Origin of the sequence: Mycobacterium sp. E342 (genome assembly GCF_001667665.1) — a bacterium.
Classification (GTDB): Bacteria; Actinomycetota; Actinomycetes; order Mycobacteriales; family Mycobacteriaceae; genus Mycobacterium.
On record NZ_LZJM01000168.1, the window covers coordinates 1 to 57,671 of the forward strand.

At 66.6% G+C, this 57,671-nt stretch carries 53 protein-coding genes (1 of these 53 running past the window's edge); 23 read left to right on the forward strand and 30 right to left on the reverse strand.

Features of this window, described 5'->3' with window-relative positions:
• The 3 genes from A5692_RS11905 to trxA all read right to left on the reverse strand — a co-directional run.
• Positions 1 to 1,144 (reverse strand): ABC-F family ATP-binding cassette domain-containing protein (locus A5692_RS11905; RefSeq protein WP_068056158.1); only part of this gene is annotated, 1,144 nt, incomplete at its 3' end.
• A gap of 21 nt (positions 1,145 to 1,165) precedes the next feature.
• Positions 1,166 to 1,975, reverse strand: coding sequence for an enoyl-CoA hydratase (locus A5692_RS11910; RefSeq protein WP_068056160.1), 810 nt, complete (start codon positions 1,973 to 1,975; stop codon positions 1,166 to 1,168).
• Positions 1,976 to 2,386: 411 nt separating this feature from the next.
• A complete protein-coding gene (gene trxA / locus A5692_RS11915; RefSeq protein ID WP_068056162.1) occupies positions 2,387 to 2,740 on the reverse strand; it encodes a thioredoxin in 354 nt (117 codons plus the stop codon).
• Positions 2,741 to 3,017: 277 nt separating this feature from the next.
• Here trxA and A5692_RS11920 point away from each other — a divergent pair, with 277 nt between their 5' ends.
• Together A5692_RS11920 and A5692_RS11930 are read left to right on the forward strand one after the other, a co-directional pair.
• A complete protein-coding gene (locus tag A5692_RS11920; protein WP_068056164.1) occupies positions 3,018 to 4,844 on the forward strand; it encodes an acyl-CoA dehydrogenase in 1,827 nt (608 codons plus the stop codon).
• An 84-nt stretch (positions 4,845 to 4,928) separates the two neighbouring features.
• Positions 4,929 to 5,711 (forward strand): DUF5666 domain-containing protein, encoded by a 783-nt coding sequence (locus tag A5692_RS11930; protein ID WP_197514434.1) that lies wholly within the window; start codon positions 4,929 to 4,931, stop codon positions 5,709 to 5,711.
• Between the two features lie 176 nt (positions 5,712 to 5,887).
• Here A5692_RS11930 and A5692_RS11935 read toward each other — a convergent pair whose 3' ends face one another.
• The 13 genes from A5692_RS11935 to A5692_RS11985 all read right to left on the reverse strand — a co-directional run bounded on the left by A5692_RS11935 (position 5,888) and on the right by A5692_RS11985 (position 15,553).
• On the reverse strand, positions 5,888 to 6,298 hold the full coding sequence (locus A5692_RS11935) for a cupin domain-containing protein (RefSeq protein ID WP_068056172.1): 411 nt from the start codon (positions 6,296 to 6,298) through the stop codon (positions 5,888 to 5,890).
• A gap of 3 nt (positions 6,299 to 6,301) precedes the next feature.
• On the reverse strand, positions 6,302 to 7,060 hold the full coding sequence (locus A5692_RS11940; protein ID WP_068056275.1) for an SDR family oxidoreductase: 759 nt from the start codon (positions 7,058 to 7,060) through the stop codon (positions 6,302 to 6,304).
• A gap of 261 nt (positions 7,061 to 7,321) precedes the next feature.
• Positions 7,322 to 7,579 carry a hypothetical protein gene (locus tag A5692_RS28235; RefSeq protein ID WP_156766049.1) on the reverse strand — a complete coding sequence of 86 codons (258 nt, stop codon included), beginning with the start codon at positions 7,577 to 7,579 and terminating at the stop codon, positions 7,322 to 7,324.
• A 92-nt stretch (positions 7,580 to 7,671) separates the two neighbouring features.
• Positions 7,672 to 8,202: a cupin domain-containing protein gene (locus A5692_RS11945; RefSeq protein WP_231984303.1), complete on the reverse strand. Its 531-nt coding sequence runs from the start codon at positions 8,200 to 8,202 to the stop codon at positions 7,672 to 7,674.
• Between the two features lie 27 nt (positions 8,203 to 8,229).
• Positions 8,230 to 8,997 carry an SDR family NAD(P)-dependent oxidoreductase gene (locus A5692_RS11950; RefSeq protein WP_068056176.1) on the reverse strand — a complete coding sequence of 256 codons (768 nt, stop codon included), beginning with the start codon at positions 8,995 to 8,997 and terminating at the stop codon, positions 8,230 to 8,232.
• 308 nt (positions 8,998 to 9,305) lie between these two features.
• Entirely contained in the window at positions 9,306 to 10,775 is a 1,470-nt protein-coding gene (locus A5692_RS11955) for an MFS transporter (RefSeq protein ID WP_231984304.1), read from the reverse strand.
• Between the two features lie 70 nt (positions 10,776 to 10,845).
• On the reverse strand, positions 10,846 to 11,049 hold the full coding sequence (locus tag A5692_RS11960; RefSeq protein WP_068056178.1) for a hypothetical protein: 204 nt from the start codon (positions 11,047 to 11,049) through the stop codon (positions 10,846 to 10,848).
• 67 nt (positions 11,050 to 11,116) lie between these two features.
• Positions 11,117 to 11,782 (reverse strand): nitroreductase family protein, encoded by a 666-nt coding sequence (locus tag A5692_RS11965; protein WP_068056180.1) that lies wholly within the window; start codon positions 11,780 to 11,782, stop codon positions 11,117 to 11,119.
• Complete coding sequence (locus A5692_RS11970) at positions 11,779 to 12,165, reverse strand: Rid family hydrolase (protein WP_068056181.1); 387 nt, start codon at positions 12,163 to 12,165, stop codon at positions 11,779 to 11,781. The genes A5692_RS11965 and A5692_RS11970 overlap by 4 nt, the downstream gene beginning before the upstream one ends.
• A 31-nt stretch (positions 12,166 to 12,196) precedes the next feature.
• Positions 12,197 to 13,138: an NADP-dependent oxidoreductase gene (locus A5692_RS11975; protein ID WP_231984309.1), complete on the reverse strand. Its 942-nt coding sequence runs from the start codon at positions 13,136 to 13,138 to the stop codon at positions 12,197 to 12,199.
• Between the two features lie 78 nt (positions 13,139 to 13,216).
• Positions 13,217 to 14,695, reverse strand: coding sequence for an NAD(P)/FAD-dependent oxidoreductase (locus tag A5692_RS11980; RefSeq protein ID WP_068056186.1), 1,479 nt, complete (start codon positions 14,693 to 14,695; stop codon positions 13,217 to 13,219).
• Positions 14,696 to 14,761: 66 nt separating this feature from the next.
• Positions 14,762 to 15,196, reverse strand: a complete 435-nt coding sequence (locus tag A5692_RS28240) for a cupin domain-containing protein (RefSeq protein WP_082962625.1) — start codon at positions 15,194 to 15,196, stop codon at positions 14,762 to 14,764.
• A 54-nt stretch (positions 15,197 to 15,250) separates the two neighbouring features.
• Positions 15,251 to 15,553, reverse strand: a complete 303-nt coding sequence (locus A5692_RS11985; protein WP_231984305.1) for a hypothetical protein — start codon at positions 15,551 to 15,553, stop codon at positions 15,251 to 15,253.
• A 326-nt stretch (positions 15,554 to 15,879) separates the two neighbouring features.
• Between A5692_RS11985 and A5692_RS11990 the strand changes: the two genes are divergently transcribed.
• From A5692_RS11990 to msrA, 10 genes are all read left to right on the forward strand, one after another.
• Positions 15,880 to 18,675: an AAA family ATPase gene (locus tag A5692_RS11990; RefSeq protein WP_068056191.1), complete on the forward strand. Its 2,796-nt coding sequence runs from the start codon at positions 15,880 to 15,882 to the stop codon at positions 18,673 to 18,675.
• 127 nt (positions 18,676 to 18,802) lie between these two features.
• Positions 18,803 to 21,568, forward strand: coding sequence for an AAA family ATPase (locus A5692_RS11995; protein WP_082962627.1), 2,766 nt, complete (start codon positions 18,803 to 18,805; stop codon positions 21,566 to 21,568).
• A 653-nt stretch (positions 21,569 to 22,221) separates the two neighbouring features.
• On the forward strand, positions 22,222 to 24,498 hold the full coding sequence (locus A5692_RS12005; RefSeq protein WP_068056198.1) for a LuxR C-terminal-related transcriptional regulator: 2,277 nt from the start codon (positions 22,222 to 22,224) through the stop codon (positions 24,496 to 24,498).
• Positions 24,499 to 24,694: 196 nt separating this feature from the next.
• Positions 24,695 to 25,090, forward strand: coding sequence for a tryptophanase (locus A5692_RS12010; protein WP_231984306.1), 396 nt, complete (start codon positions 24,695 to 24,697; stop codon positions 25,088 to 25,090).
• Complete coding sequence (locus A5692_RS12015) at positions 25,083 to 25,673, forward strand: GNAT family N-acetyltransferase (RefSeq protein WP_068056200.1); 591 nt, start codon at positions 25,083 to 25,085, stop codon at positions 25,671 to 25,673. Before A5692_RS12010 ends, A5692_RS12015 begins: the two co-directional genes overlap by 8 nt.
• A 233-nt stretch (positions 25,674 to 25,906) precedes the next feature.
• Complete coding sequence (locus tag A5692_RS12020) at positions 25,907 to 26,434, forward strand: YkgB family protein (RefSeq protein ID WP_082962631.1); 528 nt, start codon at positions 25,907 to 25,909, stop codon at positions 26,432 to 26,434.
• 58 nt (positions 26,435 to 26,492) lie between these two features.
• Complete coding sequence (gene lpdA / locus A5692_RS12025) at positions 26,493 to 27,902, forward strand: dihydrolipoyl dehydrogenase (protein ID WP_068056201.1); 1,410 nt, start codon at positions 26,493 to 26,495, stop codon at positions 27,900 to 27,902.
• Between the two features lie 220 nt (positions 27,903 to 28,122).
• Positions 28,123 to 28,893: an SDR family NAD(P)-dependent oxidoreductase gene (locus A5692_RS12030; RefSeq protein ID WP_068056203.1), complete on the forward strand. Its 771-nt coding sequence runs from the start codon at positions 28,123 to 28,125 to the stop codon at positions 28,891 to 28,893.
• A gap of 83 nt (positions 28,894 to 28,976) precedes the next feature.
• On the forward strand, positions 28,977 to 29,471 hold the full coding sequence (msrB, locus tag A5692_RS12035) for a peptide-methionine (R)-S-oxide reductase MsrB (protein WP_068056205.1): 495 nt from the start codon (positions 28,977 to 28,979) through the stop codon (positions 29,469 to 29,471).
• Positions 29,468 to 30,028: a peptide-methionine (S)-S-oxide reductase MsrA gene (msrA, locus tag A5692_RS12040; protein WP_068056207.1), complete on the forward strand. Its 561-nt coding sequence runs from the start codon at positions 29,468 to 29,470 to the stop codon at positions 30,026 to 30,028. Before msrB ends, msrA begins: the two co-directional genes overlap by 4 nt.
• Before the next feature lie 64 nt (positions 30,029 to 30,092).
• Here the strand turns inward: msrA and A5692_RS12045 are convergent, their stop codons facing one another.
• Both A5692_RS12045 and A5692_RS12050 read right to left on the reverse strand, forming a co-directional pair.
• Positions 30,093 to 30,827, reverse strand: coding sequence for an NADP-dependent oxidoreductase (locus A5692_RS12045; RefSeq protein ID WP_068056209.1), 735 nt, complete (start codon positions 30,825 to 30,827; stop codon positions 30,093 to 30,095).
• 87 nt (positions 30,828 to 30,914) lie between these two features.
• The gene (locus A5692_RS12050) at positions 30,915 to 31,448 is read right to left on the reverse strand and encodes a hypothetical protein (RefSeq protein ID WP_231984307.1); all 534 of its coding nucleotides are present in this window, start codon (positions 31,446 to 31,448) and stop codon (positions 30,915 to 30,917) included.
• Between the two features lie 440 nt (positions 31,449 to 31,888).
• Between A5692_RS12050 and A5692_RS12060 the strand changes: the two genes are divergently transcribed.
• Positions 31,889 to 32,620 carry a DUF5666 domain-containing protein gene (locus A5692_RS12060; RefSeq protein WP_068056286.1) on the forward strand — a complete coding sequence of 244 codons (732 nt, stop codon included), beginning with the start codon at positions 31,889 to 31,891 and terminating at the stop codon, positions 32,618 to 32,620.
• A gap of 40 nt (positions 32,621 to 32,660) precedes the next feature.
• On the opposite strand, the gene A5692_RS12065 is transcribed toward A5692_RS12060, so the two are convergent.
• The 7 genes from A5692_RS12065 to A5692_RS12095 are packed head-to-tail and all read right to left on the reverse strand — an operon-like array spanning position 32,661 to position 39,001.
• Positions 32,661 to 33,008: a metal-sulfur cluster assembly factor gene (locus A5692_RS12065; protein ID WP_055405537.1), complete on the reverse strand. Its 348-nt coding sequence runs from the start codon at positions 33,006 to 33,008 to the stop codon at positions 32,661 to 32,663.
• Positions 32,983 to 33,483 carry a Fe-S cluster assembly sulfur transfer protein SufU gene (gene sufU, locus A5692_RS12070; RefSeq protein ID WP_068056212.1) on the reverse strand — a complete coding sequence of 167 codons (501 nt, stop codon included), beginning with the start codon at positions 33,481 to 33,483 and terminating at the stop codon, positions 32,983 to 32,985. The genes A5692_RS12065 and sufU overlap by 26 nt, the downstream gene beginning before the upstream one ends.
• Positions 33,480 to 34,727, reverse strand: coding sequence for a cysteine desulfurase (locus A5692_RS12075; protein ID WP_068056214.1), 1,248 nt, complete (start codon positions 34,725 to 34,727; stop codon positions 33,480 to 33,482). Before A5692_RS12075 ends, sufU begins: the two co-directional genes overlap by 4 nt.
• A gap of 2 nt (positions 34,728 to 34,729) precedes the next feature.
• Positions 34,730 to 35,515, reverse strand: coding sequence for a Fe-S cluster assembly ATPase SufC (sufC, locus tag A5692_RS12080; protein WP_067925601.1), 786 nt, complete (start codon positions 35,513 to 35,515; stop codon positions 34,730 to 34,732).
• Positions 35,515 to 36,729, reverse strand: coding sequence for a Fe-S cluster assembly protein SufD (gene sufD, locus A5692_RS12085; RefSeq protein ID WP_068056215.1), 1,215 nt, complete (start codon positions 36,727 to 36,729; stop codon positions 35,515 to 35,517). The genes sufC and sufD overlap by 1 nt, the downstream gene beginning before the upstream one ends.
• Entirely contained in the window at positions 36,726 to 38,183 is a 1,458-nt protein-coding gene (gene sufB / locus A5692_RS12090) for a Fe-S cluster assembly protein SufB (protein ID WP_068056218.1), read from the reverse strand. The genes sufD and sufB overlap by 4 nt, the downstream gene beginning before the upstream one ends.
• On the reverse strand, positions 38,180 to 39,001 hold the full coding sequence (locus A5692_RS12095) for a metalloregulator ArsR/SmtB family transcription factor (RefSeq protein ID WP_156766050.1): 822 nt from the start codon (positions 38,999 to 39,001) through the stop codon (positions 38,180 to 38,182). The genes sufB and A5692_RS12095 overlap by 4 nt, the downstream gene beginning before the upstream one ends.
• A 135-nt stretch (positions 39,002 to 39,136) precedes the next feature.
• Between A5692_RS12095 and A5692_RS12100 the strand changes: the two genes are divergently transcribed.
• Complete coding sequence (locus tag A5692_RS12100; protein WP_068056222.1) at positions 39,137 to 39,427, forward strand: hypothetical protein; 291 nt, start codon at positions 39,137 to 39,139, stop codon at positions 39,425 to 39,427.
• Between the two features lie 24 nt (positions 39,428 to 39,451).
• On the opposite strand, the gene A5692_RS12105 is transcribed toward A5692_RS12100, so the two are convergent.
• Entirely contained in the window at positions 39,452 to 40,282 is an 831-nt protein-coding gene (locus A5692_RS12105; protein ID WP_068056288.1) for a HugZ family protein, read from the reverse strand.
• Positions 40,283 to 40,329: 47 nt separating this feature from the next.
• The gene (locus tag A5692_RS12110) at positions 40,330 to 41,169 is read right to left on the reverse strand and encodes an NlpC/P60 family protein (protein ID WP_068056225.1); all 840 of its coding nucleotides are present in this window, start codon (positions 41,167 to 41,169) and stop codon (positions 40,330 to 40,332) included.
• A 2-nt stretch (positions 41,170 to 41,171) separates the two neighbouring features.
• Here A5692_RS12110 and mptB point away from each other — a divergent pair, with 2 nt between their 5' ends.
• From mptB to A5692_RS12130, 4 genes are all read left to right on the forward strand, one after another.
• Complete coding sequence (gene mptB, locus A5692_RS12115; protein WP_068056227.1) at positions 41,172 to 42,872, forward strand: polyprenol phosphomannose-dependent alpha 1,6 mannosyltransferase MptB; 1,701 nt, start codon at positions 41,172 to 41,174, stop codon at positions 42,870 to 42,872.
• The gene (locus A5692_RS12120) at positions 42,869 to 43,804 is read left to right on the forward strand and encodes an ABC transporter ATP-binding protein (protein ID WP_156766051.1); all 936 of its coding nucleotides are present in this window, start codon (positions 42,869 to 42,871) and stop codon (positions 43,802 to 43,804) included. The genes mptB and A5692_RS12120 overlap by 4 nt, the downstream gene beginning before the upstream one ends.
• On the forward strand, positions 43,801 to 44,580 hold the full coding sequence (locus tag A5692_RS12125) for an ABC transporter permease (protein ID WP_068056230.1): 780 nt from the start codon (positions 43,801 to 43,803) through the stop codon (positions 44,578 to 44,580). The genes A5692_RS12120 and A5692_RS12125 overlap by 4 nt, the downstream gene beginning before the upstream one ends.
• Positions 44,581 to 44,705: 125 nt before the next feature.
• Positions 44,706 to 45,671, forward strand: coding sequence for a heme A synthase (locus tag A5692_RS12130; protein WP_068056231.1), 966 nt, complete (start codon positions 44,706 to 44,708; stop codon positions 45,669 to 45,671).
• On the opposite strand, the gene A5692_RS12135 is transcribed toward A5692_RS12130, so the two are convergent.
• Entirely contained in the window at positions 45,609 to 46,268 is a 660-nt protein-coding gene (locus A5692_RS12135; RefSeq protein WP_068056232.1) for a hypothetical protein, read from the reverse strand. The genes A5692_RS12130 and A5692_RS12135 overlap by 63 nt on opposite strands.
• A gap of 20 nt (positions 46,269 to 46,288) precedes the next feature.
• Between A5692_RS12135 and A5692_RS12140 the strand changes: the two genes are divergently transcribed.
• The gene (locus A5692_RS12140; RefSeq protein WP_068056234.1) at positions 46,289 to 47,263 is read left to right on the forward strand and encodes a quinone oxidoreductase; all 975 of its coding nucleotides are present in this window, start codon (positions 46,289 to 46,291) and stop codon (positions 47,261 to 47,263) included.
• A gap of 4 nt (positions 47,264 to 47,267) precedes the next feature.
• Here A5692_RS12140 and otsB read toward each other — a convergent pair whose 3' ends face one another.
• Both otsB and A5692_RS12150 read right to left on the reverse strand, forming a co-directional pair.
• Positions 47,268 to 50,945, reverse strand: coding sequence for a trehalose-phosphatase (otsB, locus tag A5692_RS12145; protein WP_068056236.1), 3,678 nt, complete (start codon positions 50,943 to 50,945; stop codon positions 47,268 to 47,270).
• Between the two features lie 316 nt (positions 50,946 to 51,261).
• Positions 51,262 to 52,188 (reverse strand): heme o synthase, encoded by a 927-nt coding sequence (locus tag A5692_RS12150; protein ID WP_068056238.1) that lies wholly within the window; start codon positions 52,186 to 52,188, stop codon positions 51,262 to 51,264.
• A gap of 256 nt (positions 52,189 to 52,444) precedes the next feature.
• Between A5692_RS12150 and tkt the strand changes: the two genes are divergently transcribed.
• From tkt to opcA, 4 genes are all read left to right on the forward strand, one after another.
• Complete coding sequence (tkt, locus tag A5692_RS12155; protein ID WP_068056239.1) at positions 52,445 to 54,535, forward strand: transketolase; 2,091 nt, start codon at positions 52,445 to 52,447, stop codon at positions 54,533 to 54,535.
• Between the two features lie 15 nt (positions 54,536 to 54,550).
• A complete protein-coding gene (tal, locus tag A5692_RS12160) occupies positions 54,551 to 55,669 on the forward strand; it encodes a transaldolase (protein ID WP_068056240.1) in 1,119 nt (372 codons plus the stop codon).
• The gene (gene zwf, locus A5692_RS12165; protein ID WP_068056242.1) at positions 55,666 to 57,210 is read left to right on the forward strand and encodes a glucose-6-phosphate dehydrogenase; all 1,545 of its coding nucleotides are present in this window, start codon (positions 55,666 to 55,668) and stop codon (positions 57,208 to 57,210) included. The genes tal and zwf overlap by 4 nt, the downstream gene beginning before the upstream one ends.
• Positions 57,211 to 57,286: 76 nt before the next feature.
• Positions 57,287 to 57,671, forward strand: the start of a protein-coding gene (opcA, locus tag A5692_RS12170) for a glucose-6-phosphate dehydrogenase assembly protein OpcA (protein WP_068056244.1). 527 nt of this gene lie beyond the right edge of the window; 385 of the gene's 912 nt are visible here — the first part of the coding sequence; it begins with the start codon at positions 57,287 to 57,289; its stop codon lies beyond the right edge, outside the window.

Sequence of the window (57,671 nt, forward strand, 5' to 3'; positions counted from 1 at the left end):
GCAGCAGCGTGGTCTTGCCGGCGCCGTTGAGGCCCAGCACCACCACCCGAGAGCCGCGGTCGATGGCCAGGTCGACGCCGGTGAACACCTCCAGCGAGCCGTACGACTTGCTCAGTCCCTTGGCGACCAACGGTGTGCGCCCGCACGGGGCGGGGGTCGGGAACTTGATGCGGGCCACTTTGTCGGCCACTCGCTCCTCGTCGAGCGCGGCCATCATCCGATCGGCGCGGCGCAGCATGTTCTGCGCCGCAACGGCTTTCGTGGCTTTGGCGCCCAGCTTGGCCGCTTGGGTGCGCAACGCGGAGGCCTTGCGTTCGGCATTGGCGCGTTCGCGGCGACGGCGCTGTTCGTCGGTGGCCCGGGCGTCCAGGTACTTCTGCCAGCCCATGTTGTAGACGTCGACCTCGCCGCGCACGGCGTCCAGAAACCACACCCGGTTCACGACGTCGGCGAGCAGCTCGACGTTGTGGCTGATGATCACCAGGCCGCCGGCGTGGGTCCGCAGAAAATCCCGCAACCAGCCGATCGAATCCGCGTCCAGGTGGTTGGTGGGCTCGTCGAGTAGCAGCGTGGTCTCTGAACCTGAAGCGCCCGCTCCGCCTTCGGACGCGGCGAACAGGATGCGCGCCAGCTCCACCCGGCGGCGCTGCCCACCGGACAGCGTGCGCAGCTTCTGCGTCAGCACCCGGTCCGGCAAGCCTAGGCTCGCGCAGATGCGGCTGGCTTCACTCTCGGCGCCGTAGCCGCCCAACGCGACGAACTGCTCCTCGAGCTGTCCGTAGCGTCGGATGGCGCGGTCGCGGGCGTCGTCGTCGGCGACCTCGGCCATCAACGCCTGCTGCTTTTCCAGGTCGGTGAGCAGCACGTCCAGACCGCGCGCGGACAGAACGCGGTCGCGGGCCAGGACTTCGAGGTCACCCTCTTTGGGATCCTGTGGCAGATAACCGATTTCCCCGGCACGCGCGACGGATCCCGCGTACGGTTCCGTCTCGCCCGCCAGGATGCGCAAAGTGGTGGTCTTGCCCGCGCCGTTGCGACCGACCAGCCCGATGCGGTCACCGGGCTGCACGCGCAGATCCGGGCCGTCCGGTGAGAGCAGAATGCGCGCGCCAGCGCGGACCTCGAGGTCCGTGGCCGTGATCACATCTACTCCCTTGTGTGGTGGCTATTTGTCGTCGGTGAACACCGGCGGCCGCTTTTCCGCGCGCGCGGCAACCGCTTCTTCGAAGTTGGCGGTGAGCAGACGAACGAACAGCTGGCCCAAGCCTTCGGCTTGCATGTGCCCTTCCAGGCTACCGGCGTCCAGTCCACTCCACAGTGTGCGCTTGGTCAACTCGATTCCCGGCCGCGAGAACGCCGCCATACGCGCCGCAATCGCGTAGCAGGTGTCCAGCAGCTGCTCGTCGGGCACCTGACACGACACCAGCCCGATGCGCTCGGCCTCCTCGGCGGTGACGTCGCGACCGGTCAGCATGATTTCGAACGCCCGCGACGAGCCGATGGCCCTGGGCAGCAGGTAGCTCAGCCCCAGTTCGCTGGCGGTCAGGCCGTTGTTGATGCCGGCCGCGCGAAAGTACGCGCCGGTCGAGGCGACCCGGACATCGCAGGCCAGCGCCAGGCACAGCCCGCCACCGATGGCCGGGCCGTTGACCGCGGCGATCACCGGCTGATGCAGGCGCCGCAGCCCCAGGATGACCTCGTCGAGGACCTCCATGGAGCGCAGCGCGTAGGTCGGGCGGGTGAGCCCCTCGACGTGGGGCACCGAGCCCGCGGACTTGTGGTCGGCGCCCGACGAGAACCCCCGGCCCGCCCCGGTCAGCACGACCACGCGCACGGAATTGTCGTACCGCACCTTCTCGAGGGCCTCTTTGAGCGGCACCATGACGTCGAACGCCATGGAGTTCATCCGCTCGGGGCGATTGAGGGTAATCAGCGCGACGCCGGGCCGCGGGTGCTCTACCAGTACCAAGCTCACCCAAGCAACCTAGCGCGTGGGGTGCGCAGTCCCGACGATGGTGGGATCCTCTAGTTTCAAAGTCGGACTTTGGAGAAATTTCCAAGTTTGTCAATGCGGACGGGCGGGTATAGCACATCGCCCCTCGTTCTACCGGTTTAGGAAGCTAATGCTCAGAGCACGCGTGGAGGGCTTCAAGGAAGCCTGTTTTCTCTTCCTGGGCACGCTAGCTACTCTGCCTGCCTCTCAAATGGGCCTGCGGTAGGTACCCCGTCCCCGTCCCGACGGCGGCGTGGACACGCCGGGATCCCCAACCGCATGCCATAGCCGCAGAAAGCTCGGGGCGCGTCGCGCCGCCGGAGGGCACGCCGATTCCGGCGTCCAGACCGTCGCTTCCCCGATTCGCGGGGTCGCGGGCCTCAGGGCCAAGGGCTATTCGGCCTGGCCGGCCTGGGCCGCGTCCACGTCGAAGGCCTTGATCTGCTGGACCAGGTCTTCGAGGGCCGCGGGCGGCAGCGCGCCGGCCTGATTGAACAGCAGTTTGCCCTTCTTGAAGGCCATCAGCGTGGGGATGGACCGGATCTGGGCGGCCGCGGCCAGCTGCTGTTCGGCCTCGGTGTCGACCTTCGCGTGCACGATGTCGGGATGCTTCTCCGAAGACGCCTGGAAGGTGGGCCCGAACTGGCGGCATGGTCCGCACCACGACGCCCAGAAATCGACGAGCACGATGTCGTTGCCCTCGATGGTTTCGTTGAACTTCTCAGCAGTGAGATCGAGTGTTGTCACATTTGCTCTCAACGCCGGAACCCGACGCGATGTTCCCGGGCGACGACGCCGGCCGAAACCCCACGGCCGGCACGCGCGCGAGCGTCGACGGGTCGTCGCAACCGCGTCGCCGGATTCGCCTACGGCCCAACACGACCGCGCGCGCCCGGTTCGGCACGACGACACCGGGTCGTAACCTGCCTGCGGCCCGCCGTAGGTTACGGTTGCGTACGTTTTCCCACGTCGGAGACACTGATGCGGACGATCCGCCGCCTCGAGGACCAGTGAGGGAATCGCGTTGGGCCACTACATCGCAAACGTCCGCGACATCGAGTTCAACCTGTTCGAGGTTCTCGGCGTGGGCGCCGTCCTGGGCACCGGCCCGTACGCCGACCTGGACGAGGACACGGTCCGGACGATCCTGGACGAAGCCGCCCGCCTGGCCGAAGGCCCGGTCGCGGAAACCTTCGCCTTCGCCGACCGCAACCCGCCGGTGTTCGACCCGGCCGCCCACACCATCAGCGTGGCGCCCGAGCTGGCCAAGACGGTGGAGACGATCAAAGAGGCCGGCTGGTGGCGGCTGATGCTCGACGAGCAGATCGGCGGCATGGCCGCGCCGCCGCCGCTGGCGTGGGCGGTCAACGAAATGATCATCTGCGCCAACCCCTCTGCCAACTTCTTCTGCCTCGGGCCACTGATGGCTCAGGCGCTGTACGTCGAGGGCAACGAAGAGCAACGGCGCTGGGCCGCCGAGGGTGTGGAGCGCGGATGGGCGGCCACCATGGTGCTCACCGAACCCGATGCCGGCTCCGACGTCGGCGCGGGCCGCGCCAAGGCCATCGAACAACCCGACGGCACTTGGCATATCGAGGGCGTCAAGCGCTTCATCTCCGGTGGCGACGTGGGTGACACCGCCGAGAACATCTTCCACCTGGTGCTGGCCCGACCGGAGGGCGCGGGACCGGGCACCAAGGGGCTGAGCCTGTTCTACGTGCCCGAATACCTCTTCGACCCGGACACGTTCGAACTCGGGCCTCGCAACGGCGTTTTCACGACGGGCGTGGAACACAAGATGGGGATCAAGTCCTCCCCCACCTGCGAATTGACTTTCGGCGCAACAGATGTGCCCGCGGTCGGCTACCTGGTGGGCGACGTGCACAACGGGATCGCGCAGATGTTCACCGTCATCGAGCACGCGCGCATGACGATCGGTGTCAAGGCCGCCGGAACCCTGTCCACCGGTTACCTCAACGCGCTGGCCTTCGCCAAGGAGCGGGTGCAGGGTGCGGACCTGACGCAGATGTCCGACAAGACCGCGCCGCGGGTCACCATCATGCACCACCCCGACGTGCGTCGTAGCCTGATGACGCAGAAGGCCTACGCCGAGGGCCTGCGGGCCCTGTACATGTATGCCGCCGCCCACCAGGAAGACGCTGTGGCGCAACATGTTTCGGCTGCAGATCACGAGATGGCGCACCGGGTGGACGACTTGCTGCTGCCGATCGTGAAAGGAGTGAGCTCCGAGCGGGCCTACGAAGTCCTGACCGAGTCGCTGCAGACGCTCGGCGGTTCGGGCTTCCTGCAGGACTATCCGCTCGAGCAGTACATCCGTGATTCCAAGATCGATTCGCTCTACGAGGGCACCACGGCGATCCAGGCGCTGGACTTCTTCTTCCGCAAGATCGTCCGGGATCGTGGCGAGGCGCTGCAGTTCGTGACGGCTCAGATCACGGCGACGATCGACACCTGCGACGAGGCGCTCAAACCGCAGGCCCAGCTGCTGCAGACCGCACTCGACGAGGTCACCGCGATGACCGGCGCGTTGACCGGTTACCTGATGTCCGCCGCGCAACATCCCAGTGAAATCTACAAAGTCGGGCTCGGATCGGTGCGGTATCTGCTGGCGGTGGGCGATCTGCTGATCGGCTGGCGGCTGCTGGTGCAGGCCGGCGTCGCCAACGCCGCGCTAGCGGGCGCGGCCGGCGACGACGTGGCTTTCTACCAGGGGAAAGTGGCGACCTCGGCGTTCTTCGCCAAGAACATGCTGCCGAAGCTCACCTCCCTGCGCAAAGTCATCGAGTCCATCGACGACGACGTCATGCGGGTTTCCGAAACCGCATTCTGAGCGCGCCCGGATTACACACAGGTTAGCTACAGGTTTGGCGGGTAAACCCTTTCGTTGGTCCTGACCACGATTGGAGAAACGTTGATGTCTGCCAGCAGTCACACGGCTCTATTCACCCGCGTCGCGGTAGTCGCCGTCGCGGCAACCACCGCGTTGTCCATCGCCGCCTGCGGCTCGTCGAACAAGTCCAGTCCGCCGTCGACGTCGACGTCCACCGTCACGTCGACCACCACGTCGCCCGCGCCGGCGGCCGGTGAGGCGCGGGTCAGCGGCCTGATCGCCTCGGTGGCGGGCAATTCCGTTCAGGTGACCCAGGAGGACAACGCCGCTGCCGCCGTGAACTTCACCGCGACGACGAAGGTCACCGAGGTCACCCCGGCCGCACTTACCGACGTCACCACGGGCAACTGCGTCACCGTCCGGCCCACCAAGGAGGCGCAGGGCGGGCAGCCGGTCACCGCGGCGTCGGTGAAGGTCAGCCCGTCGGTCAACGGCACCTGCCCGAAGCCCAAGACCGCAGCGCCCGGCGGTTCGCCCAGCCCCGCCCCGTCCGGGGCGCCGACGCCGCCGCCGGCACGGCCGGCGCCCGTGCAGGGAGCGGTGGCGTCGGTCACCGGTAACACCATCAACGTCACGGGCACCGACCCGAGCGGCAACACCACCCAGACGGCCGTGACTGTCGACGACAAGACCAGGTACATGAAGCAGTCGTCGGCCACCACGGACGCGATCGCGCAGGGCAAGTGCCTCACCGCCCGCGGAACCAAGGACAGCAGCGGCGCGCTGCAGGCGACCAGCATCAACGTCCGGCCGGCCAACGACGGCAAGTGCGGCGGCCCGGCCAAGCCGCCGCACGCCCACGGCTGATCGCAGCCGCACGAGATTCCCGTCACACCAGGCGGGCGCGAGGTGATATCCGCGCCCGCCTGGGTATTCGCTGGCGATGGCCGGCCCGCGTTCGGAGGTGTCTCGATGCCCGTCACTTCGAACCGCAGGCCGGCCCGAGCACCCACCGGCCCACCTGGTTGCCTAGTGTCGAGGAATCAGCCCGTGACACGCAGGTGTTTTCGCACCGCGAGCTCCGCGTCGGTAACCCATTCGCGCATCGGTTGCCCGGGCGCGCACAGCAGCGTGAGGACAAAGCTACAAGGAATGTCTGTGCGGTTGTTGGCGTCCCGATAGTGGATCACGTCGCCGCCGGGCCCCCAAAAGGCGTCTCCGGCGCGAAGGACGCGTGGCGCTTCACCCTCGAGCTCGAACAACATCTCACCGCCGATCATGTAACCGAATCCCGGGCCGCCGGGAAGACGGTGTGGCGGGTACCCGGGGGCACCCGGCGGGTGGTTGATGAGAACGGTCATCACGTGGGCATCTTCAGGAATGGACGGTGATCGCACTTCCTGAAGCACCTGGACTGTTGACTCACGTCCGGAGTCGCTCGTTTCGAACGACATTCGTCATCCCATCCTGGTGGAGCGTGCTTCGATCCAGTCGGAGTATCGAGTGGAAAAGATCGTGGCGTTCTCATCGGGTGCGAGGCTGTGATCCTCGATCACCGCGCCGAAATATGGAGCCTGGGGGTCGGTCACGACCCGGCGTCGATCGCCGTTGGCGGCAAGGCCCGTGCGGACGAAGTCGTCCATTCCCATTGCTTCGGGCCCCGCGATCTCCATGACGCCGTTGATGGGAGGTCCGACCGCCGCGCGAGCCACGGCGGTGGCGACATCGTTGGCGGCGATAGGGCGGAACGATGCATGTGGCAATCTGACAATCTCCCCGTCTGTCGCGGAATCGGCCAAGCCAATCGCGAACTCGTAGAACGGCGTTGCGCGTACGATCGAATACGGTCGGCCCGAATTCTTGACCAGCTCCTCCTGAGCTGCTTTCGCGGTGTTGTAGCCGCTGTCTGGCATGCGGTGCGAACCCACGACGGACAACGCGACATGGTGTTTGACTCCCGCTTCCCGCTCGGCAGAAAGAAGATTCTTGGTCGTGGTCGTGAAGAAGTGCATCACAGGTTCATCGTCGAACACTGGTGAATCAGCAACGTCGACAAGGACATCCGCCCCGGTGACGGCGTTTGCTAGGCCTTCGCCCGTGAGTGAATCGACACCGGATTGGCGTGAAGCGACGATCACGTCGTGTCCCTGCGCGCCAAGCATGGCCACTACTTTCGAGCCAATAAGGCCACGACCGCCAATGACTACGATCTTCATGATGAACCTTTCAGCGTTGTAGTCCGACCGGTGATCGAGACCCACCAGGCCGATGGGAAGGCTTGCCCGCACCCGAGACATGGCTCCTGCGATCGACGTTCCGCCGGAAGGAGTTCGTTCGCCCTGGCGCCCTGCAAGCAGAACGGCCATCGACCCGTCTCGTCGTATTGAGCCTGCGACCGGTCGGGGTGATCTGTCATCACCCCGACCACCTATTCACCCGGGTGAGGGCTCGGAGTGCCCGGTCAGTCGGCGTCCTCGTCAAACTCTTCGCGCGCCACTGTGTAGAACGAAGGGCCGTCGTTTGGGCGGCGGCGGGCCCCCCGTGTAGCCAAGTTCCGGCTCCTCAGCGGCCAGACGCTCATGCAGCGTGAGGTGCTCGTCCGGAGAGATCCAGCGCAACGGCGCATCGACCACGATGTCACCATCGTCATTGCGTACTTCGTTGGAGTCCAGAGATTCGCTGGGCCCTAACGTTCCGTCGGGCCTGGTGTCGTCGTAGTCGCCGTCGATGATCATGTTTCGCACCTCCACGCGGCCCCCTCAGCCCGGGCCGCGCTTAACGCAGCAAGCCGACCGCATCAGGGAATTTCGAACCCCATCGTTCACTCTCAAAGAGGTTCACCGGGGAATTTCAAGTCGAAGCGTTTGCAGAGTTCGGGGACGCTGTCGACATCCATCTCTAGTTCGTAGCGCGCACAGAGCTCATCCAGGACTTCGGGCGATATCGTGGCTACACCGCCGAGATCAGCAAGCTCGCCGAAGAACTGCTCGAATCCTGCGGGAGAAATGATCTCGAGGATGCGGGCCGGCTCATCGCCCGCGTTCCAGAACGAATGCCATTGACCTCGCGGCTTGAAAATGACGTCGCCAGGTCCGCCCTCGAGCACCTCATCACCAAGCAAGGCGCCTACACGTCCCTGGATGATCCAGCTGTACTCATCTTCGTTGTGGTGGCGATGAAGCGGTGCGGCCAGTGCCCGAGGGGACATGGGATGCTCGAGCACGGAGAAGCGGCCTTCGGCCTGAGCCTTGTTGAGGATGTGGCGGACACCGACTGTTCCGTTGAACACGGACTTGCCTTCGGTGCGGCCGACGGACTTCGCTGGGGGGCCGCCGGGCCTCAAGATGTCGATTGTCACTGCAATTCCTCCTTTCAGGCTTTCTGTCTAATTGCGGCCTGCCATGACGCCGCCATCGACGTTGAGAATCGCGCCGGTGACCCAGCTGGCCTGATCTGACAGCAGATATGTCACGGCATTGGCCACGTCGGCCGGCGTGCCGACGCGTCCCAGGGGATGAAAGGGCGCGAAAGTGTCGAGCTTCGAGTCGATCTCGGCCTTAGGTACCCAGCGCTCGAGCGCCGGGGTTTTGACGGCGGCCGGCGCCACTGCGTTTACGCGGATCTTGTGCCCGGCAAGCTCGATGGCCAGATTATGGGTTAGCGCGTGGAGGCCGGCTTTTTGCATCGAGTGCCCGCACGACGGGGTCACACCGATCGCCTGATGCGCCCACATGCTGCCGATGTTGACGATGGCCCCGCCCTCGCCGCGGGCGATCATGCCCTCGACAACGGTCTGCGTCAGAAAGAACAGGGCGTAATTGAGTTCCATGTACGAGTCGTAGTCCTGCGCGTCGTACTCGAGAAACGGCTTGGGGATGAAGAATCCGGCCGCGTTCACCAAGAGTGTCGCTTCGCTGTGCTGCTCAGAAAGCACCCTTTGCACATCGGCGACCGCTTCGCGATCAGTCAGCTCGGCAGAGATTCCCCAGGCATGGCCACGCCGGCTCAGCTCAGCGACGGTGTCGTCGACTCGGTTCTTCGACAGGCCCACGATCACCGCGCTCCCGCCGTGATCGACGATGTCGATCGCAACCTGCCGACCCATGCCGGCACTGCCGCCGATAACAATGACCTTCTTGCCCTTAAAATGCATGTGCGGGTTGCCTTTCTGGTTCTCCTGACGGTTCCGGGTGGACCGCCGTTTCGTATCGGCGACGCGTAGCGCGCTCGGCCTGGGGCGACCCACAAACTGGCCGGCGATCCCCGCCGGATCTGGTCCTACTGAGATTGCGGCCCGCCGGGGTGAGCTGTCATCACCCCGGTCACGTATTCACCCGGGTGAACAGACCTGCCATCAAGACGAATTCGCGCCCAAACGTCTGGCGACTATCTCCCTCTTGCGGCGAGCGAACCACTCGGTTGCGGCGTTGTTCACCATCTTCTTCGCCGAGCGGTGCACGGTTAGCGCGGAAAAGATGGATCGGTGGCGGCCGAAGCGCTGCTGGCCAGGGCTGGTTGCACACCGGGTCGGTCGCGGCATAGAGCCGCGATGGCGCACGGCACGGACCGGCACCCGCCAGGCGGATTGGTGATCAACAGCGCGGCGCACAACGCGCCGAGGGCGAATAGCGCAGCGCTCACCTGTAATACGTGGGCGAATCCGGTGGCGCTCGCCGCGCCAACGCTGATCAGCCCCATGGACCCGATCGACATCAGCGCGGCGAGCCGCGACACGGCGTTGTTGATCGCCGACGCCAGACCGCTGTGCTCTGACGGCACCGAAGCCAACGTCACCGAGGTCAGTGGCGTGACAGTCGCGACCAGCCCTATGGCCAGCACGGTCATCCCCGGAATCAGGTCGGTGATCGCGTGGAATTCATGGGATTTCGGGCGGATCAGCAGCAGCCCGATCCCCGCCAGGGCGGGGCCGCCGATCAGGAACGTGCGCGGGCCTACCCGTGCGGCGATCCGGCCGACATGGCGGGCGAACACGAACGACAGCGCCGGGATCGGCAGGGTGGTCAGTCCGGCCGCGGTTGCCGAGTAGCCGCCGATTTCTTGGGTGTAGAGCGCGATGGCCAGCGACGCCAGCGTCAACCCGGCATAGACGAATGCGGTGACGAGATTGGCGGCAGCGAAATTGCGAAAGGTGAACAGCCGCAATGGAACCATCGGACTCCTGCTCCGGTGCTGCCAGCTCACGAAGCCCGCCAGAGCGGCAACCCCAATCACCAGTGGCGCGATGAGCCGCGGTTCGGTCCAGCCGTCGTGCTGCGATCCGATCAACGCATACACGGTCCCGGCCAGCCCTACCGCCGATAGGCCCACCCCCGCGATGTCCACGCGCGCGCCTCCGACCCGTTCCGACATCGGGCACAGCCAGAAGGTCAGCGCAAACCCGACCGCCATGGGGATCGCCGACAACACGAAAATCCAGCGCCAGCCGAGCAAATCGACGCACAATCCGCCCAGCAGGGGGCCCAACGCGAAGGCGGTTCCGGTCCACCCGGTCCAGACACCTATCGCGGCGGACTGGTGCGCCTTGTCGAACACCGTATTGATCAGCGCCAGCGAGCCCGGCACGAGGAACGCCGCGCCCAGGCCCTGGATGACGCGTGCAATGATCAGCATCCCCGGTGAAGTGGCAATCGCCGCCACAACCGAGCCCGCCCCGAAAGCCAACAGCCCGAACCGCATAACCGGAACGCGTCCGAACAGATCCGAGATGGACCCGCCGGGAAGAATCACGGCCGCCATCGCCAGCAGGTAGCCGTCGATGACCCATTGCTGCAGCGCCAAGCCGCCGCCAAGGTCACGCTCGGTGGCCGGCAACGCCAGGTTGATGACGGTGGAGTCGAGGAATGCGACCATGGACACCATCACCGCGACCACCATCGCGCGACTGGTCGGTGCCGCGTCGCGCAAGGTCACCGCCGGGGCCGTCCGGCGGGTGACGATGTCGGTGCGCCAGATCCCTTGCGTGCGAGGATCATCGGCGGCGTCAGAGCGCCTTTCTCAGACTCTTCAGCTGCGCCAACGCATCAATGTCGCTGCTGGCGATCGCTGTGTGCCGGCTGGCTTGCGCGCGATGCTCGTCGACCGGGATGGCCGCCTCGACTTCGATGTCGCCGACGTCACCGGAATCGAAGGATCGGCTGGAGCCTCGGGGGTTGCCGCGGCTTCGACCGCCGTAATCGCCTTCCATGTCGTTCCTCCGTGGAACTTCGCTTCCGTACGGGCGGTTGTCCCGCAGTCTGGTTCCGGTGGTGTGGTCACCACCGGTCGAAATGCAGCACGTCGTCGAGCGGTATCCGTTTTGCACGCCGGAATGTGGTGCCGGTGTAGTACGCGGTCGGGACGGTCGTGGCGTGGTAGACGTTGTCGGGCAGCCCGAGAATGGACCGCATGTCGTCGTCGGCCATGATGGTCACCCCGGTCCACGTCGTTCCCAAGCCCCGGGACCGCGCGGCGAGCATGTAGCTCCAGGTGGCGGGCATGATCGAACTCCAATACTGGTTGGCGTTTTCGGCCGTCAGCGTGCCGTCACCGTTGATGACCTCGACGCACGGGATCGTCAAGACGGGGACCTCGCCGATGTGCTCGGCGAGATACGCCGCGCTGTCGGACACCTTGCGCTGCTCGCGGTTGCGTACGGGGTCGTCCTTAAATCGATCGGCGACCGCGAACGGCGAAGCGACGATCAGGTCCCAGGTGCGCCGATACACATCGGCAATCGCGCGTCGCTGTTTTCCGTCGGTGACGACGATGAAGCTCCAGTTCTGCACATTGGCCGACGTCGGTGCCTGCACCGCGATCTCCAGGCATTCCCGGATCAGGCCGATGGGAACGGGTTTGGTCAGATCGAGGCGTTTGCGCACCGAGCGGGTCGTGGTCAGCAGGTCGTCGGTGGACAACTCGACGAGGGGGTAATCGGTCATGCCGGCAGGATGGCGGTGACTTCGACTTCCACGCGGATGTTGGGCCACACCAGCCCGTCGATGATGCTGAACATGGCGGCGGGTCGGTGGCGGATGATCTCTTTGCTCACCGCCAGGTAGGCGGACGCATGGTCACGGCTGGTGACCCACTGGCGCATGTAGACGATGTCGGTGAGCTTCGCGCCGGCCTTGCCGAGCGCGTTTTCGACATTGATCCAGCACTGCCGGGCCTCGTCGGTGAAGTCCTCGGGGAGTGTGCCGTCTTCGCGCACCCCTGGCGTTCCGGAGACGAAAATCTGCGTGCCGCCGGATACGGCGACGGCGTCGGCGTAGTGTCCGATGTGTGCGGCCACTCCGGTGAGGATCGGGGTAATGGTTGTCATCTCGAGACTCCTTGCTGCTGTGCGCTTTCGGTTAGCTTCCAGGGTTGTCTGTCGTGAGGACGACGCCGCTGGCCTCGTGGCCCGCAACCACGTGCGCGAGGGCGGCGGCGGCCTGATCCAGGCCGCAGGACCGCGGGGTCGGCATGCTCAACCTGCCTGACGCGAGTAGCGCGGTGAGGCGGTCGAGCTGGGGCCCGTCTGAGCGGACGTAAACCGCCGTCACGCCGATCCCACGGGTTGATGCGGGTAGGTCGGGGGTGATGGTGGCCATCCGGCCGCCGCCGGCAAGCGCGGTCATCGCCGCAGCAGCACCCCCTGGGGCGGCGTTGGCGACGGCGTCGATCGAGCCCTTCGCCAAGGCCTTCGCGTGCTGTGGCCACAGTGGATCGCGGTAATCGAGTACTTCGCGGGCGCCATGCCGGCGGACTCGGTCGGCGCTGCTCGGGCCGGCGGTGGCGAGCACGTCGGCCCCGCGCATGGCGGCCAGCTGGACGATGAGGCCGCCGGTGATTCCACCCGCGCCATGAACGAGCAACGTCTCTCCGCGGTGCAGGCCCAACGCCTCACCGACCACCTGCTCGGCGGTCAACGCCGGCACGGGAAAAATCGCCGCGGTCCCCCACGGAATCTCGGGCGGTTTGCAGGCGAGCGAGCCCACCGGCGCGATCAGAAGCGGCGCCCAAGTGCCTTGATCGCGCAGCGGCACGGGGTGACACAGCACCGCATCGCCCACACTGAATCCGCTCTGGCGATTGTCACCGACGGCCTCGATGACTCCGGCAGCCTCGACGCCCAGCGCCAGCGGGGCGGTCCTGCCAACGTCCCATCCGCCGTAACGAATGATGTTGTCCCAGTTACCAACCCCGGCGCGACGAATATCGATCAGAACCTCGTCGGCCGCCAAAGGTCGCGGATCGTCCACTTCGAACGTCTCGACGTTGCCGCCGGGCGTGCGGACCCCCGCTACCAGCATGGTCACGGTCGGACGACCGGCCAGTCGTAGGTCATCGCGGTTCCTCTCGAGCGTCGGAGGTTGACGGGTTTGATGCGCCTAAGCGCTTTTCTGCGCGTTCTGCGCCGCGGTGTCCAGTAACGCGGCGAGTTCGGACTCTTCCGCGAGTAGCGGATCCCAGACCTGATTGACCGTCGGATGCGGCGCGACCGCATGGCGTAGGAGAGTGACCGGGATTTTCGCGACAACGGCCAGCGTGGCTGCTTGAACCAGTTCGGAGAATTGCGGGCCGACAAATGTCGCTCCGAGCAGTGTGTTGGTCTCATCGTTGATGACCAGTTTCGCCCATCCGTGAAAGCCATCCCGGTAAAGGGCGAGGAATGACACCGCGCCGGGGTAGCGGGCCGTCCGCGTCCGCACCACGAACCCTTCTGCTCGGGCCTGACTTTCGGTGCGCCCGACCCAGGCGACCTGGGGGTCAGTGTGGATAACCTGCGCCAGGCTGCCGGCGTCACGGGCAGTCATTTCGTTCTCGGACAGTTCTCGTCCCGCGGCCCGCGCGGCGATGATTTCGGCCACGAGACGTCCGTGGTAGGTGGAGATATGAGACAGCCGCGCACGCCCGGTGGTATCTCCGAGAGCGTAGAGCCAGTCGCCTGTGATACCGGCCGCCTGGAGATGGTCGTTCACACAAAGGGTTTCGCCGCCCGTCAGGCCAATGGTTTCCAGCCCGATGCCGTCGGTGTTGTTGCGTCGTCCCGCGGCCAGGACGACCTCGTCTATCTCGATGGTGCGGCCGAGCAAAGTTGCGGTGACGGGCCCGCCCGCCACGGGTCGGGCTACCGCCGACAACTGTGTCTCAAAGAAAATGTTGACGCCACTGCTGCGCAGTGACTGCGCGACGAGTTCGCGAGCTTCGGGTTCGCAGTTGCAGAGCAGCGTGTGCTCGCGCACCAGAAGTGTTACCGCTGACCCCAAACCGCTCAGGATGGTCGCGAACTCGACGGCGACGGGGCCGCCACCCACCACCAGCGCGCGTGGTGGCACCCGTGTCATGGTCGTTAAGTCCCGATTGGTCCACGGTCGTGCTTGCGCCAGACCGGGTATCTCAGGCACGTTCGGACGAGTGCCGGTGGCCAGCACGACCGCGTGGCATGCAGTCAAGATGGCTTCGGTGGTATCTCCGAGGGCGTAGGCCACGCGCACCGTTCGTTCGCCGCTCAACCGGCCGAACCCATGAAACACCGCTACACCGGCTTGCTGCAGTGATGCAGTTCGGTCTTGGTCCGAGAGGTGCTCGATGAGTGCGTCGCGTTTCGCGAAGACGGCCGCAACGTCCAGCCCTCGGTCCGAAATAGCCTCTCGCACACCTGGGACCGACTTCGCAAGGTTCAGCACCTCGATCGGGCGAAGCAGCGTTTTGCTGGGGTTGCAACCCCAGTAGTGACACTCTCCACCGACCAGACGATCCTCAACTAGCGCTACCGAGAGGCCCAGTGACGCAAGCTTCCGCACGGCAGCCACGCCGCCTACCCCGCCACCTACGACGATCACGTCGAAGTCTTTACTAGCTTTCACCTGTGCTCATTTCCGTTGGTCGCTAACGTCCAGCTGGGTCGCAACGTGGATGTCGGACGCAGCGGGTCACCGTCTCGCGTCGTCGTCTGTGGTGAGCGGGCCGTCTCCGGTATCGAGCAGGAAAACCGCTAGTAATTCAGCGGGTTCAGTGGCGCTGGCATTCTCACTGATCGTGTGGTGCGCTCCGGGGGCTTCACTCCATGTCTCACCGGCGTGATAGACGCGTGCGGGCTCACCTTCGACTTGGCTGCGGATCGATCCGGAGATCACGTACGCCATGATGAACGCCGAGTTCGCGTGGTGGTGAGCTCCGCTCTTAGCTCCGGGTGGATAGTGGACGGTCACCGCTTCAAGTGATTTGCCCGGAACATTGGTAGGTTGATTGAAAACTGGTCGGACAACCGGGTTTTGATCCGAATTCTGCGGCGTTGGCGCGGCCTGAATTGCGGGCGCGAGCAACACCGCAACTGTCAGTGTGGCGAGTAGTAATTTCAGGGCCATTTTGGCCGCCTTCCTATGGGATGTTCTGAAAGCCTGGAACTGTGATGGCTTGCATTACCGCTCCTTCCGGATGCCGGTGCTTTCCGCGAAATCAGCGGCCAGCTGCGGTTGTACGCTGATCAGCTCGAGTCCCAGATCGCGGACTCGGTCGAGGAGTCCGTAAAGCTGTGACTGGTCGCGGATCTCACCAGTGAACGCACTGTCGGTCGCACCGGCCTCCAGGCACATTCCTTCCAATGCGGACCCGAGCCGCTCGGTCACGCGGCCTCGAATGCAGATCCGGTACATCGTTGGCCGCATTTGTCCTCCGCTCGCCAGCTGCCGATGAGCATTCACCGACGCGGGGTGAATCGTCATCACCCGCCGAGCTGAATCACCCGGGTGACTGCAACAGGCATTGCTGAATGGATCGAACGCATGTGAGCCGCAGTCGTCACTATCCAGCGGATGCGGGTCACGGTGATGGTGAGAACAGGCCGGCGCCGTGGGACAAAATTACCGCGGTTGCGTACGGCCGTGTCCGCCAGAAGCATCTCGTTGAGCAGGTTTCCAGGATCGCTGCCAGGTAGGGCGGAGGAAGACGCCTACACTGACTGCCAGCGCAAAGCGGTGGCGAAAACTGTGGACGATCTAACTCGGAGAGCTTGCGCCCACCTACTTCGTGTCGGTGGGCGGTGGTCCGCATGAGCACCGCGAGCGCGTCGGGCAAGGTGCGCATGCCTCCGATTCGCGGGCGGGCGGGCGAGCTGAAGGAGATCGGCGCTCTGGTCGCAGCGGTCGCTCAGGGGCGCGGGGGCGTCCTGGTCATCGAGGGGCCGCCGGGCATCGGGAAGAGCCGACTGTTGACCGAGGTCTTGGCGCTGGCCGAGAAGGCTGGTGTTCGGGCGCTATTCGGTGAGGCGTTCGAGTACCAGCAGACGGTGCCGTTTTTCTCGCTCTTCATGGCGACTCTGCGGGCGGATCCGCCTGTCGGTGATGTGGAGGCTTTACGTCGCCTGGGTACGTCGGCCGATCTCAGCTACTGGGTGGTGCGCGACCTCCAAGCCGCGATATACGCGACCGCGTCCCGAAAACCCCTGGCGATCCTCCTCGAGGACATCCACTGGGCCGACAACGCCACCCTGCTGGCGCTGCGGTCGCTGGCCGCGACGCGGCCCGACGCCCCGGTGCTGTGGGTGCTTACCGCACGGACCGGCGCCGGCGGACCAGCCGCCCGTGAGACATTGACCGCCCTGGAACGCGAGGATGCGAAATTTCTGCGGTTGACGGCCGTCGAAGCGAGTGCGGTCGTCGACATTGTGCGAGATGCCGTGCGAGCCAACGCGGATGCGTCGTTGCTGAGTCTGGCTGAGAAGGCACACGGCAACCCATTCCTGCTGACGGAGCTGCTGCGGGGACTGGACGAGGACGGCCGGCTGAAAATCAGCGGCGGTCGGGCTGTCACCACCGGTGACTCGTTGCCGCGACGACTCAGCCATACCATGCAGCAACGACTCCATCAGCTCTCCGGCGCTGCGAGGCAGGTCGTGCAGGTAGCCGCCATGCTGCCGGACCGGTTCTCGGCCCGGGTGCTCGCCGCGATGCTGGAACGCCGACCCACTGCCCTGATATCGGCGGTAGAAGAGGCTGTCCGTGCCGACTTACTCATCGAAGACGGTGATCAGCTGAGGTTTCGTCACGACTTGCTGCGCGAAGCGACACGGCAATCTTTACCCCAGTCGCTGCGCCGAGCGATGGAGCGGCAATCGGCAACCGTGATGCTGGACATGGGGGCGGCACCCGAGGAGGTCGCAACCCAGCTTGCCCGCAGCGCCGAGGCGGGCGATCACGCAGCGATTGCGGCACTGCGCCAAGCCGCACACGCCGTAGCCAGTAGCGATCCGAGCGTTGCGGCGGATTTGAGCAAGCGCGCGTTGGAACTCCAGCCTGCCGAAGACCCGGGACGTGGGGCACTTGTGACGGAAACGATCGTGCTGCTCAATCGGGCCACCCGCTACGAGGATGCGAAACGGTTGGCCAGCACCAACATGTCCGACGCTCTGCCGCCCGAGGAAGAGGCCAAAATTCGGCTGCGGCTCCGGACGGCCATCACGGATACGACCGCTGGACACATTGAAGTGAACCGTCGAGCGCTTCAGTTGCCCCATCTCAGCGAAGTCACCCGGGCGCGACATCAGGCCTGGCTGGCGTACAACCTCACCATGTACGGCCAGCGTGCACACGACAGCGCGGCAGCCGACCAAGCGGTGGCCGGCGCGGCGGCGACCGGCGACCGCGAGGCAAGCGTTCTGTCCCGAATAGCGCTTGCGTACCTCGACTGCGCAAACGGGTACGCCAGCCGGGGTCTCCAGCGTGTTGACGAACTTCAAGACCTGACCGCCGCGGGCGATATGACTACTCACAACCTGGCCGTATGCCACCTTGCCAACCTGCTCGCCGTGGTCGGTCGGGTGCAAGAGGCGGCGGTGCTAGTCGCAAGTAGCACAGAAACATCCCAGAAAGAACAGGACGGGATGGCGCTTTACATTTGGGCTTTGATGTCGGGAGTCGTGCAGGTGGCTGCGGGCCGACTGTTGGCTGCCCGCGCCACCACCGAAGTGTTGCCGAAGCCGGAACGGCCGGGGTCGACCTTCGTCAACGCGATGCGCATGTTCACCCTGACGGAAGTAGCGGCGCGCACCGACGACCGAACGTTGTTGCTCGAGACGATGAGTGAGGCACGCGACGCATACTCGAACGGTTCGCCTTCGGTACGTCGAGGGGCGGCGTGCGCGCTGGGGCTGGCGGCGTGGCAGCGCGACGACGCTCATGAAGCGCTTCGCTGGCTCGGCGACGATATCCCGCTACTCATGACACCGTTCTTGCCAACCGTTTTGGATCAGCTGACTTTGACCGCGCGCGTGGCGTCAGCCGCCGGTGATGCCGGCCTGCGAGCGCGTCTCCTGGATGCCGTTGAAGTGCTCGAACGCGAGCGGCCAACGGTGCCGTTGTTTTCCGCAGTCGCCCAACATGTTCGGGGGATTCTCGAACGTGACGCGCGGGCATTGGTGGCTGCGGCGCAGTCGCTTCGCTCGTCGGCGCGACCGCTTCTCTACGCCAGCGCCGCCGAGGACGCCGGCGCCGAGCTCGGTCGCAAGCAGCGCAACGACGAGGCGCTCGACCAGCTGAACGCCGCTTTCGACACCTACGTCGAGTGCGAAGCGATAGCCGATGCCCGCCGGGTCGGCCGCGCACTCCGACGATTAGGCATACAACGGCGCATCGTCGCCCAACCGCGGGCAAAAACCGGCTGGGACAGCCTCACCGACTCCGAACTCAAAGTCATCAACCTGATCGCCGACGGCGCCACCAACCGCTCCGTCGCCCAGCAACTGCACCTCTCCCCTAACACCGTGAAAACACACCTCCACAACGCCTTCGCCAAACTCGGCATCACGTCACGCGGCCAATTGGCGCAGCTCATCCACGATGCTGACTGATCGAGAGCAAATCGAACGGCTGCCGACGGCGGGCTAGAATAAGTCCACTTCAGTGGCAGTCGGTAAAGCGCGAACAGGACACCCGGTGGAGGTTCCAGCTGGCCTTTCCGATGTCGGCGGTCAGCGAATGGTCATCCCGCCGATTCGGGGGCGCGAAGACGAGCTGAAGCTGGTTGGCGCCCTGATCGCGGCCGTCGCTCAGGGGCACGGGGGCCTGCTGGTCATCGAAGGGCCGCCCGGCATCGGAAAGAGTCGGTTGCTGACCGAGGTGTTGGTGCTGGCCGACAAGCGCGAAGTACGCACCTTGTTCGGGGAGGCATTCGAGTACCAGCAGACGGTGCCGTTTTTCTCGCTGTTCATGGCAACGCTCAACGCGGACCCGCCGGTAGGCGACGCCCACGCGTTGCGGCAGCTAGGCGGCTCGGCCGATCTGCGCTACTGGGTTGTGCACGACCTGGCCGACGCCATTCAGGCGGCCGCGACACAAACCCCGCTGGCGATTGTGCTGGAGGACATTCACTGGGCTGACAACGGCACGCTGTTGGCGCTGCGGTCGCTGGCCACCGCGCGGCCGGATGTGGCGGTGTTATGGGTCTTGACTGCCCGTACCGGGGCCGGCGGGCCCGCGGCGCAAGAGACCTTGTCGGTGCTGCAACGCGCAAACGCGACAGTCTTGCGATTGGGCGCCATGACCCCGGAGGCTGTCGCCGACATGGTCCAAGACGCCGTGCGCGCCAAAGCCGATGTCTCGCTGCTGAATCTGGCCGCCAAGGCGCACGGAAATCCGTTTCTGGTCAGCGAGCTGGTCGGAGGACTGGGCGAGGAAAACCGACTGAACATCAGCGGCGGGCAGGCGGTGGCCACCGGACAGGGGCTGCCGCGGCGCCTGGCCGTCGGCATCCAGCAGCGACTGGACCTGCTCTCCGATACTGCTTCGGAGGCGGTGCGGGTGGCCGCGGTGCTGCCGGACCGGTTTTCGGTGGAGCTGTTGGCCGCGATGCTGGAACGGTCGCCGGCGTCGTTGCTGTCAGCGTTGGAAGAGGCGGTGCGGGCGGATCTTTTCGTCGAAGACGGCGAGCGGTTGAGGTTCCGGCACGACTTGCTGCGCGAGGCAACTCGGCAGTCATTGCCACAGTCGTTGCGGCGGGCGATGGAGCGCCAGTCCGCGTCGGTCATGCTGGGGATGGGCGCGGCGCCGGCCGAGGTGGCCACCCAACTGGCACGCAGCGCCGAACCGGGAGACCGGGAGGCAATCGACGCACTGCGCCAAGCCGCGCAATCGGTGGGTCGCGGCGACGCGAGCGCGGCCGCGGACTTGACCAAGCGCGCGTTGGAGCTGTTACCGGCCGACGACGCGGACCGCGGATCCCTGGTCGGCGAGACGGTGGGGTGGCTCAACCGGGCCAGTCGCTACCGCGAGGCCGAAGAATTGGCCGACGTGGCGCTCTCGGAGGCAGGGTCGCCCGAAATCGAGGCCGAGATTCGTCTCCGGCTGCCGGTGCAGACTAAGCACACCGACCAGCGGCGGGTCGAGGAGAATCGGCGGGCGCTCGAGTTGAGCGGCATCAGCGACGTCACCAGGGCACGGCTGCAGGCGTGGCTGGCGTACAACCTGGTCTTCGACGAAGGCGGGAAGCGGCGCGCAGCCGCCGACGAGGCTGCCGCGGCCGCGGCAGCAACTGGCGACCTCGAGGCCCAGATCATGGCCGACGTCACCATCGCTTTGCTCGATGCGGGTGAGGGGTTCACGGCCCGCGCACTGGACCGCTTCCAGGGGCTCTGCCGTCTCGCCTACACGAACGATACGGCGTTAGCCCATGCCTACGCCGGAATGTACAACGCGAACCTGCTGGCGGTGGTCGGCCGGTTGGACGACGCGACCGCCCAGGTGGCCGACGGCATCGAGCAGGCCAGCCGCGAGGGCAACGAGATGGCCCTGGCCAGCTGGGCCGTCTTCAGTGGGCTCGTCCACCTCGCTGCGGGCCGGCTGTCGGCCGCTCGCGACGCGACGGAGTCCTTGCCGCCCCCGCAGCCGACAGGCGCGACCGAGCAGGACGTACTTCGCACGGTGGTTCTCGCCGAGGTGGCGGCGCACACCGACGACCGGGACTTGTTGCAGCGGATGGCCAATGATGCTCGCGATGCCCACTCTGCTGGCTCCCCCGGCATACGGCGAGGATCCGCGTACGTGCTCACGCGGGCGGCGTGGCAGCGCGACGACGTTCACGACGCGATGCGCTGGCTCGGCGATGTAATCCTTTTGGGGACACCGCTTTTCCCCCACGCATTGATTCGGCTGGTCTTGGGTGCGCGAGTGGCCTCGGCCGCCGGCGATGCCGGCTTGCGCGCTCGAGTCTTGCAGGCAGTCGAGGTACTTGAGCGTGAGCGGCCGGCAGTGCCGCTGTTCTCCGCGGTGGCCGGGTATGCCCGCGGGATAATCGAACGTGACGCGCGGGCTTTGGTGGTAGCCGCGGAGTCGCTTCGCCGGTCGACGCGGCCGCTTCTCTACGCCAGCGCCGCCGAGGACGCCGGGGCCGAACTGAGTCGCGCGCAGCGCAACGCCGAGGCGCTCGACCAGCTGAACGCGGCATTCGACACCTACATCGCGTGCGAAGCGATAGCCGATGCCCGGCGCGTCGGCCGCGCGCTGCGCCGGTTGGGCATAGAACGGCGCATCGTCGCGCACCCGCGGGCGAAAACGGGCTGGGACAGCCTCACCGACTCCGAACTCAAAGTCATTAACCTGATCGCCGACGGCGCCACCAACCGCTCCGTCGCCCAGCAACTGCACCTCTCCCCGCACACGGTGAAAACGCATCTACACAACGCCTTTGCCAAACTCGGCATCACCTCGCGCGCTCAACTGACGCAGTTCATGCGTCGCTCGGATTGACCAACCCGTGAGATATCAAGGTCGCTAGGCATACACCGACCCGGCCCTAAACATCATCCGCTGGCCGATGGTGTCGGCGGCGCCGGGCTGCCAACGTAGTCATCGAGCCCAGAACCCGTCGCGACCGCCGCCGTTCCAGCCAGGAATTGGCAACCGAGAGCGACGGCATGGGGGGATCGAGAGAACGATGACCAGCACGCTGTTGGGAATGTTGATGATGCTGCCCGTGGTCTTCGGTATCAGTGGGTACGTGTTGGTGTCCCGACGCCCATGAGCACGAGAAAGCGTGCTCATGTCGAGGCGTCACCTTTCTGCGCCGGACTTCGTGATGGGCCGGCGAATCCGATCGATCGATGCGTGAGCGGAGGGACGCAGTGAAGGTGCACAGCGTGAGCGCGGCTCGCGAGCAAATCCTCGAACCGTTGCCGGGCCGTGGGTCCGCCAGCCCAAGCGGACGTGGACCGGAGGTAATCACCGACAACGCCTCTGATTCAATAGCTTCGCCGCGATCGCCGCGCAGAACAAGCCCACCCGATCCCGCAGAGAAGAACAGGGAAACGGGGAGGCCGGCACCCACCCAGGATGTGTCAACGCCGAGTGTTGACGTCCGGACGCTCGGCTCAATTCATCCGCGGAGTTCTGGGAGTTTGCCGATGACCGTCTCAGATGGCCGCAGCGACAACGGCGTTGGGGAAGCCGCCGCGCGGGCAGTTCTGCTCGCCACCAAGCTGCATGTACCGGCCATCGGGAGCCAGCTCGTTCACCGGGCCGCCCTGCTCGACGCTTTGTCGGCGGGACGTCGCCGCAAGTTGACGCTGCTGAGTGCGCCGGCCGGGTGGGGCAAGACGACATTGTTGGCCCAGTGGGCCCTCGGTGCGGCCGAGGACGAGCGGTTCAGCTGGCTTTCACTTGATTCCTCCGACAACGACCCGGTGTGGTTTTGGATGTACGTGGTCGCCGCGCTGCAGCAGATCAGTCCCGGGGTGGGGATTCGCGCGGTCGAACTCCTAGCGATGGGCGCTGACCCCGTGCAGGTCGTTCTGCCCACTCTGCTGAATGATCTGGACACGATCGCCAGCCCCATCGTGCTCATTCTTGATGACTACCACCTGGTGGTGAATCGAACGGTTCACGAGCAGCTGACATTCGTCGTCAGCCGGATGCCGGCGAATCTCCACCTGGTGTTGGCCAGCCGATCGGACCCGTTGTTGCCTTTGGCCCGACTGAGGGCCAGCGGCGATCTTGCAGAGGTGCGAACCGAGGATTTACGTTTCGGGGCCGGTGAGGCGGACCATCTGCTCAACGACATCCTCGGGCTCGACTTGCCTAAGGCAGATGTTCAGCTGTTGCACCAGCGCACCGAGGGCTGGGCAGCCGGCCTTTACCTTGCCGCCCTCTCACTTGCCGGGCGTGCCGATGCGTCGGCGTTCATCGCTACGTTTGCAGGCGATAACCGACATATCGTCGACTACTTGATGGCCGAGGTGCTCGACGGTCAGGCCCCGCAAGTGCGGAGCTTCTTGCTACGTACCTCGGTATTAGGACGACTCAGCGGTCCGCTGTGCGACGCGGTGCTGCAAACGTCTGGCTCAGCCTCGGTTTTGGAGCGTATCGAGCGCGAAAACCTGTTTGTGGTGCCGCTTGACATGTCGCGTCACTGGTATCGCTATCACCACCTGTTCGGCGAGTTGCTGCGCACCGAGTTGCGCCGCACCGAGCTCGATCTCGTCGCTGATCTGCATCGACGAGCCGCGGATTGGTTCGAGGCCGAAGGCCTCATCGATGAGGCGGTGCGCCACCTGGTCGCCGCTGGTGACATCGCGCGCAGTGCCGATCTGATCGCCGCGGACTGGGTCGACGAGTTCAACGGGGGTGGCGCGTCGACGGTAACCGGCATGCTCGATCTGCTTTCCGAGGAGGCGGTCCGCCAGGATCCGCGGCTGAGCGCGGCCCGCGCCTGGATTGCCCTAAGCGTTGGTCGACTCGACGACGCCGCTGTGTGGATCGAGGCAGCCGAGACGGGATCGGCGGGTGACATGACGGACGGCCACGCCATCAGCGCTCGAGCCGTCGTCTTGCGCGCCGTTCACTCGTACAAGACGGGTGACGTCACCGCCGCGCTCGAGACGGCTCGCCGGGCGACCACCCTCGATCTCGGCGAAGCGCCGCTGGGCCGACCCATCGCCTACTGCATTTATGGCTCCGCACTGTACGTTTCGGGCAGCACCCAGGAGGCGCAAGCGGCCTTCCGCCGGGCCGTGGAGCTGGCCGAAAAGGTGGGTGATCGTCGCGCCCGCAGCCACGCGTTGGGCCATCTGGCGCTGATCTCGGCAGAGCGTGGCCAACTGGCAGACGCCGAACGTCAGATCCGCCGCGCTTCCGGCAGTTCCCGTGGCCTGGCGGATGCGGAACACTTTGTGGACGTGATGGTGTCGCTGGCCACGGCGGAAGTCCTTTGTATGCGCGGCGACGCGGGTGCAGCGGTGGCGCCCGCCGACATGGCCGTCATGTCGGCGCGCCAAGGTGGAGCGATCCTCGAGGTGGCGAAGGCGCTGTCGGTCAGGGCGAAGATCTACGAGCAACTCGGCGACCACCAGGCCGCGAAGGCCATCCTTGATGAGGCCGACACCCTGGTGCGCGGCAGCGCGGAGGCTGAGGCCGCCGCGTCGCTCCTCGCGTCGGCCGAGCACCATGCGGGCGTCGCGGTGACTTCGCTCACCCAGGGGTGCGTCGTCGTTGAGGAGTTGACCCCCAAGGAACTTGAGGTTCTTCGCCTGCTCGCCACCCGATTATCGCGGCGCGAGATCGGTGAGCGGCTGTTCGTCTCGCTCAATACAGTCAAGACCCATCAGCGGGCCGTGTACCGCAAACTTCGGGTCGACCGCCGCGGCGCGGCGGTCAGCCGGGCGCGGGAACTCGGCCTGCTGTAATTCGCCTGCGACGCCCGCCAGGGTTGCCGGTCACGAATCATCGTGCGCCGGGACCCGTTCCGTTAATCACCCGGGTGAACCGCGGTTTGGGCGATGACGATTCACCCCGCGCGGCCGCAGTCTCATATCAAACGGAGCCGCGCGACTTGTGCCGAACGGATCACGCACCCGTCGAGCCCCGGAAGGGAACCACGACATGCTTACCGGCCTGGAGGAAAAGAGGTCATGGCCGTTGATGACGCTGAACCTCGCGAGTCGCTGTTCGCCGGCGCAATCGCGCCCCACGACAGACTCAGCGCATATCTCCGACGAGGACATGGCGTGGTCACTGGTCGATGCGGTGAAGTCGTGTCTGACCGACTATGAGCGCACGGTAGTTTTCGTCGAGTTGGGCTGTGGGGAAGGCTATCTCGTGATCAAGCGCATCATCACCGTCCTGCTGGTGACCCGGATGACGTTGCCGGAGGCGATCCTTTGGAAGCTGAGCCGCTGGCTGAATGGCTACGCCGGTAGCCCAGAGGAGCCGCAATTGCGGATGATGCTCGACGTAATTCGCCTGCAGCAGCTCGAGGCCGGGAGTCGGGATGATTGAGCATTGTCACGTCGAATGGGACGCCGACACGCGCCACATCGGGACAGCCCGGCTGCTGTTGCGGCCATGGAAACTCGATGACGAACTCGCCGCATCTGCCGTATATGGTGCGCCGGAAGTAGCACGTTGGCTGTGTCCGGCCTTGTCCCCCATCGGCGATGGGATCGAAATGCGGCGCGTCCTGGAAACTTGGATCGTCGAAAGCGACCCGACGGGGCTGCCGTTGGGCCGCTGGGCGATCAGCGACAAATGCTCCGGACTTGTGATCGGTGGGGTCGCCCTGCTTCCGCTGCCGCCGGGTGGGACCGATCTGGAAATCGGGTGGCAGCTCTTGCCAACGGCCTGGGGTTACGGGTACGGCGCCGAAGCCGGTCATGCGGTTGCCCATCAGGCGTTCGAAAACCTCGGTGTCAGTGAGGTCTTTGCGGTCGTGCGACCAGGGAATCGCCGTGGTGTGGCTACCGCCCGGCGGGTGGGTATGGAATGGGTTGGCGAGACCGACAAGTACTACAACCTCACGCTGCAGGTCTACCGCCTGACGAAGGCCGACCTAGACCTACCGGCGCCGGCGTGCGCGCGATGACAGCGGCCCGTTGGTGTCGCGCCAAGTCCGAGAAGCTACGCAGCTCATCGACCTATGCGGCTCTCACCCGGGTGGATTGTCCGCTGGGATGAGGACAACTCATTCCTGCGCAGAGATAGTGGTCGCTGAACCGAGCCGCCTCAGGCACCGAGTAGCCAACTTTATCGCCGATGAAGGCGATACGAGCCTGGCGGCCACGACGCGGTATGCGCGACACACGGAACGGAGATCACATGTCACAGAATGAGGCCACTGCCATGATGAGTGCTTGGCGGGGAAAGTCTCGAGCGACCGTCATCGCGCCACTCATCGCGCGGTACGGTCTGGTCGTCGTCCTGGCCTGGTTCGGCGCCATGAAATTCACGTCATATGAGTCGCAAGGCATTTCGCATTGGGTGTCCAATAGCCCGTTCTTGGGCTGGGTCTACGAACTCATGTCCATCGACACCTTCGGCCGCTTGAACGGATTAGTAGAGTTGGTAACTGCAGCACTGCTGGCGGCCAAGCCCTGGTTCCCAAAAGCTGCTGTGGTGGGGGGCATATCAGCCTCTATGTTCTTCGTGATCACGCTGAGTTTCATGATCACGACGCCCGGCGTCGGTGAGGCGTCTGCTGGTGGCTTTCCCGTTCTGTCGGCCGACGGGGAATTCTTGATGAAAGACATCGCGCTCATCGGCTTAGCGCTGTGGCTGCTGGTCGACGCCATCGGCGCGACCCGCGAACAGGCGGGGTCCCCGGATCGAACTGGCACTTCGCGCTGATGAAGTTGCGTGCGACGAGGAGGCCGGCGTCAGGCCGCGCGTCAGAACAGGAGGCAGGATGACCGCGCCGGCCGGCGGTCATTACGACCTCCTCGTCCTCGGCGCAGGTTCCGGCGGGTACGTGGCGGCCATCCGCGCCGCCCAGCTGGGCATGACGGTCGGGATTGTTGAGGAACGCTATTGGGGCGGGGTGTGCCTCAACACCGGGTGTGTTCCCTCGAAGGCGCTGCTGCGCAACGCGGAAATCGCCTCCATCGTCACCCACCAGGCCGCCACATTCGGCATCTCCGGCGACATTAGTCTCGACTACGCCCGTGCCGTGTCCCGCAGCCGGGAAGTTGCCGGGGCCCGGGTTCGCGGCGTGCACTTCCTGATGCGCAAGAACAACATCGCTGAAATCGACGGGCGTGGCCGTTTCATCGGTCCCCACAGCCTTCACATCGAGCTACGTGAGGGCGGCACCAGAGTGGTGACCTTCGATCACGCCGTCGTCGCGACAGGATCGCGGGTACGCATGCTGCCGGGGGTCGCTCTCAGCGACAACATCGTCACCTACGAACAACAAATTCTCCGCGCCGATCTGCCCGATTCGATCGTGGTCATCGGCGGCGGCGGCATCGGGATGGAATTCGCCTATATCCTGCACAGTTACGGTGTACACGTCGAGATCCTGGAATTCGCCGACCGTGTTCTTCCTAACGAAGATGCCGATGTTTCACGAGAACTTCAGCGGCACTACCGACGCCGCGGGATCGCGATTCACACCTCCGCCCGGGTGGACAAAGTGATCGACCATGGTGAACACGTCGTCGTCAGCCACACCGGCGCTGACGGAAAATCCGCCACCGCGCAGGCTACGCGGGCATTCATCTGCATCGGGTTTCGTCCCAACGTCGAAGGAATCGGTCTGGACGCCGCAGGGGTACGGCTCGCTACTGGTGGCGCTATCGATATCGACGACTACACGCGAACGTCCGCGCCGCATATCTATGCCGTCGGTGATGTCACCGCGAAAGTTCAACTGGCCCATGTTGCTTCCGCGCAGGGCGTGGTCGCCGCCGAGACCATCGCCGGCGTCGAGACGATGCCGCTGGACTACCGGATGATGCCGCGAGTGACGTTCCGCCAGCCGCAAGTCGCCAGCTTCGGATACACCGAACAGCAAGCCCGCGCCGCTGGTCACCGCGTTCGGGTCGCCATGTTTCCCATGCAGGCCAGCGCCAAGGCCCACGGGCTGGGTGAACGTGGCGGTTTCATCAAAATGGTTGCCGACGATGCGCGCGGCGAGCTCCTAGGAGCGCATCTGGTGGGCAGCGAGGTCAGTGAACTCCTCCCCGAGTTGACGCTGGCGCAGCTGTGGGACCTCACCGCCACCGAGCTGGCACGCAACGTCCACACCCATCCCACACTCGGTGAAGGGCTGCAGGAGTGCTTCCACGCCCTGACCGGGAAGGCCATCAATCTGTAGGGATGCCAGGACGGCCACCCCTCTCCGATCACCCGGGTGAATAGCTGGTTGGGGTGATGACAGCTCACCCGCACTGACCGGAGCCTCGATACGAGAAATCGGAGCGGGATTGCGTCCGCTGGTGCGGCGTCACGGTTCACAGCATCGCGTGTCTCGCACCGGATCAAAAGAGAACCGGCCCAATCGGAGCCGTCAAGCAGAGCCAGGAAAGGGGCCGAGCATGCATTTTGAGGACAAGAAGGTCATTGTTGTCGGTGGGAGTGCCGGCATGGGTCGACAGGTCGCCCTCGACGTCGTCGACCACGGCGGCAGCGCGGTGATCGTCGGACTGTCGAAAGACCGTGTCGATGACACCGTGGCCCAGCTGACGAGCCGAGGTGGCCGGGCCTGGGGCATCGCCGCCGAGCTGACCGACCGTGCCACGGTCGCCGATGTGCAGCGCGAGCTTTCCGAGCAGCACAGCGATGCGACGCTGTTGGTCAACGCGGCCGGATTCTTCATCCCCAAGCCGTTTCTCGACTACGACGCGCTGGCCTATGACTCCTACATGGAGCTCAACTACGCCCTGTTCTTCCTGACGCAGACCGTCGTTGCGGGCATGATCGCCCGCGGCGAGGGCGGGGCCATCGTCAACATCGGCAGCATGTGGGCACACCAGGCCATCGGCCTGACCCCGTCTTCTGGTTACTCGATGCAAAAGGCCGGGCTGCATGCGCTCACTCACAATCTGGCCATCGAGCTCGCCGGGCACAACATCCGCGTCAACGCGGTGGCACCGGCGGTCGTCAAAACCCCGCTGTACGAAGGGTTCATCCCGAAGGATCAGATCGACGCCACTCTGGAGACGTTCGCGCCGCTGCACCCGCTAGGGCGAGTCGGCACCCCCGCCGACGTGGCCAACGCCATCGTTTATCTGCTTTCCGACCAGGCCACTTGGGTCACCGGTGCGATTCTCAACGTCGACGGCGGCGTCATGGCCGGGCGCAACTAACTGGACGGAACGCCCGGCAGGACGTCGTCCCGAAACATTCTGGCGCGCCCGACAACCGGCCGCGCACTCAATAAGGAGTAATCGTGTCCCACCAGTACAGCAAGAACCCGGCCGCGGTCGACGCGTTGAGTCCCGAGCAGTACCACGTCACCCAGGAGAACGGCACCGAGCGCCCATTCTCCGGCGAGTACTGGGCGAACAAGGAACCGGGCATATACGTCGACGTCGTATCCGGTGAGCCACTCTTCGCGTCGGTCGACAAGTTCGACAGCGGCACCGGCTGGCCCAGTTTCACCCAGCCCCTCGACACCGACAGCGTCATCGAAAAGCGCGACCGAAGCCACTTCATGGAACGCGTCGAGGTGCGGTCCGCGCACGGCGACAGCCACCTTGGTCATGTGTTCCCCGACGGCCCACAGGAGGCGGGCGGGCTGCGCTACTGCATCAACTCGGCGTCGCTGCGCTTCATTCACCGCGACAACCTCGAAGCCGAAGGTTACGGGAAATACCTGAGTCTGTTCACGAGCGCGGATCCGGCGGTGCGCGATGGGACAATTGTGAGCGAGCACCGCTCATGACAAACCGCGGGAAGATGGCGGTTCTGGCGGGCGGATGCTTTTGGGGAATGCAGGATCTGATCCGCAGGCAGCCCGGGGTGGTGTCGACTCGAGTCGGCTACACCGGTGGCCAGAACGCACACCCCACCTACCGCAACCATCCCGGCCACGCCGAGGCGGTCGAGATCACCTATGACCCCGACAAGACCGACTATCGGGCGCTGCTGGAGTTTTTCTTCCAGATCCACGACCCGACCACCGAGAACCGCCAGGGCAACGACGTCGGCACCAGCTACCGCTCAGCGATCTTCTATCTGGACGACGAGCAGAAGCAGATCGCGCACGACACGATCGCTGATGTCGAGAAGTCGGGATTGTGGCCGGGCAAGGTGGTCACGGAGGTAAGTCCGGCGGTTGAATTCTGGGAGGCCGAGCCCGAGCATCAGGACTACCTGGCGCGGTACCCGTCCGGCTACACCTGCCATTACGTCCGGCCGGACTGGAAGCTGCTCCACCCCAGCGCCTTTCGCGCTTCCCCCTGCACGTCGACGCCCACGAACCGCGACGGCTGCTCGTAATCGGCCCACATCGGCGCCGCCGGCGGTGGGCCGGCCACGGAAATCACCCGTCCGGCCGGGCGGCCTATGTCTCAGCGACGCGAAGCACAACCTTCCCCTTCTTCCCGCGCTGTGCGGTGCGAGCAAAAGCCTCTCCGAACTCGTCCAGCGGAAAGACCGTGTCGACCTGTGGGTGCAGCTCTGGAAGCGCCGCGAGCTGGGCTCCGTTCGGCTCCACCACGAAGTACTGCGCGCCCGGCGTCTCCGCCGCGATCGTCACGATGCGCCCGGCGCGCTCTGCGCTACGAGCAAGTGCCTCACCGCCGGTGGTGTCGAAGAGGAGGTCGCAGTCCTCTCCTTCGTCGACCAGAACCGCTCCGAGGTGCCGTGCGAGTTGAGCGGCGATGTGTCCGACTCCGCCATGCACGCCCGTGATCAGCACCCGCTGGCCGGCCGTGACCTTGCCGTGGACGACCAGCGCCTGCCACGCGGTCAGTCCGGGCATCGGTAGCGCCGCCGCTTGTTCGCGGCTTAGTGCGGACGGCTTTGGGGCGAGCAGGGATTGCGGCACGGCGGCCAACTCGGCGGCGACGCCGTCGTGGTCGAACGGCGTCAGCGCGATCACCTCCTCGCCGGTCGATTCGACGACACCGCACAGCTCATAGGAGGGGATCGCCGGCAACCGATCGGTCGACCAGGTCAGCTCATCCCGCGTGATCGCCGCGGCATGGACGCGCACAAGCACCTCGTCCGGCCCGGGCTCGGGTTGGGCAATCTCTTCAAGTCGCAGCCCGTCCGTGTGCAGACGTATCGCCCTCATGAAATTCTCCTTCGTATGATTCTTGATTACACAATGAATAGTGCTAATAGCCTTAGCTTTTCGGGTTCGGCTCCAGCGTCGGGGTTTCTAGAGCATCACCACAACTTGCAGAATGTCAGAGACGAACACGATCGACCGTTCGCAGGTCGGGCATCGAGCGATGCGGCGGGACAGCCATCGCACCGGCGCCGCAGGTCGTAGCTCTCGCACGGTGCACTCGGCCGTGTACTCCAACGCGTCGAGATGGCCGGCGCACACGAAACCGCACGCATTGCCGGCCTCGTCACAGTCAAAGCGCTTGCAGTAGCCGACCATGTGAAATTCGATATAGGCCGCGGCCGGCTGTTTACACCGAAACCCGTTGTCCAAGAATGCGATCTGGCATTCGGGACAGAAATCAAGATGTTCGATGGCGCGGGGAAAGGCAACCGGGTTACGCACCAGCGGACTGCTGCTTGCGTTGGCAACTGGAGCATCGACCGCGCCGCGCGGACACTCATCTCGTCGAATCCGACCCGGCGAACTCGTGATAGCGGCCCGATCAATCAGTTGACGCTCGAACCCCGCCGCGTGGGCGCAGTGGACTGACGTCGGCGGATCTTCACCGTCCCCGTTGGGCATCGGCGGTACCCTCTGAGCGTTAAAGTCGATGGGCACGTCGTGGCTCTCCTGTGATTTGCGTCGCAGCCCCGGTGAACCCGGTCTGCTCATCAGTGAGCGTGACGCACGTCGGGGTGAGTAGTCATCACCCCGACTGCTCATTCACCCGGGTGATCGGTGTGGCCGGAAAGACGTTCGCCCGAGTGGTCCGGTGGCCACCACTGAACAGCGCGCGCTCGCGTTGACCGCATTCGCCGGTCGAACACCGCGGAGTGCTGGGCTTTTTGCGTCCCAGCACGCGAATTGATTCATCGGAGACGATGATCATCGGATCCACCTACGACGACATCACGCGGTCGCGAAGACAACTCCCCACCCGTGATCTCGGTTACGGTCGGGTGATATCTCGCTTCGAACGGGTACCCCGGGTCGAATCTGTCCTTATCACGATCGGAGCGCCGATGGCTGTCACGGTCAAGCCGCGTCTGGCGCGGCTCGCGCTCATCGCCGTCGTCGCGGTGGTCCTGCTGGGCGTCGCCATGTGCCGATCGAGTGACACGTCTACCGGCAATACCGCCAAACCGACGGCGGCGGCCGCGGCCCCGCCCAGCGCGGCGCCGCCGAGCGCGGCGCCACCCCCGGCGCCCCCACCGGTGGGCAAAGACTACGTCGAGGGCATGGTTCAGTCGGTGGCCGGCGACAAGATTCAGCTCCGAACGCGCAGCGGTTCGGCGACGGTGGACTTTGCCCCTGCGACACCCGTCTTCCAGGTTGCCCCGGCCAAGCTCCCAGATGTCACTCCGGGTAGCTGTGTCAACGTGCGAGCCACCCCGCAAAGTTCACCCGCCGGCGGCGTCACCGCGCAGACCGTCATGATCACGGCGCCCATCGACGGCACGTGCCCGCCGCCCGCCGGCTTCTATGGCACGGTCGCATCGGTGTCGGGAAACACGATTGCCGTCAACGGGATTGGGCCGGGCGGCCCCACCACGGTGACGGTCACCGACGCGACGTCCTACAAGAAGCAGACGATCAGCAACACCCAGGCGATAACGAACGGCACGTGCATGGGTGCTCAGGGAACGAACGACGGTGGGGCGCTGCAGGCGACGACCATCAGCCTGCAAACGTGCCCGCCGATGGGACGCCCGCACCACCACCTGCACCTGCCCCACCTGCCCTTCCACCTCTAGCGGCGATCGCAAGCGCGGCGCTGGGGGCCCGGGGCAGCGTTCAGACGGTGAAACCGAGGGCGCGCAGCTGTTCGCGTCCGTCCTCGGTGATCTTGTCCGGACCCCAGGGCGGATTCCACACCCAGTTGATCCGCAGATCGTCGACCAGCCCGCTGCTGACGAGCGCGCTGCGGGACTGGTCCTCGATGACGTCGGTCAGCGGGCAGGCCGCCGAGGTCAGCGTCATGTCGAGCAGGGCGACGGTTCCCTCGTCGCCCTCCTCCACGTTGAGGCCGTAGACCAAACCGAGATCGACGACGTTGATGCCCAATTCGGGGTCGACGACGTCGCGCATCGCCTCCTCGAGGTCGGCAAGAAATTCGTCACCCGGTGCGGCGGTCTCGCTCATCGTTCTCCTCCTCGAAGTCCGCGCCCCTGTCCGCGCACGCCTGGGCCAACGCATCCTTGAACGCCATCCAGCCCAGCAGCGCGCATTTCACCCGGGCCGGGTATTTAGCCACCCCGGCGAACGCGATGCCGTCACCGAGGACGTCCTCGTCGCCCTCGATGGTGCCGCGCGAGGACACCATCTCGGTGAATGCGGCGACGGTGTCGAGCGCCTCGCGCACGGTCTGCCCAATCACCTGCTGGGTCAGCACCGAGGTGGCCGCCTGGCTGATCGAGCAGCCCTGACCGTCATAGGAGACGTCCGCGACGCGCTGACCGTCGTCCGACAGCGCGACCCGCAGGGTCACCTCGTCACCGCAGACCGGGTTGACGTGATGGACCTGCGCGCCGAACGGCTCCCGCAGACCGCGGTGCTGCGGATGCTTGTAATGGTCCAGGATCACGTCCTGATACATCTGCTCGAGGCGCACCGTCATTCTCTCCCAAAGAATTCGAGCGCGCGTCGCACGCCGGCCACCAGACGCTCGACCTCGTCGGCGGTGTTGTACACGGCGAACGACGCCCGGGCGGTCGCCGCCAGCCCGAACCGGCGGTGCAGCGGCATCGCGCAGTGATGCCCCACCCGCACCGCGACGCCGTCGTCGTCGAGCACCTGCCCGACGTCGTGCGCGTGCACGCCGTCCACGATGAACGAGACGGGCGAGCCCCGGTCCTCCATCGTGGTCGGCCCGACGATCCGCACGCCGTCGATGCGCGAGAGCCCGTCGATGGCTGCGGCGACCAACTCTCGCTCGTGCGCCTCGACCGCGTCCATCCCGATATCGCCCAGATACCTTGCGGCAGCACCCAACCCGACCACCTGAGAGGTCATCGGCGTGCCGGCCTCGAACCGTTGCGGTGCCGGCGCGTAGGTGGACGCCTCCATGGTCACCGTCTCGATCATCGACCCGCCGGTGAGGAAGGGCGGCAGCTCCGACAGCACCTCGCGGCGGGCATAGAGCACGCCGACCCCGTTGGGGGCCAGCATCTTGTGCCCGGAGAACGCGGCGAAGTCGACGTCGAGCGCGTGCAGGTCCACAGGCTGGTGCGGCACCGACTGGCAGGCGTCCAGCACCGTCACCGCCCCCACCGCCCGGGCGCGGCCAACCAGTTCGGCCACCGGCGCCACCGCGCCCGTCACGTTCGAGTGGTGGCTGAAGGCAACGACTTTCACGCGCTCGTCGAGTTCCAGCGAGTCCAGGTCGATGCGCCCGTCGTCGGTTACCCCGTACCAGCGCAGCGTGGCGCCGCTGCGGCGGGCCAGCTCTTGCCACGGGACGATGTTGGCGTGGTGCTCGAGCTCGGTGGTGACGATGACGTCACCCTCGCCGACGGCGCGACCGAACCTGTTGTCCCCCAGCACGTATGACGCCAGGTTGAGCGCCTCGGTGGCGTTGCGGGTGAACACCAGCTCGTCGGCACCGGCGCCGACGAACGCCGCGATGTCGGCGCGGCCCTGCTCGTAAGCGTCGGTCGCCTCCTCCATCAGCTGATGCGCCCCACGGTGCACCGCACCGTTGGACGTGATCAGGAACTCCCGTTCGGCGTCGAGCACCTGCAGCGGTCGCTGCGACGTCGCGCCGGAATCCAGGTACGCCAACGGCTTTCCGCCGCGCATCACGCGCTTCAAGATCGGAAAGTCAGCGCGGATGGCGTCGACGTCCAGTGCTGTCCCCGCCATGGTTACGCCCCTGCGGCCGCCGCCGCTTCGGTGAAGCGCACGTAGCCGTTCTCCTCGAGTTCGTCGGCCAGCTCCGGACCGCCGGATTCGACGATCCGGCCCCCGACGAACACGTGCACGAACTGCGGGCGGATGTAGCGCAGGATCCGGGTGTAGTGGGTGATCAACAGGATGCCGCCGTGCTCGGCCTCGGCGTAGCGGTTGACACCTTCGCTGACCACCCGCAGCGCGTCGACGTCCAGGCCGGAATCTGTCTCGTCGAGGATGGCGATCTTGGGCTTGAGCAGCCCCAGCTGCAGGATCTCGTGGCGCTTCTTCTCGCCGCCGGAAAACCCTTCGTTGACACTGCGTTCGGCGAACGCCGGGTCGATGTCGAGGTCGGCCATGGCGGCCTTGACCTCCTTGACCCAGTGCCGCAGTTTCGGCGGCTCGCCGCGGACGGCGGTCGCCGCGCTGCGCAGGAAGTTCGACATGGAGACACCCGGCACCTCGACGGGATACTGCATGGCCAGGAACAGGCCGGCGCGGGCGCGCTCGTCGACGCTCATGTCCAGCACGTTCTGGCCGTCGAGCGTGATCGACCCGGACGTCACCCGATACTTCGGGTGGCCCGCGATCGCGTAGGACAGCGTGGACTTGCCGGACCCGTTCGGTCCCATCACCGCGTGCGTCTCACCGGATTTGACGGTCAGGTTGACGCCGTTGAGGATGGGGATCTCGCGGCTTCCCTCGGGGGCGTTGGGGTCTTCGACGCTGACGTGCAGGTCCTTGATTTCCAAAGTCGTCATTATGCCGTTGTCTTCTCCGTGATTTCCAGTTCGTGTTCGATGGCGGCGGTCAGGCGTTCCCGGATGTCGGGCACGGCGATCTTGGAGATGATCTCCCCGAAGAAGCCGCGCACCACCAGCCGCCGCGCCTGGTCTTCGGGGATGCCGCGGGCCCGCAGGTAGAACAGTTGCTCGTCGTCGAAACGCCCGGTGGCACTGGCGTGTCCGGCGCCGACGATCTCGCCGGTCTCGATCTCCAGGTTGGGCACCGAGTCGGCGCGCGCCCCGTCGGTGAGCACCAAGTTGCGGTTCACCTCGAAGGTCTCGGTGTCGGTGGCCTCGGCGCGGATCAGCACGTCACCCACCCAGACGGTGTGCGCGTCGGGCCGCTGCGACGACGGATCCCCCTGCAGCGCACCCTTGTAGAGCACGTTGGACTTGCAGTTGGGCTGCGCGTGGTCGACCAGCAGCCGTGATTCCAGGTGCTGCCCGTCGTCGGCGAAGTACAACCCCAGCAGCTCCGCGTCCCCGCCCGGGGCGGCGTACCGCACGTTGGCCGACATCCGCACCACCTCGCCGCCCAAGGTCACGGCGACGTGCCGCAGCACCGCGTCCTTGCCCAGCCTGGCGTGGTGCGCGCTCACGTGCACCATGTCGTCGGCCCAGTCCGCGACCCACACCACGGTGAGCCGGGCGGCGTCGCCGACGATGAATTCGACGTTGTCGGCGTAGGTTCCGCTCCCCCGGTGGTCGATCACCACGACCGCCTCGCCGAGTTCGGCGAGGCCGACCTGCAGGTGCCCGTAGGCCACCGCCCCCTCCCCGGGGCCCGTCACCGTGATGTTGACCGGCTCGGCGATCTGCGTGTTCCGCCCGACGCTCACCAGCGTCGCGGAATTGAACGACGAAAACGCTTGCGCGGCAACCCGATCGGTGGGCACACCACCGCGGCCCAGCCGCTCGTCACCGCGGCGGACGGTCTCGACCTGCACACCGGGCTGTTCGCTGACGCTGATCTGCGCCTTACCGGTGGCCTGAGCCGAGCCGTCGTGCAGTCCGCGCAGCCGCCGCAGCGGGGTGAACCGCCAGATCTCGTCGCGCCCGCTGGGTACCTCGAAGGCGTCCACGTCGAAGGACGCGAACAACTCACCCTTGTTCAGGGCAGCAGCAGCACTTGTCACTGTGCGCCGCTCCTCCTCATCGCTACGCTCTGCATCGTCGACGGCGCGGGTCATCCGACCGCGCCCTCCATCTGCAACTCGATGAGCCGGTTGAGCTCCAGCGCGTACTCCATGGGCAGTTCCTTGGCGATCGGCTCGACGAAGCCGCGCACCACCATCGCCATCGCCTCGTCCTCGGTCAGCCCGCGGCTCATCAGGTAGAACAGCTGGTTGTCGCTGACCTTCGACACGGTGGCCTCGTGGCCCATCGTCACGTCGTCCTCGCGGATGTCGACGTAGGGATAGGTGTCGCTGCGGCTGATCGTATCGACCAGCAGCGCATCGCATTTCACGCTGGAGCGGGAGCCGTGCGCGCCCTTGTTCACCTGCACCAGGCCGCGGTAGGAGGTGCGGCCGCCGCCTCGGGCCACCGACTTGGAGACGATGTTGCTCGATGTGTTGGGCGCCAGGTGCAGCATCTTGGCGCCGGCGTCCTGGTGCTGGCCCTCGCCGGCGAAGGCGACCGACAGCACCTCACCCTTGGCGTGCTCCCCGGTCATCCAGACCGCGGGGTACTTCATGGTCACCTTGGACCCGATGTTGCCGTCGACCCACTCCATGGTGGCGCCGGCCTCGGCGCGGGCCCGCTTGGTGACCAGGTTGTAGACGTTGTTCGACCAGTTCTGGATCGTCGTGTAACGGCAACGGCCACCGGGCTTGACGATGATCTCCACCACCGCCGAGTGCAGCGAGTCCGACGTGTAGATGGGCGCGGTGCAGCCCTCGACGTAATGCACGTAGGCGTTTTCGTCGACGATGATCAGCGTCCGCTCGAACTGGCCCATGTTCTCGGTGTTGATCCGGAAGTAGGCCTGCAGCGGGATGTCGACGTGCACGCCAGGCGGGACGTAGATGAACGAACCACCGCTCCACACCGCGGTGTTCAGGGCGGAGAACTTGTTGTCCCCTGCCGGGATGACGGTGCCGAAGTACTGCCGGAAGAGCTCGGCGTGTTCCCGCAGACCCGTGTCGGTGTCGACGAAGATGACGCCCTGGGATTCCAGGTCCTCGCGGATCTGGTGGTAGACCACCTCGGACTCGTACTGCGCCGCGACCCCGGCGACCAGGCGCTGCTTCTCGGCCTCCGGGATGCCCAGCCTGTCGTAGGTGTTCCGGATGTCCTCGGGCAGGTCCTCCCAAGAGGCGGCCTGCTTCTCGGTGGACCGCACGAAGTACTTGATGTTGTCGAAGTCGATGCCCTCCAGGTTGGAGCCCCACGTCGGCATCGGCTTGCGGTCGAAGATGCGCAGCGCCTTCAGCCGCGTCTGCAGCATCCAGTCGGGTTCGTTCTTCTTCCCCGAGATGTCGCGGACCACCGCCTCGGACAGCCCGCGCTGCGCGCTGGCCCCCGCGACGTCCGAGTCCGCCCAGCCGTAGCCGTAGCGGCCCAGCGAGGCGATGGCCTGCTCCTGGGTCAACGGCCCGTCTGCCGTCTTGATGGCCTCCTGGGCCTCGGACGTGAGGGTCATAACGACGCTCCTTCGATGGTCGTGGTGTCGGTCCGGCGCGGGCTGGGCGCCTTCGAAGTAGGAACAGTCAGCGGCACGTGGGTGGTGCAGGCGCAGTTCCCGTTGACGATGGTCGCCAACCGCTGCACGTGGGTCCCGAGCACCTCGGCCATGGCCTGCTGCTCGGCTTCGCACAGCTCCGGAAATTCTTCGGCGACGTGCGACACCGGGCAGTGGTGCTGGCAGATCTGCACGCCGTGGATCGGGCCGCCGACATGTGCCGTGGTGGCGACGTAACCCGCCTTGGTGAGCGCGCCGGCCACGCGCTCGGCGGCGGCCTCGACTTCGGCGTCGTCGTCGCTGCCGGCGGCCGGCACGCCGCCCAGGATCGCGTCGATACGCCGCCGGGCGAACGTGCGGACGGCATCCTCCCCGCCGATCTCGCGCAGCTGCCGCATGGCCGCCACCGCCAGGTCGTCGTAGGCATGCTCGAGCTTGGCGCGGCCCGCCGCCGTCAGCCGGAAACGCTTGGCGGGGCGCCCGCGCCCCGCCTGCTGCCAGGCCGCGGCGGGCACCGACTCGGCGTCGCCCGCCTCGATCAGGGCGTCGAGGTGGCGCCGCACGCCGGCGGCTGCCAGCCCGAGCCGATCGCCGATCTCACCGGCGGTGATCGATCCGGACTCCACCAGCAGGCGCACGATGGCGCGCCGGGTGTGACCGTCCCGCGCCGCGGCGGCCGCCGCACCCACGGCGGCGTCGTCGAGGCCGGTCTGGATTTTCACAACACCAGTGTGACGCAATTCCGGGCATCGGTCTACCAAGGGTGCCCTGAGCGGCAGTTGCGCTGGTCACACTACGCCCACGGCGGAAGACCATTGGCACCAACGATGGGACCTTCGCCCGTAGTACGCGGGCCGCCGCGCCGAATAGCGTCGGCGACGTAGTGAAGGAAACAACCCCAGGAAGGAACTGGCATGCCTAACACGACTGAATCGACGTCCGTCGCTTCGCGTTCGACCGACCTGCTCGACGAGGTTCGCGAATCGGCCAAAGCCGGCCAGCACGCCGCGGCTGAGGCGCTTCGGGCGTTCCACAAGACCCTTGACGAGGCAATCCCGGATGCGGTGCAACCGCTGCGCACCAGAATTGTCGACGCCGCCATCGAACTGGCCGACAAGCTTGTCGCCGCCCAGTATCAGTTCAACCGCAGGCTGGTCGCGACCGCGGACCGGGCGCTGAGCAAGGCTGACGGCGAACAGAAGTAGCCGGGAACGGGGGCGCGTTGCGGATCAGACGCTTTGCTGCGCGCCCCCTTTGGCTATGGCCAAAGCCGCGGCACGGGCTAATCCCGCTGTAGCCGAACGCAATTCGTCGGCGGCATCCAGCCTTGCGGGAAACCCGACCCGGGCGTAGGCCACGCCGCGGGGGGTGCGCACCCGCAGGTCCAGACCGTAGCGGTCGACACCGGTACACAATGCGGTGTCCGTGTCGGGGTAGCCGCCGAAGATCCGGGCCATGGCAGCTAAGGCGTCGGCATGGTCGGCGTTGAGATGCGCGATTGCCCTGGCGGTCGCCTGCGCAACCGGATCCGCAGCAGCGGCGGCGTACTGATCGCCGGTGGCCGAGTCCATCCGGCCGTACCCGCCCACCCACCGCACCCGCTGAACCCGTAGCACCCACAGGCTGAAGTCGCTGAAGTCCAGGTAGTGCCGGGCAGCGGGGACCGCCGCCAGGTACGCCGCCCTGGCGTCGTCGTGCTGCAAACCCGTGGGCTCCGCGACCAGCCCGGCCAGCGTGATCCGGCTGCCGGCCAGCGGGTCGGTGTCGTCGTTCGCCGCCACGATCGACAGGCTGGCCCTCGGGTCTCGCGTGAGGTTGCGGCCGTGTTCGGCCAGGCTCGAGACGCAGAGCACGGGCATCCCGTCCAGCAGTCCATAGGCCACCAACGACGCCCACGGGTCGCCGTCGACGGTCAACGTGGCCAGCGTGGCGGCGTTGGCGGCGGCGGCGATGGTGCGGGCCTGCTCCGCTGCAGACGGGCGGGCGTTGTTGGTCGGCGGGCACAGGGGTGGCGGCACCGAGGGCGCGTCCCCGGGGTCACCATGGTCGCGAATCGCCACGAACGAGAGGCTACGCGTGAGCAATCCCGATCCGCCGTGGACTGGTCTCAGCCGATCGGCCGCCACACGACGATTACGGCGTCCCGGTACCAGCCGACCCGGTCGCGGACCTGGACTCCGATGAGGTTCTGGGCGCTGACCCGGCTGTCGATGATGTGACCGTCGTCGACGTAAATGACCACGTGCGAGGCCTCGCCGGCATTTCCGTTGGGGTGCAAGAAGATCAAATCCCCAAGCTGAAACGGTCCCTCCGTCGGGATGCGCCGGCCCATCGGACCGGCGGTGCCGTCGGCTTGTTGGTGGACATTGCCGCCGAACTTGATGCCCAGACCGTAGTTGTAGACCCAAGCGGTGAAATTCGAACAGTCCAGACCTCGTCCGGGACCCCATGCCGTCAGCCCGGGTGGTGCATCGGCATCGGGATTCTCTTCGGACACACCGGCATACGTCGAGTCCGGTGGCTCCCAGCCGGGGATGTGATGGTGGCGGTATTGCAGCCCCAGCGAATTGCCGGGCGCGTAGATGTAGCGCATCGCCACCGCGAGGATCCGTTCCCGCTTCCAGGTGGCCGGATCGCACCGCGCGTCCTGCGGAATGCCCGGCGGCGGCAGGGCTTTTGCGCGCGGTCCCCATCCCCGGTTCACGTATTGGCCCTCGGCATCGGTGCGGTACCACTGGGCCGGCGGGTCGTCGGTTTGCGGCAGCGCGTCGCGGCCGGCGAAATCCGCCGTCAATGAGCTCCAGGTGCAGGAAAAGCGGTAGGACTCGTCACCGTGGTCGCCGCGGGCCGGCCCCGCCGGCATCCAGGTGGGAGCCGTCAGGCACAGCACCGACGCGATGGCGACGGCGAGCCGGCGGGCGGGGAGCCCCCGACAGCTAAGCTGCACGGATGGCAGCCCGCCACCACGCGCTGAGCTCATCGATCGCCAGCCTGCATGGCGACGAGCAGGCGGTGGGCACGCCGCTGAACGATACCGAGCTCACCGCCCTGCAGCGCACCCGCCTGTTCGGCGCCACCGGCACCGTCCTGATGGCCATCGGCGCGCTGGGCGCGGGAGCCCGGCCCGTCGTGCAGGACCCCACGTTCGGGGTACGGCTGCTCAACCTGCCGTCGCGCATCCAGACGGTGTCGTTGACGATGACGACCACCGGCGCGGTCATGATGGCGCTGGCCTGGCTGATGCTCGGCCGGTTCGCGCTGGGCAGCAGGAGGATGTCGCGCGGCGACCTGGACCGCACCCTGCTGCTGTGGATGCTGCCGCTACTCATCGCGCCGCCGATGTACAGCAAGGACGTCTACTCCTACCTGGCCCAGAGCCAGATCTCCTTGGAAGGGCTCGACCCGTATCGGGTGGGCCCGGCGTCGGGGCTCGGCCTGTCCCACGTCTTCACCCTCTCGGTCCCCACCCTGTGGCGCGAGACGCCGGCGCCCTACGGGCCGCTCTTCCTGTGGATCGGGCGCGGCATCTCCGCGATCACCGGGGAGAACATCGTCGCCGCCGTGCTGTGTCACCGGCTGGTCGAGCTGATCGGCGTCGGACTGATCGTGTGGGCCACCCCGCGGCTGGCCCGGCGCTGCGGCGTAGCCGAGGTGAGCGCGCTGTGGCTGGGCGCGGCCAACCCGCTGCTGCTCATGCATCTGGTCGCCGGCGTGCACAACGAGGCGCTGATGCTCGGGCTGATGCTGGCCGGGGCCGAGTTCGCGCTGCGCGGTATCGACTCGCCGCGGCTGTTCCCGGCCTCCTGTCGGCCCGGCCCCGACTGGGAACCGCTGGGCATGCTGATGGCCGGCGCAGTGCTGATCATCCTGTCGTCGCAGGTGAAGCTGCCGTCGCTGCTGGCGCTCGGGTTCGTCACGATGGCGCTGGCCTTCCGCTGCGGGGGCAACCTGCGGGCGTTGCTGCTCGCGGGCGGCGCGATGACGGCGTTGTCGCTGGCGGTGATGGCGGTCGTCGGCCGGGCCAGCGGGCTCGGGTTCGGCTGGATCTACACCCTCGGCACGGCCAACGTGGTGCGCAGCTGGTTGTCGCCGCCGACGCTGCTGGCCCTGGGCACCGGGCAGGTGGGGATCCTGCTGGGGCTCGGCGATCACACCACCGCGGTGCTGGGGCTTACCCGCTTTATCGGTGTGTTGATCATCACGGTGATGGTGGGCTGGTTGCTGGTGGCGGTCTTCCGCGGCCGGTTGCACCCGATCGGTGGCCTGGGCGTGGCGCTGGGCGTCACCGTGCTGCTGTTTCCCGTCGTGCAGCCCTGGTACCTGCTGTGGGCGATCATCCCGCTGGCCGCCTGGGCGACCCGCAGCGGGTTTCGGACCGCAGTAATCGTCATCACCCTCGTCGTCGGCATCTTCGGCCCCACGGCCAACGGGGACCGCTTCGCGCTGTTCCAGATCGTCGACGCCACCCTGGCCAGCACCGTCATCGTGGCGGCGCTCATCGCGCTGACCTACACCCGGCTGCCGTGGCGGCGGCTGCCGACCGAGGACGTCGAAACGCCGCCGGAGCCCGTCGAGCCCGTCCCGGAACAGGCCCCCCGGGCCACCCCTCGCTCCCAGGCGGTGCCCGACGCCTACGCTGATTCCACGTGAGCTCGGACGTTCCTGAAACAGTCGTGCGACTGCGCGGGGTGAGCAAGCACTACGGATCCACCACGGCCGTCGCCGATCTCGACCTCGAGGTGCACGCCGCCGAAGTGCTCGCCCTGCTGGGCCCCAACGGGGCCGGCAAGACCACGACGGTCGAAATGTGCGAGGGCTTCGTGCGCCCGGACGCCGGCACCATCGAGGTGCTCGGACTGGACCCGATCGCCGACAACGCCCGCCTGCGCCCACGGATGGGCGTGATGTTGCAGGGCGGCGGCGGTTACCCCGCGGCGCGCGCCGGCGAAATGCTCGAGCTGGTCGCCTCCTACGCCGCCGACCCGCTGGACCCGGCGTGGCTGCTGGACACCCTCGGCCTCACCGACGCCGCCCGCACCACCTACCGACGGCTGTCCGGCGGGCAGCAGCAACGGCTCGCGCTGGCCTGCGCGCTGGTCGGCCGGCCCGAGCTGGTCTTCCTCGACGAGCCGACCGCGGGCATGGACGCGCACGCCCGGCTGCTGGTCTGGGAACTGATCGACGCGCTGCGCCGCGACGGCGTGACGGTGCTGCTGACCACCCATCAGCTCAAGGAGGCCGAGGAACTCGCCGACCGGATCGTCATCATCGACCACGGCGCGACGGTGGCCGCCGGCACACCGGCCGAATTGATGCGCAGCGGCGCCAAGGACGAGCTGCGGTTCACCGCGCCGCCCCGGCTCGACCTGTCGCTGCTGACCGCCGCCCTGCCGGAGGACTACCGGGCCAGTGAGGTGACGCCGGGCGAGTACCTGGTCGAGGGCCCGGTCGACCCGCAGGTGCTGGCGACCGTGACGGCGTGGTGCGCGCGGATCGACGTGCTGGCCACCGACATGCGCGTCGAGCAACGCAGCCTCGAGGACGTGTTCCTCGACCTCACCGGCAGGAAGTTGCGGCAATGATGCAATCGAACGTCTTTCCCGCGGGGACCTTCGCCCCCGACCCGCGGCCGAGCGCCGTGCCGCGCATGCTGGCCGCGCAATTCGGCCTGGAGCTCAAGCTGCTGCTGCGCAACGGGGAGCAGCTGCTGCTGACCATGTTCATCCCGATCACACTGCTGGTCGGGTTGACGCTGCTGCCGTTCGGCTCCTTCGGCCACAACCGCGCCGCCACCTTTGTCCCGGCCATCATGGCCCTCGCGGTGATCTCGACCGCGTTCACCGGGCAGGCCATCGCCGTCGCGTTCGACCGCCGCTACGGCGCGCTCAAACGGCTGGGGGCGACGCCGCTGCCGGTCTGGGGCATCATCGCCGGCAAGTCGCTGGCCGTGGTCACCGTGGTCTTCCTGCAGGCAATCCTGTTGGGCGCCATCGGCTTTGCGCTGGGTTGGCGGCCCGCCCCGGCCGCGCTGGCGTTGGGCGCGGCGGTCATCGCGCTGGGCACCGCGGGTTTCGCCGCCCTCGGGCTGCTACTCGGCGGCACACTGCGCGCCGAGATCGTGCTCGCCGTCGCCAACCTGTTGTGGTTCGTCTTCGCCGGCCTCGGCGCCCTGACCGTGGAGAGCGGGATGATCCCGACCGGGGTCAAGTGGGCGGCCCGACTCACTCCCTCCGGCGCGCTCACCGAGGCGCTGTCGCAGGCGATGGCGCTGTCGGTGGACTGGTTCGGCGTCGTGGTCCTGGCGGTGTGGGGCGCGCTCGCCGCGCTGGCCGCGCGCCGCTGGTTCCGGTTCACCTGACGCGCGGCGCTCGGCGAGATTGCCGCCACGGTCGCGGATGGCGCCGCGGGCACGGCCACCAAGGCAATCTCGGCGGCGCCAGGCCTTACTACAGGACGTAGTTTTCGTTGGCCTACCATCGGGCCATGCTCGGACGAACGCTGATGCGGTTGGTGGACCTGCTCCCCAACCCGAGTGTGCGCGTCCAGCGCCTCGTCGCCGCGGCCGTCATCCTGACGCAGGGCGGCATCGCCGTCACCGGGGCGATAGTCCGCGTCACCGCGTCGGGGTTAGGTTGTCCCACCTGGCCGCAGTGCTTTCCGGGCAGCTTCACCCCGGTCGCGCACGCCGAGGTGCCGCGCATCCACCAGGCGGTCGAGTTCGGCAACCGCATGATCACCTTCGCGGTGGTCGTCGCGGCGGCGCTGGCCGTGCTCGCCGTGACCCGGGCCCGGCGACGCCGGGAAGTCCTGATCTATGCGTGGCTGATGCCGGTGTCGACGGTGGTGCAGGCGGTGATCGGCGGCATCACCGTGCGCACCGGGCTGCTGTGGTGGACGGTGGCCATCCACCTGTTGACCTCGATGACGATGGTGTGGCTGTCGGTGTTGCTCTATGTCAAGATCGGCGAGCCCGACGACGGGGTGCCGCAGCGGCGGGTGCCCGTGCAGCTGCGCGGGCTGACGGCGCTGATCGGCGTGGATCTGGCGGTGGTGCTGGTCACCGGCACGCTGGTGACGGCCGCCGGCCCGCACGCGGGCGACCGCAGCCCCACCCGGACTGTGCCCCGGCTCGAGATCGCGGTCGACACCCTGGTGCACGCGCATTCCTCGCTGCTGGTCGCCTACCTCGCCCTGCTGGTCGGGCTCGGCTTCGGGCTGCTGGCCGTGCACGCCGCGCGGCCGATCCTGCGGCGGCTGATCGTGCTGCTCGCGCTGGTGTGCGCGCAGGCCGCCGTCGGCACGGCCCAGTACTTCACCGGGGTGCCCGCCGCCCTGGTCGCGCTGCACGTGGCCGGTGCCGCGGCGTGTACCGCAGCGACCGCGGCGCTATGGGCCTCCATGCGGGAACGGTCGCGAGAGCGGGCCGAGCCCGAGCCGCTCGCAGGCTGACTCCACGGCGAGCGCGAAGTCGTGCTCGGCGCGCTCGCGGGTGGCGGCGTCCACGTGCTGCCAGCCCAGCGACGGCGCGACGAGGTCAAGCCGCACCAGCGCTTCACCGCTCACGTCGGCGCGCGCGTACAACAGCTCGCGCGGATCGATCCCGGACCGGTCGGCGGCCGAGGCGAGCGCGGCGTAGCCGAGGTCCCACGATTCGAACTCCGGGTCTACCGGCCAGGCGTGTGACTGCTTGCCGCCCAAGAAGATCAGCGCCGCCTGCGCCGTCCCGCCCGGCCGGGTCGGGACCCCGTCGTTCTCGAGGTCGCGCAGATACCGCTCATCGAGGTTCCAGGCGACCGCGTCGGGCGGGTTGAGCAGGTGGCGCACCCGCCGTGTCCAGGTCAGGAAGTCGTCGAGCCGTTGCTCCGCCGCGGTCGCGCGCAGGATGACCAGGTCGGCGCGCAGGGTATCGGGGTCGTCCCACTCCAGCCGGCGGGCGTGGAGTCCGCGGGCGCGCAGCGCGGGGACCAGGCCGGCGTCCTCGGGATCGTCGCCGGGCCCCGCCAGCACGATGCGGGGATGGAAGATGTCCGGGCGGGCGAGTTTCATGGCCCGGGCATGATAAGCACATGCACGCAATCGAAGTCAGCGAAACCGGCGGCCCCGAGGTGCTGCGCTACGTCGACGCGCCAGAACCGGCGCCCGGTCCCGGCGAGGTGCTGATCAAGGCCGAGGCCATCGGCGTCAACTACATAGACACCTACTTCCGCTCGGGCCAGTACCCGCGCGAGCTGCCGTTCATCCTCGGTTCGGAGCTGTGCGGCACCGTCGCCGCGATCGGTGACGGCGCGGACGGCTTCAGCATCGGTGACCGGGTGGTCAGCGCGTCGGCGTCCGGGGGTTACGCCGAGTACGCCACGGCCCCGGCGTTTTCGACTGCACACGTGCCGGACGAGGTGAGTTCCGACGTGGCGGCGTCGGTGCTGCTGAAGGGCCTGACCGCGCACTACCTGCTGCACTCGGTCTATCCCGTGCAGGCCGGCGACACAGTTCTGGTGCACGCCGGCGCGGGCGGGGTCGGGTTGATCCTGACGCAGTGGGCTCATCTGCTCGGCGCTCGGGTCATCACGACGGTATCCACGCCGGAGAAGGCGCGGCTGTCCAGGCGGGCCGGCGCCGACGAGGTGCTGTCCTACCCCGAGGACGCGGAAGAGTTCGGCCGGCAGATTCGCGAGCTCACCGACGGGGCCGGCGTCGAGGCCGTGTACGACGGCGTGGGCGCCACGACGTTCGACGCCAGCCTGGCCAGCCTGGCGGTGCGGGGGACGCTGGCGCTGTTCGGAGCGGCCAGCGGGCCCGTTCCGCCATTCGACCCGCAGCGCCTCAACGCCGCGGGCTCGGTGTTCCTGACCCGGCCGTCGCTGGCGCACTTCATCCGCACCGGCCAGGAATTCAGCTGGCGGGCCGAGGAATTGTTCGACGCGATCGCCGGCGGGGCCATCACCGTCGAAGTCGGCGGGCGCTATCCGCTCGCGGAAGCCACGCGCGCCCATCAGGACCTGCAGGGCCGCAAGACCATGGGCTCGGTCGTGCTGGTGCCATAGGCATTCAGGTGAATCGAACGACGCTGCCCGGCATCAACCGTTCCACTCGTCCGCGGCACTCGACTTCGACCGGTGGGACATCGCGCGGGTCGACGCTGATCTCCGCACCCTTACCGCTGACCCGCACGTGCAGGTGGCTGCCTCGGTAATGAATTGGAAAGCCTAGTGGCCCAAGGTATTCCGGCCATTGCGGAGACAGTACGATGCGATTACTACGGATCTCCAGACCGGTGAAGCACCGCTGCACGAAGTCGACGCTGCCGGCCATCGCGGCCAGGTGAACACCTTCGGAAGTGGTGCCGCCCTGGATGTCGGAGATATCGGATGCGAGCGCTTTTTGGAAGAACTCCAGCGCGCGATCGCGATTGGCCCGGGCCAGCACCCATGCGTGGACGACCGCACTCAATGTCGACCCGTCTGAGGTGCGGGCCAGGTAGTAGTCCACCATCTCGGGGATCTTGGCGGGGGCCAGGTGGTAGCCGAGCCGGCTTAGCAGCTCACGCAGTTCGTCCGATGACAGCAGGTAGAGCAGCATCAGCGCGTCGGCCTGCTTGGACGCTTGGTATCGGTTGACGTCGTCATCCTCGGCTTCAAGAATGCGGTCGAGGCGCTGAATGTTGCCGTAGCGCTGCCGGTAGGCATCCCAATCCAGTTCCGCCAGTTCCTCATATCCTTCGAACTGGCTGATGATGCCGTCGTGGAACGGGACGAACATTCGCCGGCTGACGTGGTCCCACTGGGTCAGCTCGTCGTCGGTCAGTTCCAGCTTCTCGCGCAAATCCAACCGGTTGGGCAGCGGCATCAGCTCGAGCGCGTCGATAGCCCGCAGGATCACCCAGGCCGCCATCACGTTCGTATACGCGTTGTTGTCTACCCCCTCATACGGCCGGTCCGGGTAGCCTGCATGGAATTCGTCGGGTCCGATGACCCCTTTGATGCTGTACCGATCTCGGTCGGAGTCGTAAGTGGCCCTGCTCACCCAGAACCGGGCTATCTCGGCGAGCATCTCGGTCCCGTAGTCGATCAGGTACGCCAGATCGCCGGTGGCTTGGTAGAACTGCCACACGTTGTAGGCGACGGCGACGCCGATGTGGTGCGCGCGATGACTGGGATCGGGCAGCCACCGGCCGGACCGCGGGTTCAGGTGTCGCTCCGGGCTTTCCTCGCGCCCATCGCTGCCGGACTGCCACGGGTACATCGCGCCACGGTAACCGGCCAGCTTGGCGAGGCGGCGCGCCTCCATCAGGCGGCGATATCGGTAGCGCAGCAGCGATCGGGTGACCGTGGGCACTCTGAGGTTCAGTACCTGGAAGATGAACAGCTCGTCCCAGAAAATGTGCCCGCGGTATGCCTCGCCATGCAGCCCGCGGGCTGGAACCCCAACGTCGAGTTCCTCGCTGTTGTATGACACCGTCTGCAGCAGGTGCAGCAGGTGTAGGCGCAGGACGCGCAAGTGCTCGGCGTGGTCGCCGAATTCAAAGGACAGGCGTTCCCACAGATGCGCCCAGGCGGTCTTGTGGGCGTCACATATCCCGGCGTATCGCGGCTGGCGGCCGAGCCTGCGTTCGGCGCCGGTGGCCGGATGGGAGGTGGCAACATCACGCCCGGTCACCAGGACGACGACCTTCTCCACGGTCAGCGTCTGACCCTCTCGCAGGTCGGTGAAGATCTGATGGCCGATCTCGAATTCTTCGTCGAGTAGCCGATAGGTTGCGGGCGCCGGCGCGTCACCGTGCCAGATGCTGGTCCGCACGGCCAGCGCGACCGGGATCTTCGATTGGGTGGTCTCGACGGTCATCAGCACCGAGTTTTCCGACAGCACACCCTTTTCCAGTCCCTGCAGGTGATTGCTGGCCAAGTCTCGATAACGCTCCACCCCCGAATTGCGGACGTTCCCGTCGATCGTCGACCGGAATTCGATAGTGCCCGACCAGTCCTCGGCCACGATCGTGGTTTCCATCGCGGCCACGTGTACGACGTGCATCGCTACGAACCGCTGCTGTATCACTGAGGTAGTGCGGCCGGCCCCGTCGCGGAAACGCAGTTCGCGCTTCAGCACCGCGCTACGAAGGTCAAGGGTTTGTCGGTAGGACAGCAATTTCACCTCGTCGACGTCGAACCAGTCGCCGTCGTTGATGCGAAAGGTGAGCGGAAGCCAGTTGGGCAGATTCACCAGGCTTTCGTGTTCTGCCCGGGTTCCGCTGATCAGGTCGTCAAGCCGGTTGTACACGCCACCCGCGTACGTTCCCGGGTAATGAATCTGCCCGGCCCTCGATTCCGGCGCGGCCCCGCGGGTGGCGAAGTAACCATTACCGACTGTGCACAGCGCTTCGCGCAGCTTTTCGCTGGGCGGGTCATAACCCTCGAACGTGAGAGTCCAAGCACGACTGTGCGTTTCGCGCTCATATGCCAGCCATCTGCTGCCGCGCTGGACGAACTCGCGGACTTCGGTGGGGCTTCTCAGCGTAAAGCTGGCAGCGGTCGGCCGGTCGCCATCTTCGTCGTGCCGGATTAGTATCCCGATGCCGCTGAAGCGAACTGCATCGAACGCATCCTCATCGGTAGTGTCACCACCGATATAAATAGGCAGCACCCGTTCCGTGTCAAAGATGCGATCGCGGATCCAGGTGAGGGCGGTGCCCTTGTCCCAGCCGATATCCGGCCGCAACTCGACGACCTTGCGACCGGTCGTCAACCTCAAGCCAGGCCGCAGACCTCGCCGGCGTACCGCCGCGACCACCTCGGCCACGCGGTCGGGTGCGACGTTGCGATAGTGCACCGCGATTGCGAACCGCTTGTGTTCGAGGCGCGCTCCCGGGATCCGGCTCAGTTCGCCGCGAAGGTCGTCCGCGGCGTTCTCGAGCGCGCCGGCCGCGGCGCCCGCCGCCTCGTATTGGTGGTGGCTGCCGTCGGGTGCGATCAACTCGAAGCCGTGGCTGCCCGCATACCAGATTCCCGGCACTCCGACCCGGGCGCGGATATCCGCCAGATCCCGGCCGGACAGTATCGCGACCGGGCACTGCTTCGCCAGATGCGCGAGCGCCTCGGCTGCGCCCTCGACAAGCTTGGCGGTGTCGGGGTCCGGCACGATCTCGGACAACGTGCCGTCGTAATCCAGGCAGATGAATGGCTGCCGGCCGGCGACAATACCGATGACTTGACCGTACGAGTCCAGCGCGTTCGGACGCTGTGACATGCGTTTGCCACCCGTGGTGACGTCGACGTAAGCGAGATCGGGTACGACGACGTCGGCGCCGCAACGCACGAGCTTGTCGGCTTGCCTGCCCCGCCCGACACCGATGACGAACGCGAAGCCACCTTCGCGTGCGGCTTCCACCCCGGAATCGGCACCGTCGACGACCACCGACCGCAGCGGGGCCGCCTCCAACTTGCGGGCGGCCGCCAACAAAATCGTCGGGTCCGGCAGCGGGGGGACTTCGGGTACTCCTGGGGCACGGTCGAACCAGACGGTGAACGCTTTCGCGATCCGAGCCGCTGCCATCGCCTGTCCGGGCTGCGCAGCCAGGGAATAGGCGGCCGTCGCGACCCCGACCGCCCGCAACTTCTGTGCCAGCGCAACAGCCGACTCCAATGCCGAGTCGTCGGCGCCTGGCCCGATCAAGCCGTCGAGATCGAAGATCACCGCATCGTGCGAGCGCGGGTCGATAGTGACCGGCTTCATTGTGGTAATCCCCTCCCCGAACTCGTTGCGGCGGCTTGACAGCCGACGGAACACCCGGAGATGTGCTCGTCGTCTCATCGTCGCGTGTGGGTGAAACGACGAGAACCTTTTGTGCGCGATCCGAGCCCTTCGGCAGCCGGGTTGTGACTAAGGTCCACTGAACGGGTCCACTGAACGGGTCCACTGAACGGGTCCACTGGAGCGGTTCGGTGCAACCTCAGTGGCCCGGATGAGATCACATCTGCCCCATCGGCCTCTGCGCGGGAGGAACGTCCGTCCCCGCGTGGCGCCGCTGCGACGGGCGCCTGGACGCGCGTCAGAACAGGTGCGGCAGCGCGATCACCGAGTCGACCGCCAACGCGCAGAAGACCACCGCGAGATAGTTGTTCGATTGCAGGAACAACCGCAACGGCTTGACGGGCTCGCCGGCGCGAACACCGGCGTACAGCTGGTGGGCCATCGCCAGGAACCACACCCCGGCGGCGACCGCGACCGCCGCGTACAGCCAGCCGGTGGCCAGGGCCAGCGCCAGCGTCGACAACACCGTCAGCCAGGTGTAGATGAGGATCTGCTTGGTGACCTCACGCTCGGTCGCCACGGCGGGCAGCATCGGGACGCCGGCGGCCTTGTAGTCGTCCTTGTACCGCATCGCCAGCGCCCAGGTGTGCGGCGGCGTCCAGAAGAAGATCACCGCGAACATCACCAGCGCCGGCCAGCCGATGGTGCCGGTGACGGCCGACCAGCCGATCATCACCGGCATGCAGCCGGCCGCTCCGCCCCACACGACGTTCTGCGAGGTGCGGCGCTTGAGCAGCAGCGTGTAGACGAACACGTAGAAGGCGATCGTGGCGAGCGCCAGCAGACCCGACAACAGGTTCGTCGTCCACCACAGCCAGAAGAAGGAACCCACGGTGAGCGCCAGGCCCAGGATCAACGCGTTGCGTGTCGGCACCGCGGCGCGGGCCAGCGGCCGGCGCGCGGTGCGCTTCATCACCTTGTCGATGTCCGCGTCGGCCACGCAGTTGAGCGTGTTGGCTCCCCCCGCGGCCAGCATCCCGCCGATCAACGTGTTGAGGATCAGCAGCGGGTTCACCGCACCGCGGTGGGCGAGCAGCATGGCGGGGATCGCGGTCACCAGCAACAGTTCGATGACCCGCGGCTTGGTCAGCGCCAAATACGCCAGCACCGTGCCTTGAACTCGGCTCGGTATTCGGCTCGGGGCGACGCGCCCGCGAACGCTCACGCAATAACTCCTTGGGGTCGCAGCAGCGCGCAGCATCTACTACGCACGATGGTAGACCGCGGGGCGCCGATGGCCCCCCCGCAGGGTCCATTCACCCAGACTTCTCCCAGATTTCCGAACTGAATGTTACGGGTGGGCGGCCACCGCGTAATTTTCACACCAGCCGGCGGCGGGTACCCGAAACCTGCACTGCAAGAGCCGGCCATCCCGCACTAGGGTGGGATTGATCAGCTCGATGACCCTTAGGACTGAGTCTGTGACCACACTCGAAGAGATCTCTACGCTGACCCAACCGCACCTCCCCGACGACTGGTCCGAGCTCGACTCGGCCGCCGTCGACACGATCCGGGTGCTGGCCGCCGACGCGGTCCAAAAGGTCGGCAACGGACATCCCGGAACGGCGATGAGCCTGGCTCCCCTGGCCTACACGCTGTTCCAGCGAACGATGCGACACGACCCCAGCGACACCTACTGGCTGGGCCGCGACCGGTTCGTGCTGTCATGTGGTCACAGCAGCCTGACGCTGTACATCCAGCTGTACCTGGGCGGGTTCGGCCTGGAGCTGTCCGACATCGAGTCACTGCGCACGTGGGGATCCAAGACGCCCGGGCACCCGGAGTTCCGGCACACCAAGGGCGTTGAGATCACCACCGGCCCGCTGGGCCAGGGTCTGGCCTCGGCCGTGGGCATGGCGATGGCGTCGCGTTACGAGCGCGGCCTGTTCGACCCCGACGCCGCCCCGGGCGCCAGCCCCTTCGACCACTTCATCTACGTGATCGCCTCCGACGGCGACATCGAGGAGGGCGTCACCTCCGAGGCCTCGTCGCTGGCGGCCGTGCAGCAGCTGGGCAACCTGATCGTCTTCTATGACCACAACCAGATCTCGATCGAGGACGACACCAACATCGCGCTGTGTGAGGACACCGCCGCGCGCTACGAGGCCTACGGCTGGCACGTGCAGCGGGTCGAAGGCGGCGAGAACGTGGTCGGCATCGAGGAGGCCATCGCCAACGCCAAGGCCGTCACCGACCGGCCGTCGTTCATCGAGTTGCGCACGATCATCGGCTACCCGGCGCCAAAACTGATGAACACCGGCAAGGCGCACGGCGCGGCGCTGGGCGACGAGGAAGTCGCGGCCGTCAAGGAGATCCTCGGCTTCGACCCCAACAAGACGTTCGAGGTGCGCGACGAGGTCATCGCCCACGCCCGCAAGCTGGTGAACCGGGGCAAGGAAGCGCACGAGAAGTGGCAGGCCGACTTCGACGCGTGGGCGCAGCGCGAATCCGAGCGCAAGGCGCTGCTGGACCGGTTGACCGCCGAGGAGCTGCCCGACGGCTGGGACGCCGACATCCCGCATTGGGAGCCGGGGTCCAAGGCACTGGCCACCCGCGCCGCCTCGGGTGAGGTGCTGTCCGCGCTCGGACCGAAACTGCCCGAGTTGTGGGGCGGTTCCGCCGACCTGGCGGGCAGCAACAACACCACCATGAAGGGTGTTGATTCCTTTGGGCCGCCGTCGATTTCGACGAAGGACTACACCGCCCACTGGTACGGCCGCACGCTGCATTTCGGCGTGCGCGAGCACGCGATGGGGGCGATCCTGTCCGGCATCGTGCTGCACGGTCCGACCCGGGCCTACGGCGGCACCTTCCTGCAGTTCTCCGACTACATGCGCCCGGCGGTGCGGCTGGCCGCGCTGATGGACATCGACACCATCTACGTGTGGACGCACGACTCGATCGGGCTCGGCGAGGACGGCCCGACCCACCAGCCGATCGAGCACCTCGCGGCGCTGCGTGCCATCCCCAAGCTGTCGGTGGTGCGTCCGGCCGACGCCAACGAGACCGCCTTCGCCTGGCGCACGATCCTGGCCCGCGGCAACGGCAGCGGCCCGGTCGGGCTGATCCTGACCCGGCAGGGCGTGCCGGTGCTGGAGGGCACCAACGCCGACGGGGTGGCCCGGGGCGGCTACATCCTCGGCGACGAAGGCACCGAGGATCCCGACGTCGTGTTGATCGCCACCGGATCCGAGGTTCAGCTCGCGGTGGAGGCGCAGAAGTTGTTGGCCGACAAGGACATTGTCGCGCGAGTGGTGTCCATGCCGTGCGTGGAATGGTTCGAGTCGCAGCCCGAGGACTACCGCGACAGCGTGCTGCCTCCCTCGGTGTCGGCCCGGGTGGCCGTCGAGGCCGGCGTCGCACAGTCCTGGCACAAGCTCGTCGGCGACACCGGCCGGATCGTGTCGATCGAGCACTACGGCGAATCCGCCGACTACAAGACTTTGTTCCGTGAATTCGGTTTCACCGCAGAAGCCGTCGCGGCCGCCGCGGAACAGGTAGTGGACAACTGAGAAAGGGTGATTCACATGACTCAGAACCCTAACCTCGCCGCGCTCAGCGCCGCGGGAGTTTCCGTGTGGCTGGATGACCTGTCGCGTCAGCGGCTGCAGTCGGGCAACCTGCAGGAGCTGATCGACACCAAAAGCGTTGTCGGAGTGACCACGAACCCGTCGATCTTCCAGAAGGCGTTCGCTGAGGGCGACACGTACGACGGTCAGATCGCCGAGCTCGCCGAGCGGGGCGCCGACGTGGACGCCACCATCCGCACCGTCACCACCGACGATGTCCGCAGCGCGTGCGACGTGCTGCGGCCACAATGGGAAGCGTCCGACGGCGTCGACGGTCGGGTGTCCATCGAGGTGGATCCGCGCCTGGCGGCCGAGACCGACAAGACCATCGCGCAGGCCGTCGAGCTGTGGAAGATCGTCGACCGGCCGAACGCGTACATCAAGATCCCGGCGACCAAGGCCGGCATTCCGGCCATCACCGCCGTTCTCGCCGAAGGGATTTCGGTCAACGTCACGCTCATCTTCTCGGTCGAGCGGCACCGCCAGGTGATGGACGCCTACCTGGCCGGCCTGGAGAAGGCGCGCGAGGCGGGACACGACCTGTCCAAGATCCATTCCGTGGCATCGTTTTTCGTGTCCCGGGTGGACACCGAGGTCGACAAGCGACTGGAGAAGATCGGCTCCGAGGAGGCGCTCGCGCTGCGCGGCCAGGCCGGGGTGGCCAACGCCCGGCTCGCCTATGCCGCCTACCAGGAGGTGTTCGAGGGCGGCGATCGCTTCGAGGCGCTCAAGGGCGACGGGGCCCGCGTGCAGCGCCCGCTGTGGGCATCGACCGGGGTCAAGAACCCCGACTACTCCGATACCCTCTACGTCACCGAGCTGGTCGCGCCGAACACCGTGAACACCATGCCGGAGAAGACCATTGACGCCGTCGCCGATCACGGCGAGATCACCGGTGACACGGTCACCGGTACCGCGTCGGCCGCGCAAGAGGTGTTCGACAAGCTGGCCGGGGTCGGGATCGACCTCACCGACGTGTTCGTGGTGCTGGAGAAAGAGGGCGTGGAGAAGTTCGTGGAGTCGTGGACCGAGCTGCTGGAGGAGACGCAGAAGCAGCTGGGTTCCGCCTCCAAATGAGTCCCGCCCGTACCGCTGCACCATGGCATAACCCCTTACGGGACAAGCGCGACAAGCGGCTGCCGAGGATCGCCGGCCCCTGCGGCATGGTGATCTTCGGCGTCACCGGTGACCTCGCCCGCAAGAAGGTGATGCCGGCCATCTACGACCTGGCCAACCGCGGGCTGCTGCCGCCGAGCTTCTCCCTGGTGGGCTTCGCCCGCCGGGACTGGGAAACGCAGGACTTCCGCAAGGTCGTCTACCAGGCCGTCAAGGAGCACTGCCGCACGCCGTTCCGGGAGGAGAACTGGGAGCGGCTGGCCGAGGGATTCCGTTTCGTGCCGGGCTCTTTCGACGACGACGAGTCGTTCAGCCGGCTGGCCGAAACCCTGGACAAGCTGGACGCCGAACGCGGCACCGGCGGCAACCACGCGTTCTACCTGGCCATCCCGCCGAAGTCGTTTCCGGTGGTGTGCGACCAACTGCACAGGTCCGGGTTGGCCCGCCCGCAGGGCGATCGATGGAGCCGCGTCGTCATCGAGAAGCCGTTCGGGCACGACCTGGAGAGCGCGCAGGCCCTGAACCATGCGGTCAACGCCGTCTTCCCCGAAGAGGCCGTGTTCCGCATCGACCACTATCTGGGCAAGGAGACCGTCCGCAACATCCTGGCGTTGCGGTTCGCCAATCAGTTGTTCGACCCGATCTGGAACGCACATTACGTCGACCACGTGCAGATCACCATGGCCGAGGACATCGGATTGGGAGGGCGCGCCGGCTATTACGACGGTATCGGCGCCGCCCGAGATGTCATCCAGAACCACCTGATGCAGTTGCTCGCGCTGACCGCGATGGAGGAGCCGGTCAGCTTCAACCCGGCGGCATTGCAGACGGAGAAGATCAAGGTGCTTTCGGCGACGCAGCTGGCCCAGCCGCTCGACGAGACCACCAGCCGGGGGCAATACGCCGGCGGCTGGCAGGGCGGCGAGAAGGTCGTGGGTCTGCTGGACGAGGAAGGGTTCGCCAAGGACTCCACGACCGAGACGTTCGCCGCGATCACGCTGGAGGTCGACACCCGCCGCTGGGCCGGCGTGCCGTTCTACCTGCGTACCGGGAAACGACTGGGCCGCAGGGTGACCGAGATCGCGCTGGTCTTCAAGCGTGCCCCGCACCTGCCGTTCGACGCCACCATGACCGACGAGCTGGGCGCCAATGCCATGGTCATCCGGGTGCAGCCCGACGAGGGCATCACGTTGCGATTCGGTTCCAAGGTGCCCGGCACCGCGATGGAGGTCCGCGACGTCAACATGGACTTCTCCTACGGCTCGGCGTTCGCCGAGGAGTCGCCGGAGGCCTACGAACAGCTGATCCTGGATGTGTTGCTGGGCGAGCCGTCGTTGTTCCCTGTCAACGAAGAGGTCGAATTGGCTTGGCAAATATTGGATCCCGTCCTCGACAACTGGGCGGCCAACGGCAAGCCCGAGCCCTACGAGGCGGGGACGTGGGGTCCGGAGTCGTCGTTCGAGATGCTGCGCCGGACCGGTCGCGAATGGCGGCGACCCTGATGATCCGCGCCGTCGACGATGCAGAACGCAGTGATGCTGAGGTGGGGGTACCACCCACTTGTGGGGGACGGCGCCGATGATTATCGACATGCCCGACACCACCACCACCGCGGTCAACAAGAAGCTCGACGAACTGCGGGAGAAGGTCGGCGCCGTGACGATGGGCCGGGTGCTGACGTTGATCGTCGCGCCGGACAGCGACGCCATCCTCGAGGAGTCGCTCGAGGCGGCCAACAACGCCAGCCACGAGCATCCCAGCCGGATCATCGTTACCATGCGGGGCGACCCGTATGCCGACGAGCCGCGCCTGGACGCGCAGCTGCGCGCGGGTGGGGACACCGGAGCCACCGAGGTGGTGATCTTGAACCTGTCCGGGGCGCTTGCCTCGCACGCCGCCAGCGTCGTGACCCCGTTCCTGCTTCCCGACATTCCCGTGGTGGCCTGGTGGCCGGACATCGCCC

Coding starts and splice junctions, on each gene's coding strand:
- A5692_RS11970 (WP_068056181.1), bottom strand. CDS start 12,165: ATGACAACCATTACCCCGATCCTCACCGGAGTGGCCGCACACATCGGA.
- A5692_RS12075 (WP_068056214.1), bottom strand. CDS start 34,727: ATGGCGGGGACAGCACTGGACGTCGACGCCATCCGCGCTGACTTTCCG.
- mptB (WP_068056227.1), top strand. CDS start 41,172: ATGGCAGCCCGCCACCACGCGCTGAGCTCATCGATCGCCAGCCTGCAT.
- sufB (WP_068056218.1), bottom strand. CDS start 38,183: ATGACCCTCACGTCCGAGGCCCAGGAGGCCATCAAGACGGCAGACGGG.
- A5692_RS12050 (WP_231984307.1), bottom strand. CDS start 31,448: ATGCCCAACGGGGACGGTGAAGATCCGCCGACGTCAGTCCACTGCGCC.
- A5692_RS28235 (WP_156766049.1), bottom strand. CDS start 7,579: ATGATCATCGACGGCGACTACGACGACACCAGGCCCGACGGAACGTTA.
- A5692_RS11985 (WP_231984305.1), bottom strand. CDS start 15,553: ATGACGATTCACCCCGCGTCGGTGAATGCTCATCGGCAGCTGGCGAGC.
- zwf (WP_068056242.1), top strand. CDS start 55,666: ATGAGTCCCGCCCGTACCGCTGCACCATGGCATAACCCCTTACGGGAC.
- tal (WP_068056240.1), top strand. CDS start 54,551: ATGACTCAGAACCCTAACCTCGCCGCGCTCAGCGCCGCGGGAGTTTCC.
- otsB (WP_068056236.1), bottom strand. CDS start 50,945: ATGAAGCCGGTCACTATCGACCCGCGCTCGCACGATGCGGTGATCTTC.
- A5692_RS12015 (WP_068056200.1), top strand. CDS start 25,083: ATGATTGAGCATTGTCACGTCGAATGGGACGCCGACACGCGCCACATC.
- A5692_RS11975 (WP_231984309.1), bottom strand. CDS start 13,138: ATGCTGGTAGCGGGGGTCCGCACGCCCGGCGGCAACGTCGAGACGTTC.
- A5692_RS12140 (WP_068056234.1), top strand. CDS start 46,289: ATGCACGCAATCGAAGTCAGCGAAACCGGCGGCCCCGAGGTGCTGCGC.
- A5692_RS12020 (WP_082962631.1), top strand. CDS start 25,907: ATGTCACAGAATGAGGCCACTGCCATGATGAGTGCTTGGCGGGGAAAG.
- A5692_RS11950 (WP_068056176.1), bottom strand. CDS start 8,997: ATGCATTTTAAGGGCAAGAAGGTCATTGTTATCGGCGGCAGTGCCGGC.
- A5692_RS12065 (WP_055405537.1), bottom strand. CDS start 33,008: ATGAGCGAGACCGCCGCACCGGGTGACGAATTTCTTGCCGACCTCGAG.
- A5692_RS11930 (WP_197514434.1), top strand. CDS start 4,929: ATGTCTGCCAGCAGTCACACGGCTCTATTCACCCGCGTCGCGGTAGTC.
- sufU (WP_068056212.1), bottom strand. CDS start 33,483: ATGACGGTGCGCCTCGAGCAGATGTATCAGGACGTGATCCTGGACCAT.
- A5692_RS12010 (WP_231984306.1), top strand. CDS start 24,695: ATGCTTACCGGCCTGGAGGAAAAGAGGTCATGGCCGTTGATGACGCTG.
- A5692_RS11990 (WP_068056191.1), top strand. CDS start 15,880: ATGAGCACCGCGAGCGCGTCGGGCAAGGTGCGCATGCCTCCGATTCGC.
- msrA (WP_068056207.1), top strand. CDS start 29,468: ATGACAAACCGCGGGAAGATGGCGGTTCTGGCGGGCGGATGCTTTTGG.
- A5692_RS12045 (WP_068056209.1), bottom strand. CDS start 30,827: ATGAGGGCGATACGTCTGCACACGGACGGGCTGCGACTTGAAGAGATT.
- sufD (WP_068056215.1), bottom strand. CDS start 36,729: ATGACCCGCGCCGTCGACGATGCAGAGCGTAGCGATGAGGAGGAGCGG.
- A5692_RS28240 (WP_082962625.1), bottom strand. CDS start 15,196: ATGGCCCTGAAATTACTACTCGCCACACTGACAGTTGCGGTGTTGCTC.
- A5692_RS12060 (WP_068056286.1), top strand. CDS start 31,889: ATGGCTGTCACGGTCAAGCCGCGTCTGGCGCGGCTCGCGCTCATCGCC.
- A5692_RS11935 (WP_068056172.1), bottom strand. CDS start 6,298: ATGTCGTTCGAAACGAGCGACTCCGGACGTGAGTCAACAGTCCAGGTG.
- A5692_RS12135 (WP_068056232.1), bottom strand. CDS start 46,268: ATGAAACTCGCCCGCCCGGACATCTTCCATCCCCGCATCGTGCTGGCG.
- A5692_RS11940 (WP_068056275.1), bottom strand. CDS start 7,060: ATGAAGATCGTAGTCATTGGCGGTCGTGGCCTTATTGGCTCGAAAGTA.
- A5692_RS11995 (WP_082962627.1), top strand. CDS start 18,803: ATGGTCATCCCGCCGATTCGGGGGCGCGAAGACGAGCTGAAGCTGGTT.
- A5692_RS12005 (WP_068056198.1), top strand. CDS start 22,222: ATGACCGTCTCAGATGGCCGCAGCGACAACGGCGTTGGGGAAGCCGCC.
- A5692_RS12130 (WP_068056231.1), top strand. CDS start 44,706: ATGCTCGGACGAACGCTGATGCGGTTGGTGGACCTGCTCCCCAACCCG.
- A5692_RS12125 (WP_068056230.1), top strand. CDS start 43,801: ATGATGCAATCGAACGTCTTTCCCGCGGGGACCTTCGCCCCCGACCCG.
- A5692_RS12030 (WP_068056203.1), top strand. CDS start 28,123: ATGCATTTTGAGGACAAGAAGGTCATTGTTGTCGGTGGGAGTGCCGGC.
- A5692_RS11965 (WP_068056180.1), bottom strand. CDS start 11,782: ATGACCGATTACCCCCTCGTCGAGTTGTCCACCGACGACCTGCTGACC.
- lpdA (WP_068056201.1), top strand. CDS start 26,493: ATGACCGCGCCGGCCGGCGGTCATTACGACCTCCTCGTCCTCGGCGCA.
- A5692_RS11960 (WP_068056178.1), bottom strand. CDS start 11,049: ATGGAAGGCGATTACGGCGGTCGAAGCCGCGGCAACCCCCGAGGCTCC.
- sufC (WP_067925601.1), bottom strand. CDS start 35,515: ATGACGACTTTGGAAATCAAGGACCTGCACGTCAGCGTCGAAGACCCC.
- A5692_RS12100 (WP_068056222.1), top strand. CDS start 39,137: ATGCCTAACACGACTGAATCGACGTCCGTCGCTTCGCGTTCGACCGAC.